Consider the following 55,920-nt stretch of genomic DNA (forward strand, 5'->3'; position numbering starts at 1 on the left):
GGCGTGGCGTCAAGCTCGACTACGTGCTCGAGATCGACGTGCCCTTCTCCGACATCATCGAACGCATGAGCGGGCGCCGTTCACATCCGGCGTCGGGACGCACCTACCACCTGAAGTTCAATCCGCCGAAGACCGCGGGCAAGGACGACCTCACGGGCGAGGACCTGATCCAGCGCGAGGACGACAAGGAAGAGACCGTGCGCAAGCGGCTCGAGGTCTACAGCCAGCAGACGCGTCCGCTGGTCGACTACTACTCCGACTGGGCCAAGGCCGACCCGACTGCGGCGCCCAAATACCGCGCGATCAGCGGCGTCGGCAGCGTCGACGACATCACCCAGCGCGCGCTCGCCGCCCTGATCAGCTGATCAGGCCGGGCTGGAGCGCAGCCCGTAGGCCTTGCCGTCGACGAACAGGTACTCGACCCGCATCACGGCGTCGCCCTTCTCGTCCTTGGTGCCGAAACCGACGGCCGAGACGGTGGTCCCCGGCTGGATCTCGCGCACCTTCCAGGCCTCCATCCGCGTCAGCGGCGCCAGCTCGAGCTCCCACTGACGGTCCTTGCGGCGCGGCACCGTGGCCTTCGCCAGCAGGCCGGGGCCGTCGACCGGGGCGCTTTGCGCCGGCAATTCGCGTTTCGACAGGTCGCCGGGCGTCTTGAGGTCGGGCGGTACTTCGATCACCAGCTCGGCGTGCGGGTTCTGCCAGCGCGCGCTCACCACCTTGCCTTCCAGGTAGAGCGGCCGGTCCTGGTCGAAACTGCTCCATCCGTGGTGGGCCCAGGCGAACGGCATCGCTGCGGGCAGCGCTGCAACGGCGAACATCAGGCTGCGACGTTTCATGCAGGGGGCTCCTTTCGCTCAGTAGGCGATCCAGCGGCCGCAGAACACGACGGCCAGCCAGATCGCAGTGGACGACAACATCTGTATCCGCGCCAGCCAGTCAAGTTTCGCCAGCGAGCGGCGGCCGTGGAACCACAGCGCGTTGCAGCCGGCCACGAGCAACAGCCCCATCTTCACCAGAAACACGCGGTTGGCGAGCAGCTCTGCGGGCTGGGTGGCGAACATCAGAGATCCGCTGGCTGCCGCGAGCGCGAAGCCTGTCAGCGCGATGGTCAGCGACAGCCTGGCCAGCCCCATGATCGGCAAGGCGGCCACACGGCCGAACACCCGAACCTCGAGCGCCACCAGATTGCCCAGGAGCAGCGCGATGCCGACGATGTGCGCGACCTCGAGCGCCGGATAGGCCCAAGGAATCGTGCGCAGCGCGTCGAGCATGGGGTCAGGCGGCCGGGCCGCTCGCCAGCAGTTCGAGCATCAGCGCGATCCGCGCCTTGACCGGACTCAGCGCCCCGGCGTCGCGCAGGCGCTGGTCGGGTCTCGGCAGGATCCGCCCTTCGGCGCAGCGCGTCGCGCGCACCACCGCCACGCCCTCGGCCTGCGCCCGAAGCGCCGCGGCTTCCAGCGCGTGGTGCAGCGTGCCGTTGCCGGTCGCGGCCAGCACGATCCCCTGCACCGGCTCGACGGCGCCGCGCCGGCGCTCCTCGAGCAGCGCATCGACGAGGGTGCCGCGCGCTTCGGCGTGGCTCGCGAGGATCTCCACGCGGGGCCAGGTCGCCGCGCCCGCCATGCGATCGAAGACGGCTCGAGCGGCCGGGTCGCCTGCCGGCCAGCACCTGAGCAGGCGCACCGTGCCTTCCTCGACATAGGCCAGCGGGCCGGCATCGCCCGAATCGAAGGCATCGAGCCTGTAGGTATGGACCTTCCGGACCTCGAGGGCGCCGTGAACGGTCCCCGCGCAGACGGCGACCACGCCGCATGCGTGCGGCGTCGCGGCGACGACGATGGCATCGCGCAGGTTCTGTGGTCCGTCGGGTGCAAGGGCGCTGGCCGGCCGCATCGCGCAGGTCAGGACCACCGGCTTCGAAGGCGCCAGCACCGACTGGAGGAAGAACGCGGTTTCTTCCAGCGTGTCGGTCCCGTGCGTGATGACGATGCCCGCCACATCTCGCTCTGCGAGCCAGTGGGCGCAGCGCTGCGCCAGCGCCCGCCAGATGGCGACGCCCATGTCCTTGCTGTCGACCTGCGACACCTGCTCGGCCTCCAGCCCGATGCCAGCAGGAGCGTCGATGCCGTGCAGCAGATCGGCGACGCCGACCTCGCCGGCGGTGTAGCCGATGTTGTCGCTCGCAGTGCCGGCACGTCCGGCGATGGTGCCGCCGGTGCCCAGGACGATCACGCGGCGCTCACGGTTCACGGAGATGGGGTCCATGGCTTGCCAACTTTTCAAAACTGGTTAAAAATACAGGTACTGGACGTTTAGCCAGTACCCCGTCAGGAGTCACCATGCAGTTCGCAGTCAAGCTTACAGCCCGCCAGCAGCAGATTCTGGATCTGATCCAGAGCGCCATCGCACGCACCGGTGCGCCCCCCACGCGGGCCGAGATCGCCGCCGAACTGGGGTTCAAGTCGGCCAACGCAGCCGAAGAGCATCTCCAGGCGCTGGCGCGCAAGGGTGTCATCGAGCTCGTGAGCGGCACCTCGCGTGGCATCCGGCTCAAGGGCGACGCACTGCGCTCCCTCAACGAATCCCGCAACAACCAGTTCTCGCTCTCCCTGCCGGGCATGGCACAGCTGGCATTGCCGCTGATCGGCCGCGTCGCCGCCGGATCGCCGATCCTCGCCCAGGAACACGTCGACAAGACCTACTACGTCGAGAACACCCTCTTCCAGCGCCAACCCGACTACCTGCTCAAGGTGCGCGGCATGTCCATGCGCGACGCCGGAATCATGGACGGCGACCTGCTGGCGGTCCAGGCCACCAAGGAAGCCCGCAACGGCCAGATCGTCGTGGCGCGGCTGGGAGACGAAGTCACGGTCAAGCGCCTCAAGCGCAACAAGCAGGTCATCGAGCTGCACGCCGAGAACCCCGACTACCCCACGATCGTGGTCCAGCCCGGCGAGCCCTTCGAAATCGAAGGCCTGGCGGTCGGCCTGATCCGCAACACGATGCTGATGTAAGGGCCAGTTCCGCGCCTGCGGTCACGCATGCGCACCCGATCCGGCCGCAACAGGTGGCGGGCGTATGGCGCGAAGAGCCATCACCCTGTCGAGGCCGATGAAAGCAATCCTGCCTGTGTTCAACCTCTGATTTTTCTGGAGTTCACATGGGAATCGCTCTCCTCAGCATTGCTGATCTTCTGACGCCGCTGCAGTCGCTGGCCAACCGCTGGATGCCACGGCGCCGTCCGGGCCGCACGATGTCATCGGGCCTGCGCTACGTCGGCGTTCGTCCCAGCTGCGGGCTTCGCCAGGGCGCTCCGGCAGCTGCAGGTGCGCCGGCACGCCCCCTGCGCGTCGTCCGGACGGTCGATGCGCAACAGCCGGGCCGGGCCGCCGGTCGTGTGGTGATCTCGGGCCGCATGGCGGATGTGTGTGCGGAGCTCGACCGCCTGGTGGCGCTGGAGGCCGCCGAGGCCACGCCCCGGCCAGCCCACATGCACTGAGCCCGCCCGCGAGGCGGACGCCGGCGTCGAGCAGGCGCCGGCAATCCGGGCCGACGCAGCAGACAAGTCGAGATACGCCGACACAGCATCCCGGTCGTGCGAGGCACAATGGCACGCCATGAACATTGTGATCCTCGACGACTATCAGGATGCGGTGCGCAAGCTGAGCTGCGCCTCCAAGCTCGACGCCTATGCGGCCAAGGTCTACACCAACACGGTCAAGGGCATTGGCCAACTCTCGGTGCGCCTGAAGGACGCCGATGTGATCGTGTTGATCCGCGAGCGCACCCAGATCTCCAGGCAACTGATCGAGAAGCTGCCCAAGCTCAAGCTGATCTCGCAGACCGGCCGGGTCGGCAGCCATGTCGACGTCAACGCCTGCACCGAGCAGGGCATCGCCGTGGCCGAGGGCTCGGGCTCGCCACTTGCACCGGCCGAACTGACCTGGGCCCTGATCATGGCCGCGATGCGCCGGCTGCCGCAGTACATCAGCAACCTGAAACATGGCGCCTGGCAGCAGGCGGGCCTCAAATCGGCCTCGATGCCACCGAATTTCGGTCTCGGCTCGGTGCTCAAGGGCAAGACGCTGTGCATCTGGGGCTATGGGCGCATCGGCCAGTTGGTGGCGCGCTACGGCCAGGCATTCGGCATGCAGGTCGTGATCTGGGGCCGCGAACAGAGTTGTGCCAAGGCACGCTCCGACGGCTTCCAGGTGGCGTCCGACCGCGAGACCTTCTTTGCCGCGGCCGACGTGCTGTCGGTGCATCTGCGGCTGACCGACGAGACGCGGGGCCTGGTCACGCTCGAGGATCTCTCGCGCATGAAGCCGACCGCATTGTTCGTCAACACCTCGCGCGCCGAACTGGTCGAGCAGGATGCGCTGCTGGCGGCACTGAACCGCGGCCGCCCCGGGCTGGCGGCGATCGACGTCTTCGAGAGCGAGCCGCCGCTGCAGGGCCATGCGCTGCTGCGTCTCGAGAACTGCATCTGCACGCCGCACATCGGCTACGTCGAGCAGGACAGCTACGAGATGTACTTCGGCCAGGCTTTCGACAACGTCGTCAGCTTCATCAAGGGCAACCCCACCAACATCGTCAACCCCGGCGCGCTGCAGGTCCGCCGTTGAAGCGGCCTGCCCTGCCGGCTGCCCTGTGGGCCCTGCTGGCGGGCAATTTCGTGATCGGCACCGGCGTGATGGTGGTGCCCGGCACGCTCAACGAACTGAGCCAGTCCCTGCAGGTCAGCGCGGCCACGGCGGGTCAGTTGATCACCGCGGGTGCGATCGTGATGTGCCTGGGCGCCCCGCTGCTGGCGGCCGTGGTTGCGGGCTGGGACCGCCGCCTGCTGCTGGCCTGCACCATGCTGTGGTATGCCGCCGGCCACCTGCTGGCGACGCTGATGCCGAGCTTCGGCGGGCTGCTGCTGGTGCGCATGCTGACCGTCGTCGCGCCCGCGGTGTTCACCGCGCAGGCGGCCGCCTGCGCCGGCTTGCTGGTGCCACCCGAACAACGTGGCCGCGCCGTCACTTTCGTCTTTCTCGGCTGGTCGATGGCCTCGGTGCTGGGGCTTCCGATCGGTGCGCTGGTGGGTGGCCATTTCGGCTGGCGAGCCGCGTTCGGCCTGATCGCGGTGCTTTCGATCGCCAGTGCGGCCTGGGTCTGGCTCAAGTTGCCTTCGGGCATCCGCCCTGCCGCCCTGTCACGCGAAGCTTGGGGGCGCGTCTTCAGGAGCCCGCTGCTGATGGGCGTGGTCTCGGTGACCGCGTTGCAGGGAGCGGGCCAGTTCGTGCTGTTCAGCTACTTTGCGCCGGTCGTTCGGCAGAGCCTGGGCGCCAGCGCGACCCAGATGGGACTCATTTGGGCCTGGTTCGGCGTCTGCGGGCTCGTGGGCAACATGGTCGTGAGCCGCTACATCGACCGGATCGGTGCGCCGCGCATGGTTCTGGTCACGACCGTGCTGATCGCGTTGAGCCTGCTGCTGTGGCCGCTGGCGATCACCTTCGCGACGCTGGCGCTGGTCCTGATGCCTTGGGGCCTGGGTTGCTTCGCCACCAATTCGGCCCAGCAGGCGCGGCTGGTCTCGCTGTCGCCGGCGCTCGCGCCAGGCTCGGTGGCGCTGAACAGCTCCGGAATCTACATCGGCCAGGCGGTCGGCGCGGCTGCCGGCGGCTGGCTGCTGGCCCGCGACGCCGTCGCCTGGATGAACTGGGTCGGCCTCGCGACCGTGCTGCTCGCCCTCGCGCTGAGCGTGGCGGTGGACCGTGCGCAGCGCCGCACGCCGGCTTTCAGCGCTTGATGATCGGCCGTGGAGCGATCTCCGCCTCGGTGCTCGGATCGAACAGGTCGAAATCGATCACGTGAGGATCGCTGGAGGGCACCGGCGGCTTCGGCGGCTCGATCGGCGCCGGCATGGTCTCGTAGGCGGTCTTGTCGAAGGCGTCGAGGTCCATCTCGAGATCGGGCCGGAGGTACGGCGGGGCTGACTCGGCAGGGGCCGCGGACGGCACCTGCACACCCGGATCCAGCACGGTGTCGTCGTGCATGACGTGGTCGATCGAACCATAGATCGAGGGCGGCGGCACCGCACTTCCCACGGCCGCCGGGGGGGCCTCGACTTCGATCGGGGCCGTCACGGTCGGCGCTCCATCGCGCTCGATGGCGTCGGCAGAGGCATGGGGCTCGAATGCGGCAGGCGAGGCGCTGTCGGGGTCGATCACCTCCTTGGCCACCGAATACAGAAGCAGCAATTCCTGGTAAGCCGTGAGATCAAAGGCGCCGTCATCGTGGCTGCCGGGCTTGCGGAACACCAGTTCCTCGATCAAGGCCAGCGTGCCCGGCGCAGGCCACAGGGCCTCGATGCGCGCCAGCGTGCCGCGGTAGTGCTCCAGCCCCTTGCCGGCTTCGGTGAAATGCTCGAACGACGGGACATCGGCATTGAAGGCGTGCTCGAATTCGTCGGCCAGCCGTGCGTAGTCCTCCTTGCGATCGAGCGAATGGAAGATCCGCAGCAGATCGAGATAGGCGAGCGCGCTGGTGCCGGGATTGGCGGCAATGTGCTCGCGCAGCACGGCGACGGCCTGGTCGTGCTGGCCCAGCGAGAGAAAGAAGTCCGACTGCTGCTGGACGTCGAACAGTTCTTCGGTGTTCACCGGTCGCACCGGCGCACCCTCCGCCAGTTGTGCCGGATGGGGCAGCGGCGCGTGCGGGCCGCTGTCGAGGTCGTCGTTCTCGAGCGGCGCGAAAGGCGTCGGGCCGAAGGTCCTGGGAGGGGCCCCGCGTCGGGACCGTGGCGGGTCCGAATCCAGGTCCATGTCTTCGTCGAGCAGCCCGCCGTGCGGTTGCGGTCGCCGCGCGGCATCGGCGGCTCCCGCCGCGGCATCGCCCCACCAGGCCGGCGCCGTGGCCCGGCGGGCCAGGCGCCACAGCATGAACATGCCGATCAGCGCCAGCAGCAGCAGGGCAACCAGGGCATAGACCAGCGGATTGGCGTAGCGGCTCTCGCGCGCCTGGGCGAGTTCGCCGCGCAGTTCAAGCAGGGCTCGCTGGTTTTGTGCGGCCTGCTCGCGCAGCGCGGCCAGCGTGGCATCCATGTCCTTTGTGCGCTTGGCCTCGCGTTGCGCTTCCTCGGCGGCAGCGGGATCGAGCGCGCTCCAGAGCGCAGCCGCGGCCGCGCGGCGCACCGGATCGGGGGCATCGGGCAGGCTCAGTTCGGGCGTCGCCTTGAGGCTGCCGCTCGGCGCGGGCGCAGGCTCCAGGGCGTCCACCTGCAGCCGGGACCCGCCTGTAGCGGCCTGCCGCTTGGGCTCGGGGACGGCCACCGGGGGTGCGGCGCGCGGGGTCGCGGGAGCCGCGGCCACCGGCACCACCGCGGTTCGCCTCGGCGGGGGAACGGCATCCGTGGCAGGCGCACGACGCGGCGCCGGCGCCGCATCGGCGGCGGCGGACTGCGCGCGCGGCGCCGATGGGCTGCTGCGCCGCACGGCAGGCGCTCCGACGCCGTCGGATCCCGGCAACCCGCCTTCCCCCGCGGCACGGCGCGCGGGGGCCCGTGGCGCCGGCTGCGTGGGCGCGGGAGCGGCATCGGAAAAGCTCTGCGGACTGCGCGACACCACCGCTGGCGTCACGGCCCCGACCGGCACATCGGCCAGCAGCACGTAGTTGCGCGTGGACTTCACATCGCAGCCGGCCCGCACGTTCACCGTGACCACGGGTTCCTCGATCGGACCGGTGGAGCGAACACGCATTCTGGCGCCGGCAGCGGCCGAACCCGGCTCGAGCGATACAGTCACACGCCGGTCCGGGATCGCGGCGTCGCCCTGCAGCATCTCGGCCTCGAGACACAGGGAGCCGCCGGCTTCCGCGGCATCGAGCGAAAGCGGAATCACCACGTCCATCGGCTTGCCGATCCAGACAGCCCCTTGAGGGCGACCGATCGTCAAGGCGGAGGATTCAAGAGCGAGGCTCAAAATGAGCAGGCTCGCCGCACGGCGTGGGAATTGCAAAATGAGCTGGGAATGGCAATCGAAAGTTGACACATTCTGACACGAGGGTCAGGGCGGATCATTCATCAAGAGACAATTATCAAATGATTACTGTGAACTATTCCAATGTTGGCGTCATCGGCGCCGGCGCCATGGGCCGAGGCATCGCCCAGATTGCGGCGCAGGCCGGAAGCCGGGTCCTGCTGCTCGACAGCTTCGAAGGTGCCGCGGCCCGCGGACGCGACGCCATCCTCGCCCAGTGGCAGAAGCAGCACGAGAAAGGCAAGCTCGATGCCGCCGGCCGCGACGCCCTCGCCGCCCGCGTGCAGGCGGTCGAATCGGTGCAGGCGCTCGCCGCCTGCGACCTGGTCATCGAAGCCGTGGTCGAGGACCTGGAAGTCAAGCGCCAGCTGTTCCGCGAACTCGAAGCCGTGGTCTCGCCCGCGGCGACGCTGGCCACCAACACCTCCTCGCTGTCGGTCACCGCGATCGCGACGGCCCTGAAGCTGCCGGGGCGGATGGCCGGTTTTCACTTCTTCAATCCGGTGCCGCTGATGAAGGTGGTCGAGGTGGTGGCCGGCTTCAAGACCGAGCCCGAGGTCTGCCGGCAACTGGCCGGCTATGCCACGCAGATGGGTCACAGCGCCGTGCAGGCCAAGGACACGCCCGGATTCATCGTCAACCACGCGGGGCGCGGCTATGGCACCGAGGCGCTGCGCATCGCCGGCGAAGGCGTGGCCGACTTCGCGACCATCGACCGCATCCTGCGCGACCAGGCCGGCTTCAGGCTCGGCCCCTTCGAACTGCTGGACCTGACCGCGCTCGACGTCTCGCATCCGGTGATGGAATCGATCTACCGCCAGTACTACGAGGAGCCGCGCTTCCGGCCCAGCGTCATCACGGCGCAGCGGCTGGCCGCGGGTGCGCTGGGCCGCAAGTCGGGCGAGGGCTTTTATCGCTATCCCGATGGCGAGATGCAGAAGCCGCCCGAGCCGCCGGTTCCGGTGGTCGGGACGATGCCGCCGGTCTGGGTCTCGCCGCGCGCGGCCCGGCGCCCCGAACTGCTGCGGCTGGTGCACGCGCTGGGCGCGCAGCTCGAGAGCGGCGCCACGCCATCGGACGCCGCGCTGATCCTGGTCGCGCCGCTCGGCTTCGACGTCACCACGGTGGCCGCAGTGGAACGGCTCGACGCCACCCGCACGGTCGGCATCGACCTGATGGTGGACGACGCAGCCACCAAGCGCCGCGTGCTGGCCACCAACCCGGCGACCCGGCGCGACATGCGCGACGCGGCGCATGCCCTCTTCGCCAGCGACGGCAAGGCCGTCAGCGTGATCCGCGACAGCGGCGGCTTCGTCACCCAGCGCGTGGTGGCGACCATCGTGAACATCGCCTCCGACATGTGCCAGCAGGGCGTCTGCTCGCCGGCCGACCTCGAGCTCGCGGTCCGGCTCGGCCTCGGCTACCCGCAAGGTCCGCTGGCCATGGGGGACCTGTATGGTCCGACCAACATGCTGGAGGTCCTGTTCAACCTGCAGACCGTCTACGGCGATCCGCGCTATCGCCCGAGCCCGTGGCTGCGCCGCCGTGGCGCCCTCGGACTGAGCCTCACCCACCAGGAAGAGTAAGCACACCATGAGCGCAGAACTGAAAAGCACCAGCGAAGGGGGCACCATGGTGCTCACGATCTCCAATCCCGCGCAGCGCAATGCGCTGGGCCCCGAGATCTACGCCGCCGGCGTCGAGGCGCTCAACGGCGCCGAGAGCAGCCAGGAGATCAAGAGCGTCGTCATCGTCGGCGAAGGCAAGTGGTTCTGTGCCGGCGGCTCGCTGCAGCGGCTGTCGGCGAACCGCGATCGCGAACCCTCGGTGCAGGCCGAGAACATCGAAGCGCTCCACGCCTGGATCGACTCGATCCGCGCCTTTCCGAAGCCGGTCATCGCGGCGGTCGAGGGCGCCGCCGCCGGCGCCGGCTTCTCGCTGGCGCTGGCCTGCGACTTCGTGGTGTCCGCGCGCGATGCGGTGTTTGCCGCCTCCTACAGCAACGTGGGGCTCTCGCCGGACGGCGGAATGAGCTGGCACCTGGCGCGGGCGCTGCCGCGCCAGCTCGCGAGCGAATGGCTGATGCTGGGCGAGCGGCTGGAGCCGGCGCGCCTGCATGCGCTGGGCGTGGTCAACCAGCTCACCGAGAACGGCCAGGCGCTGGCCGCCGCGCTGGCACTGGCCGAGAAGCTCAACGCGCGGGCACCGAACGCGCTGGCCAGCATCAAGGAATTGCTGAGCGACGCGCGCGGCGCGACGCTGGTTTCCCAACTGTCCCAGGAGCGCGACCACTTCGTGCGCAACCTCCATCACGCCAACGCGGGCATCGGCATCGCGGCCTTCCTTGCCAAGGAGACGCCGCGCTACGAATGACCCCGCGTCGCTCTCGTGACACCCCCTCGCCTTTCAGTCACCGACAGGACAGCCCATGGACGACCCCATTCTTACCATCGAAGAACGTGAAGCGATCAACAGTGGTCGCTGGTTTTCTTCCCTCTCACCCTCACTGCGCCACGACATCCTCCGATGTGCATTCGTCAAACGCTTCAAGGACGGCGAGCTGATCGCCGCTCGCGGAGATCCGCCCGAACAGTGGATCGCCTGCGCGAAGGGCGCGGTGCGCGTGAGCTCGACCGCGGTGTCGGGCAAGCAGGTGACGCTGACCTACGTGGAGCCGGGCATCTGGTTCGGCGACGTGGCGATGTTCGACGGCGACCGGCGCACGCACGATGCGTACGCGCATGGCGATTCCACGATCCTGTGCGTGGCGCGTGCCGATTTCCAGAAGATCCTGTCGAACCACGTCGAGCTCTACGAGGCGCTGATGCGGCTGCAGGCGCGGCGCATCCGGCAGCTGTTCGGCCTGGTCGAGGATCTCAACACCCTGCCCCTGCGCGCGCGGCTGGCCAAGCAACTGATCCACCTGGTTCGCAGCTACGGCGTGCCGAACCTGGCGGACGGCAGCCAGATGCGCATCGGGCTGCACCTGGCGCAGGAGGAACTGGCCCAGTTGCTGGGCGCCTCGCGCCAGCGCGTGAACCAGGAACTCAAGGCCATGGAGCGCGAGGAAGCGATCCGCATCGAACCGGCCGGACTGGTGGTGCTGGACCGTGTCGCCCTGATGCGTATTTCCGAAGCCGACGAACAACAATAGATCTCGAGCCATGACCCAGGACTTCGACAATTTCGTCGGCACGCGTGCCGTCTCGCAACAACACCTCGTCGACGTCGAGGCCCTCACCGCCTGGCTTGAGAAGAACCTGGACGGGTTCAAGGGCCCGCTCACGGTCGAGATGTTCAAGGGCGGCCAGTCCAATCCGACCTACAAGCTCGTCACGCCTTCGCAAAGCTACGTGATGCGCGCCAAGCCGGGCCCGGTCGCCAAGCTGCTGCCTTCGGCGCATGCGGTCGAGCGCGAGTTCAAGGTCATGCGCGGCCTGGCCGGCACCGATGTGCCGGTGCCGCGGATGTACTGCCTGTGCGAGGACGAGAGCATCATCGGCCGCGCCTTCTACGTGATGGAATTCATGGCCGGCCGCGTGCTCTGGGACCAATCCCTGCCCGGCATGGACAATGCCACCCGCGCGGCCATCTACGACGAGATGAACCGCGTCATCGCGGCGCTGCACAGCGTGAAGTTCGCCGAGCGCGGCCTGGCCGACTACGGCAAGCCCGGCAACTATTTCGAGCGCCAGATCGGCCGCTGGAGCAAGCAGTTCGTCGCCTCTGTGACGCAGCCGATCCCCGAGATGGACCGACTGATGGAATGGCTGCCGGCGAATATTCCGGCCAGCGCCCGCGACGAGACGATGAGCTCGATCGTGCACGGCGACTTCCGCCTCGACAACCTGATGTTCCACGCCACCGAGCCGCGCGCCATCGCGGTGCTGGACTGGGAGCTGTCGACGCTGGGCCATCCGCTGGCCGACTTCAGCTACCACTGCATGTCGTGGCACATCCCGCAGGGCACCTTCCGCGGCATCGGCGGCGTCGACCTGAAGAGCCTCGGCATCCCGACCGAGAGCGAGTACATCCGGCGCTACTGCGACCGCACGGGCCTCACGACCCCCGAGGCGCTGGCGCCCGACTGGAATTTCTACCTGGCCTACAACCTGTTTCGCATCGCCGCGATCCTGCAGGGCATCGCCAAGCGGGTCGAGGCCGGTACCGCATCGAGCGAGCAAGCCGTGGCCTCGGGCCGCGGGGCGCGGCCGATGGCCGAGATGGCCTGGCAGTTCGCCCAGAAAGCGTGACCCGCGCGGCGGCGCCCCCCAACCCAATTACCCACCTGGAGACGACATGGACTTCGACTACTCGGCCAAAACCAAAGAGCTGCAAAAGCGCGTCAGCGCTTTCATGGACGACCACATCTACCCCGCGGAGGCCGCGTACGCGGCCGAGCTGGCGGCCAACACCGCGGCCGGCAAGCGCTGGACCGCGCTCGACACGGTCGAGAAGGTCAAGGCCAAGGCCAAGGCGCAGGGTCTGTGGAACCTGTTCCTGCCGGTCGACAGCGCCGCCGCCTCGGGCTACGAGGGTGCCGGCCTGACCAACCAGGAATACGCGCCGCTGGCCGAGATCATGGGCCGCGTGCCATGGGCCAGCGAGGCGTTCAACTGCTCGGCGCCGGACACCGGCAACATGGAAACCATCGCACGCTACGGCTCGGAAGAGATCAAGGCGCGCTGGCTCAAGCCGCTGCTCGAGGGCGAGATCCGCTCGGCCTTCGCCATGACCGAACCCGACGTGGCCTCCAGCGACGCGACCAACATCTCGACCCGCATCGAGCGCCAGGGCGACGAGTACGTCATCAACGGCCGCAAATGGTGGATCTCCGGCGCCGCCGACCCGCGCTGCAAGGTCTTCATCACGATGGGCAAGTCGGAACCCGACGCGCCCAAGCATTCACAGCAGAGCATGGTGATCGTGCCGGCCGACGCCAAGGGCATCAAGATCATCCGCCCGCTCAACGTGATGGGCTATGACGACGCGCCGCACGGCCACGTCGAGATGGTGTTCGAGAACGTCCGCGTGCCGGTCGGCAACATCCTGCTCGGCGAGGGCCGCGGCTTCGAAATAGCCCAGGGCCGCCTCGGCCCGGGACGCATCCACCACTGCATGCGCCTGATCGGCCTGGCCGAGCGCGCGCTCGAGCTGATGTGCAAGCGCGCCTCCTCGCGCGTGGCCTTCGGCAAGACCGTCGCCTCGCAGACCGTGACGCAGGAACGCATCGCCGAAGCGCGCTGCAAGATCGACATGGCGCGCCTGCTCACGCTCAAGGCCGCCTGGCTGATGGACGTGGCGGGCAACAAGGTCGCCAAGACCGAGATCGCGATGATCAAGGTAGTGGCTCCGAACATGGCCTGCCAGGTGATCGACTGGGCGATGCAGGTGCATGGCGGCGGCGGCATGTGCGACGACTTCCCGCTCGCCTACGCCTACGCGGGCGCCCGCACGCTGCGCTTCGCCGACGGCCCGGACGAGGTGCACCGCAATGCGATCGCCAAGTGGGAGCTGGGCAAGTACGCGCCGGCCAAGGCAGGCGACGAAGCCATGCCTGTCACCCGGTTCTGATCGGGCTGCACTGAATCGAGCCGCCGCACCCACGGGTGTCGGCGGCTTTTTTACAGCTTTTTCTGCAGGAACATCGCCGAGCCGAAGGCCGGATCCAGCTGGTAGCTGGCAAAACCCTCGCGCTCGTAGGCCCGCAGCGCGCTGCGGTTGCCCGACAGCACCTCGAGCGTGAGCTTGCAGGCGCCGCGGGCGCGGGCCTCGGCCTCGACGCGCGCCAGCATGCGTTGCGCCACCCTTCGGCCGCGGTGGCTGGCCAGCACAACCACGTCGTGCACATTGACCAGCGGCCGGCAGGCGAAGGTCGAGAAGCCCTCGATGCAGTTGACCAGCCCGACCGGCCGCTCGCCGTCGTAGGCCAGCACGCTGAAAGCCTGGGGTCGTGCCGCCAGGGCCTCGGGCAGGCCGGCCAGTACTTCCGGCGCCAGCGCCGCGCCGCCGCCGGCCGGGTCGCGTGCATAGGCGTCCAGCAGGGAGACCACCGCGTGCGCATGCGCGGGGTCCCGGTAGTCGGCCAGCACCAGGTCGATGGCAGGGGCGAGATTCGGGCTCGAGCTCATGCCACTCGCGCCTCAGGCCGGCTTCAAGGTGGCGGCGATACGGCTGGCCCAGGCCTCGGCCTGCGCCGCATCGCGCGCTTCGACCATCACGCGCAACAGCGGCTCGGTGCCGCTGGCGCGGATCAACACACGGCCGGTGTCGCCGAGGGCGGCCTCCGCGCGTTCACTCTCGGCCGCCAGCGCGGCGTTGGCCTTCCAGTCCTGCCCCTCGGCCAGACGGACATTGATGAGGGTCTGCGGAAACAGGGTGACGCCGGCCAGCAGCTCATCCACGCGCCGGCCGCTGCGCACGCAGGCCTGCAGCACCTGGAGCGCGCTCACGATGCCGTCGCCGGTCGTGTGGCGGTCGAGCGCGAGCAGGTGACCCGAGCCCTCGCCACCGAGCAGCCAGCGACGCTTCTCGAGCTCTTCGAGCACATAGCGGTCGCCCACCTTGGCCCGCACGAACTCGATGCCCTGCTCCTTCAGTGCCACCTCGATCGCCTTGTTGGTCATCAGCGTACCGACCACGCCCGCAGGTTTCTCGCCGCGCGCGATGCGCTCCCTCACCATCAGGTAGAGCAGCTCGTCGCCGTTGAAGAGGCGCCCGCTGGCATCCACCAGCTGCAGCCGATCGGCATCGCCATCGAGCGCGATGCCGTAGTGCGCACCCTGCGCCCGCACCGCATCGATCAGTGCCTGCGGGTGGGTGGCGCCGAAGCCCTTGTTGATGTTGAGCCCGTCGGGCGCGCAGCCGATGCTGACCACGTCAGCGCCCAGTTCATGGAACACCTGTGGCGCCACCTGGTAGGCAGCGCCATGGGCGCCGTCGACCACCAGCTTCAGGCCACGCAGCGTGAGGTCGTAGGCGAAGGTGCTCTTGCAGAATTCGGTGTAGCGCCCGGGCGCGTCATTGAGCCGGCGCGCCTTGCCGAGCTGGGCCGAGTCGGCCCAGGCGGGCGCTTCCTCGAGCGCCGCCTCGACCGCCAGTTCCCACTCGTCGCTGAGCTTGGTGCCCTGGGCGCTGAAGAACTTGATGCCGTTGTCGGGAAAGGCGTTGTGGCTGGCGCTGATCACCACGCCCAAGCTGGCGCGCTGCGCGCGCGTCAGGTAGGCGACGCCGGGCGTGGGCAGTGGCCCGAGCAACACCACGTCGACGCCGGCCGAATTGAATCCGGACTCGAGCGCCGACTCGAGCATGTAGCCCGAGATGCGCGTGTCCTTGCCGATCAGCACCGTGGGACGCGCCTCGGTCTTCTTGAGCACGCGGCCGACCGCATGAGCGAGTCGCAACACGAAATCCGGCGTGATCGGCGGTTGGCCCACCGTGCCGCGGATGCCATCGGTGCCGAAATATCTTCTCGTCATTGCTGTTGATCCTCTGTTTGTTGTTCCTGCCTCATCGCCCGCCATACGGCCAGCGCGGCGACGGTCTCGCGCACATCGTGCACGCGCACGATCGCGGCGCCCCGTTCGACCGCCATCAGGGCTGCGGCCACGCTGGGCACCATGCGTTCGCTCGCCCGCTCGATGCCGGTCACCGCGCCGAGCGAGGACTTGCGCGACCAGCCGGCCAGCAGGGGCCAGCCCGCGACAAGCAACTCCCGCTGACGCTCCAGCAGTGCGAAATTCTGTTCGACGGTCTTGCCGAAGCCGATGCCCGGGTCGAGCACGATGCGCGATGCGTCGACCTTCAGCGCCAGCAAGGCCTCGGCCTGCTGCTCGAGAAAGGCGCGTACCACGGGGACCACGTCGCCTTCCATCGGCGTCGCCTGCATCGTCTGCGGATCGCGGTGCATGTGCATCAGGCAGATTCCGCAGGCGGGATGCGCCGCCACCGCCTGCATCGCGCCAGGCTGCCGCAGCGCCCAGACGTCGTTGACGATGTCGGCGCCCAGCGCCAGCACCGCACGCATCACTTCGGGCTTGTAGGTGTCGACCGAGACCGGCACCCGCAGCGTCAGCGCTTCGCGCACCACCGGCAGCACCCGCGCCAGCTCGGCGTCGAGCGGCACCGCCGGACTGCCGGGCCGGGTCGACTCGCCGCCGATGTCCAGGATGTCGGCGCCCTCCTCGACCAGCCGAATGCAGTGCGCGACTGCGGCCTGGGTCGATGCGTGCGCACCGCCGTCGGAAAAGGAATCGGGCGTGACGTTGACGATACCCATCACCTGCGGCCGTGCCAGATCGATGGCGAAGCGCGAAGTGCGCCAGACGCCTCGGCTCATAGGGTGAGCTCCGTGCTGCGCGCTGCGGTGCGAGCTTGCTTGGGAGCGGCCCGGCGCGGCGCTCATGCCTTGCACCCGGCCAAAAAAAACGGGGCCAGTGGCCCCGTTGATTGCCAGAGCATCATGCTCAGGCGGCGGTCGGTGCCGGGTCGGGATTCACCGCCGGCGTGCCGCCGCTTCCACCGCTGCCCGAAGGCGGAATGCGCGGCGTCCAGTCCTTGGGCGGACGCGGTGCGCGGCCGGCCATGATGTCGTCGAGTTGCTCGGAGTCGATGGTCTCCCACTCGAGCAGGGCCTTGGCCATCGAATGCATCTTGTCGCTGTTCTCCTCGATCAGGCGGCGCGCCAGGGCGTACTGCTCGTCGATGATGCGGCGCACTTCGGCATCGACCTTCTGCATGGTCGACTCGCTCATGTTGGTGGTCTTGGTGACCGAGCGGCCGAGGAACACCTCGCCCTCGTTCTCGGCGTAGACCATCGGGCCCAGCGATTCGGTCATGCCGTAGCGCATCACCATGTCGCGGGCGATCTGGGTCGCACGCTCGAAGTCGTTGCTGGCGCCGGTGGTCATCTGGTGCATGAACACCTCTTCGGCGATACGGCCGCCGAACAGCATGCTGATCTGGTTCAGCATGTACTCGCGGTCGTAGCTGTAGCGGTCTTGCGCCGGCAGGCTCATGGTCACGCCCAGCGCACGGCCGCGCGGGATGATCGTCACCTTGTGCACCGGATCGCACTTGGGCAGCAGCTTGCCGATGAGCGCGTGGCCGGACTCGTGGTAGGCCGTGTTGCGGCGCTCTTCCTCGGGCATCACCATGCTCTTGCGCTCGGGGCCCATGAAGATCTTGTCCTTGGCCTTCTCGAAGTCCTGCATCTCGACCACGCGTGCATTGCGGCGCGCGGCCATCAATGCGGCCTCGTTGCAGAGATTGGCCAGGTCGGCGCCCGACATGCCGGGCGTGCCGCGCGCGATGACGCTGGGGTTCACGTCCTGGCCCAGCGGCACCTTGCGCATGTGGACATTGAGGATCTGCTCGCGGCCGCGGATGTCGGGCAGCGTCACGTAGACCTGGCGGTCGAAGCGACCCGGGCGCAGCAGCGCGGCGTCGAGGATGTCGGGACGGTTGGTCGCGGCCACCACGATCACGCCGAGGTTGGTCTCGAAGCCGTCCATCTCGACCAGCATCTGGTTCAGGGTCTGCTCGCGCTCGTCGTTGCCGCCGCCCAGGCCGGCACCGCGCTGGCGGCCGACGGCGTCGATTTCATCGATGAAGATGATGCACGGGGCGTTCTTCTTGGCGTTCTCGAACATGTCGCGCACGCGGGCCGCGCCCACGCCGACGAACATCTCGACGAAATCGGAGCCCGAGATCGAGAAGAACGGCACCTTGGCCTCGCCCGCGATGCTCTTGGCCAGCAGGGTCTTGCCGGTGCCCGGGGGGCCGACCAGCAGCAGGCCGCGCGGAATGCGGCCACCGAGCTTCTGGAACTTGGCCGGGTCCTTGAGGAAGTCGACCACCTCCTTGACCTCTTCCTTGGCCTCGTCGCAGCCCGCGACGTCGGCGAAGGTGACCTGGTTGCTGTTCTCGTCAAGCATCCGGGCCTTGCTCTTGCCGAAGCTGAAGGCGCCGCCCTTGCCGCCGCCCTGCATCTGGCGCATGAAATAGACCCAGACGCCGATCAGCAGCAGCATCGGGCCCCAGCTGACCAGCAGCGTCATGAGGAGCGAGCCCTCTTCGCGCGGCTTGACGTCGAACTTGACGTTGTTGGCGATCAGGTCGCCGACCAGGCCGCGGTCGAGGTAGGTGGCGGTGGTGCGGATCTTCCGGTCGTCATTGGTGATCGCGACGATCTCGCTGCCACCCTGACCTTCCTGGATCGTCGCGCTCTTGATGCGGTTGCCGCGAACTTCCTCGAGGAAGTCGCTGTAGCCGATGTTGCCGGCTCCGGCCACGCCGCGGGTGTCGAACTGCTTGAACACAGTGAACAACACCATCGCGATGACGAGCCAAACGGCAACTTTGGAAAACCACTGATTGTTCAAACGAAGCTCCAGTCGGGGGCGCGCAAAAAATAAAAACCAAAAAGCGCACTGTGGGCGGCAATTGGTGCCTATTTTAGGCTTTTCAACCTGCGAAAACCCGTGAATCCCCCTAGAGCAGCCATGGCGCGGGAGCGGTTTTTGACACGTATCAATTGGTATCCAGACTCTTGAGGCCGATGCCGACCATGAAGGTCTCGGACGATTTGTCGCGCGAAGCCTTGGGTTTGATGGGCTTCACAGTGCGGAAATTGTCCTTGAAGAGCCGAGTGAGCTCCGCGTAGCCGCTGCCATGGAACAGTTTTGCGACCAGTGCGCCCTCGGGTTTCATGTAGTGGCGGGCGAAGTCGATCGCCAGCTCGATCAGGTGGGCGATGCGCGCCGTGTCCGCCGAGGCGATTCCCGACAGGTTGGGCGCCATGTCCGAGACCACGACGTCGGCCAGCCGGCCGCCCAGGGCGGTGGCGAGCCGCTCCAGCACCTCGGCTTCGCGGAAGTCGCCCTGCAGGAAGGTGACCCCCTCGATCGGCTCCATCGGCAGGATGTCGAGCGCGATGATGGTGCCGGCCAGCTCGCCCGAAGCCGCCCCGGCGGGCGACATCCGCCGCCGCACGTACTGGCTCCAGGCGCCGGGCGTGGAGCCCAGGTCGACCACCAGGTGGCCCGGACGGATCAGTCCCAGCGTCTCGTCGATCTCCTTGAGTTTGTAGGCGGCCCGGGCGCGGTAACCCTCCCGATTGGCCAGTTTGACGTAGGGATCGTTGAGGTGATCGTGCAGCCACGCCTTGTTGAGCTTCTTGGCTTTTGGTTTTGGATTCATTGACACTCGATAATACGGGGATGCCCGCCATACAACTTACCCCTGCGCAGCGCAAGGTGCACCGCTCCGAAGCGCACCATCTGGACCCGATCGTGATGATCGGCGGCGACGGGCTGACACCGGCCGTCAAGAAGGAGGCCGACGCCGCGCTCAAGGCCCACGGCCTGATCAAGGTGCGCGTCTTCTCCGACGATCGCGCCGCGCGCGAAGCGATGCTCCAGACCCTGTCCGACGAACTCGACGCTGCGCCGATCCAGCACATCGGCAAGCTGCTGGTGCTCTGGCGGCCGATTCCCGAGAAGGAGCGCGCGATCGACGAGGACCGGATGCCCGGCCCGCGCGACGTCAAGGTCATCAAGTACAGCAAGCGCGCCGGCCAGCGGCCCGAGATCAAGACCCTGCGCGTGCTCGGCAACCAGCGGCTCACGCCAGGGGGCACCATCAAGCGCGCCAAGGCCAAGCGGCCGCTCTCGGCCAAGAAGCGGAACCAGGCAGACTGAGGATGCCGAGCGAGACAGCGAGCCAGCCGCGGCGGCACATCCTGTGCATGAAATGGGGCACCAAGTACGGGCCCGACTACGTCAACCGCCTCTATGCGATGGTGCGGCGCCATCTGAAGGGCGACTTCAGCTTCGTCTGCCTGACCGATGACCCCCACGGCATCCGCAGCGAGGTACAGTGCTTCCCGATTCCGCCGCTGGACCTGGAACTGGCGCCGGGCCAGCCGGACCGGGCCTGGAAGAAGCTGACCACCTTCGAGGCCGACCTGTACGGACTGCGCGGTACCGCGCTGTTCGTCGACCTCGACGTGGTGGTGGTCGGCAGCCTCGACGCCTTCTTCGAGCAGCCGGGCGAATTCCTCATCATCCACGACTACGAGCGCCCCTGGCGGCGCCGGCGCATCACCGGGAATTCCTCGGTGTACCGCTTCGAGATCGGTGCGCACCCCGACGTTCTGGCGCACTTTCGCCAGAACATGGACGCGGTGCAGGCCGAACACCGCAACGAGCAGGCCTACCTGTCGGATTTCATGCATCGCAAGGGCAAGCTCGCCTACTGGCCCGAGGCCTGGTGCCCGAGCTTCAAGTACCACGGGATCCCGACCTGGCCGACCAACTACTGGCGCGAACCCTTCGTGCCGGAAGGCGCAAGGATCATGGTCTTTCACGGGGAATGCAATCCGCCCGACGCCCTGGCCGGACGGCGCAACCGGCGCTTCCGGTTCATCCGGCCGGCGCGCTGGATCACCAGCTTCTGGAAGGCCTGATCAGGCCGATCGGCGACCCAGGCGCCACAGCAGGGCGCCGGCGCAGAGCCACTGGCCCAGGTACATCGCGCTGCCCAGCGAGTGCCAGAGCTTGAGGTTCTCGCGCGCCAGGATGTGGGGCGCGACCGCGTACTGTTGCAGCAGTGCCAGCAGCAGCGCGGTGATGACGAGGCCGATCGCGGTGCGCGCCGGCCCTTCGATGCGCTCGCCGGCCTGCGCGCGGAAATGCACCAGCAGCACCAGCCCGCAGGCCAGCGCGACCCAGGTCTGGGCCGCGAACAGCTGGCCGGCAAAGTTGCCCGCCACGGCCGGATTGCCGAGCCGCGCGAACAGCATCGGCACCACCAGAAAGCCGATGGTCGAGAGGCTGCCCCACCAGAAAGCGGCGACGAGCAGGGCGATGCGGTCCTTCATGCGTCGCGCAGGCCCGCTCAGAGGTAGCTGACGCCGACGATCTCGTAGCGCTTCACGCCGCCGGGCGCCTGCACCTCGGCCGTGTCGCCCTCTTCCTTGCCGATCAGCGCGCGCGCGATGGGGCTGGAGACGTTGACGAGGCCCAGCTTGAGGTCGGCTTCGTCCTCGCCGACGATCTGGTACTTGACGGCCTCGCCGGTCTTCTCGTCCTCGAGTTCGACCGTCGAGCCGAACACCACCCTGCCGCCGGCGTCGAGCCCGGTCGGATCGATGATCTGGGCCGCCGACAGCTTGCCTTCGATGTCCTGGATGCGGCCTTCGATGAAGCCCTGGCGGTCCTTGGCCGCCTCGTACTCGGCGTTCTCGCTGAGGTCGCCCTGGGCGCGCGCCTCGGCGATCGAGTTGATGACCCACGGGCGGTCCACCGTCTTGAGCCGTTGCAGTTCTTCGCGCAACTTCTCTGCGCCGCGCTTGGTGATGGGGATGGTTGCCATTTCGTTGCTCCAGAAAGCGAAACCGCCGAACGCTGCCGTTCGGCGGTCGAAGGGAGAAAAAAAGTTCAGACGAGCGTGCGTCCGGTCAGCCGGCTCAGGATCGCGAGCGGGCTCGAATCGGGATTGTATTGCCTCGCAGCGGGCAGATGAAGGGTCTGCTCGAGCATGTACTGGCCCGACATCACCGCGTGCGGGGTCTGGTCCGAGAAGCAGACCCACACCGATCCGGCCGGAAACGGCACGGTTTGCTGCTCGCTGTTTTCCTGGTAGTCCAGGTCGGACTTCATGCTGTCGTGCAACTGCAGCATCAGGTGGTCGTATTCGCTGCGCAGCGACTTGGTCACGCGCAGCGTGCGAAGCATCCTGGCCTGCCAGCGCGAGTAGGGCTTGGCGCGCGGCAGGAAGCGCCTGGCGACCGTTTCGAAGGGCTCGCCGACCCGCCAGACACGCGGAGCGCCCTGCGGATTCACGTTGGTGAACACGCGCAGGATGCGCTCGCCGTAGTTGGGCCGCGAAGGAAAGGAGTCGACATGCAGTCGGCGATCGTCGGCGCGCCATGACTGGACCCGCGTCTCGACCTGCGCCGGCCGGTAGCTGGTCGGCGCCAGCCGCAGCGCCGGCACGTAATGAGGGAGCAGCCCGTGAATCAGCTGCTGCGCCTGGGTGCGGAAGCGTCCGACCATCTCCGCCACCGCGCGCTGCCGGGCCTCGTCGCCCGCCACGCCCTTGAGGCGCCCATTGGCATCGAGGCTGATGTTGCGAACGTCGGGCGACAGCACCGTGGGCGACAACAAGGCCTGTTCCTCGGGCAGCAGGTCGAAACCCAGCCGCGGAAAGTACAGCACCTTGCCGGCCTCGAGCGCCGCGATCCACGCCTCGTTCGGCGTGGCGGCGCTCCAGTCCTCGAGGCCGAGCTCGACCAGCTGCGTTTCCATGGCGGGTACTCAGGCGTTCGCCAGCTGCTCGTGCATCTCCTGGATGGAGATGACACCGAGTTCGTCCATATGCTGCATGCCTTCGACCGCCGCTTCGGCCCCGAAGATCGTCGTGAAGGTGGTCACGCGGGCCAGCAGCGCCGAAGTGCGGATCTGGCGCGAGTCGGCGATCGCATTGCGGCGCTCCTCGACCGTGTTGATGACCAGCGCGATCTCGTTGTTCTTGATCATGTCGACGATGTGCGGACGACCCTCGGTGACCTTGTTGACCACCGCGCAGGCGATGCCCGCGGCGCTGATCGCCGCGGCCGTGCCCTTGGTCGCGATCAGCACGAAGCCGAGCTTGGCAAGGCCGCGGGCGACTTCGACGGCCCGTGCCTTGTCGTTGTTCTTGACCGAAATGAAAACCTTGCCGGACTTCGGCAGGATGGTGCCGGCGCCGATCTGCGACTTCACGAAGGCCTCCCCGAAGGTCTTGCCCACGCCCATCACCTCGCCGGTGGACTTCATCTCGGGGCCGAGGATGGTGTCCACGCCCGGGAACTTGACGAACGGGAACACGGCCTCCTTGACGCTGAAGTACGGCGGCGTGACTTCCTTCGTCACACCTTGCGACTTCAGCGACTGGCCGGCCATGCAGCGGGCCGCGACCTTGGCCAGCTGGATGCCGGTCGCCTTGCTCACATAGGGCACGGTGCGCGACGCGCGCGGGTTGACCTCGAGCACGTAGATCACGTCCTTGCCGTCTTTCTCCTGGATCGCGAACTGGACGTTCATGAGACCGATCACGTTCAGCGCCTTGGCCATCGCGGCGCTCTGGCGCTTGAGTTCGGCCACGGTCTCGGCCTTCAGGCTGTAGGGCGGCAGCGAACAGGCCGAGTCGCCCGAATGCACGCCGGCCTGCTCGATGTGCTCCATCACGCCGCCGATCAGGGTCGTGCCCTCGGCATCGCGCAGGCAGTCGACATCGCATTCGACCGCGTCGTTGAGGAAGCGGTCCAGCAGCACCGGCGAATCGTTGCTGACCTTGACCGCCTCGCGCATGTAGCGCTCGAGGTCGCGCTGCTCGTGGACGATCTCCATCGCACGGCCGCCGAGCACGTAGCTCGGGCGCACCACCAGCGGATAGCCCAGCGCGGCCGCCTTCTCGAGGGCCTCCGGCTCGGTGCGCGCGGTGGCGTTCGGCGGCTGGCGCAGGCCGAGCTCGTGCAGCAGCTTCTGGAAGCGCTCGCGGTCCTCGGCGGCGTCGATCATGTCGGGGCTGGTGCCGATGATCGGCACGCCGTTGGCTTCGAGATCGAGCGCGAGCTTGAGCGGCGTCTGGCCGCCGTACTGCACGATCACGCCGGTCGGCTTTTCCTTGTCGACGATCTCGAGCACATCCTCGAGCGTGAGCGGCTCAAAGTACAGGCGGTCGCTGGTGTCGTAGTCGGTCGACACAGTCTCGGGATTGCAGTTGACCATGATGGTCTCGTAGCCGTCCTCGCGCATCGCGAGCGCGGCATGCACGCAGCAGTAGTCGAACTCGATGCCCTGGCCGATGCGGTTCGGTCCGCCGCCGAGCACCATGATCTTCTTGTTGGTGGTCGGCGCGGCTTCGCACTCGTCCTCGTAGGTCGAGTACATGTAGGCGGTGTTGGTGGCGAATTCGGCCGCGCAGGTGTCGACCCGCTTGTAGACCGGGCGCACGCCCAGGGCGCGGCGCTTCTCGCGGATCGCGGTGTCGGTGGTCTTCAGCTGGCGCGCCAGGCGGCGGTCGGAGAAGCCCTTCTTCTTCAGCGCCAGCAGCGTGGCCTTGTCGATCTCGTCGAGCGACTTGGTTTCCAGTTCGAGCTCGATCTTCACGATCTCCTCGATCTGCACCAGGAACCACGGATCGATCTTGGTCAGCGCGAAGACTTCGTCGACGCTCAGGCCCATCGCGAAGGCATCGCCGACGTACCAGATGCGGTCCGGGCCGGGCTCGCCGAGTTCCTTCTCGAGCACTTCGCGGTCCTGCGTCTTCTCGTTCAGGCCGTCGACGCCGACTTCGAGCCCGCGCAGGGCCTTCTGGAACGACTCCTGGAAGGTACGGCCCATGGCCATCACCTCGCCGACCGACTTCATCTGCGTCGTCAGGCGCGAGTCGGCCTGCGGGAATTTCTCGAACGCGAAGCGCGGGATCTTGGTCACCACGTAGTCGATGCTGGGCTCGAAGCTCGCGGGCGTGGCGCCGCCGGTGATCTCGTTGCGCAGTTCGTCGAGCGTGTAGCCGACCGCCAGCTTGGCCGCGACCTTGGCGATCGGGAAACCGGTGGCCTTGGAGGCCAGCGCCGACGAGCGCGAGACGCGCGGGTTCATCTCGATCACGACCATCCGGCCGTCCTTCGGATTGATCGAGAACTGGACGTTCGAGCCGCCCGTGTCGACGCCGATCTCGCGCAGCACGGCCAGCGAGGCGTTGCGCAGGATCTGGTATTCCTTGTCGGACAGGGTCTGCGCGGGCGCCACCGTGATCGAGTCGCCGGTGTGCACGCCCATCGGGTCGAGATTCTCGATCGAGCAGACGATGATGCAGTTGTCGGCCTTGTCGCGCACGACCTCCATCTCGTACTCTTTCCAGCCGAGCAGCGACTCTTCGATCAGCAACTCGTTGGTCGGCGAGGCTTCCAGGCCGCGCTTGCAGATGGTCTCGAACTCTTCCGGGTTGTAGGCGATGCCGCCGCCGGTGCCGCCAAGCGTGAAGCTCGGGCGGATCACTACGGGGAAGCCGACCGTCTTCTGCACGGCCCAGGCCTCGTCGAGCGAATGGGCGATGCCCGAACGCGCCGAACCGAGGCCGATCTTGGTCATCGCGTCCTTGAACTTCAGGCGGTCCTCGGCCTTGTCGATGGCTTCGGGCGTGGCGCCGATCAGCTCGACCTTGTACTTGTCGAGCACACCGTTGCGCCACAGGTCCAAGGCGCAATTCAGCGCGGTTTGGCCGCCCATGGTCGGCAGGATCGCGTCGGGACGCTCCTTGACGATGATCTTCTCGACCGTCTGCCAGGTGATCGGCTCGATGTAGATGACGTCGGCCGTGGCCGGGTCGGTCATGATCGTCGCCGGGTTGCTGTTGATCAGGATGACCTTGTAGCCCTCCTCGCGCAGCGCCTTGCAGGCCTGCACGCCGGAGTAGTCGAACTCGCAGGCCTGGCCGATGATGATCGGGCCGGCGCCAATGATGAGGATGCTCTTCAGATCTGTGCGCTTAGGCATTCTTCTGTCCTTCTTTGTGACTTTGCATGAGTGCCGTGAAGCGGTCGAACAGGTAGCCGATGTCATGCGGGCCGGGCGAGGCCTCGGGGTGGCCCTGGAAGCAGAACGCGGGCTTGTCGGTGCGGGCCAGGCCCTGCAGCGTGTTGTCGAACAGGCTGATGTGGGTCGGGCGCAGGTTGGCCGGCAGGCTCTTCTCGTCGACCGCGAAGCCGTGGTTCTGGCTCGTGATGCTGACGCGGCCGTTGTCCAGGTCCTTCACGGGATGGTTGGCGCCGTGGTGGCCGAACTTCATCTTGAAGGTCTTGGCGCCGGACGCCAGCGCCATGATCTGGTGGCCCAGGCAGATGCCGAAGGTCGGGATGCCGGTCTCGATCAGCTCCTTCACCGCCGAGATCGCGTAGTCGCAGGGCTCCGGGTCCCCCGGGCCGTTCGCCAGGAAGATGCCGTCAGGGCGCAGCTTGAGCACGTCGGCCGCCGGCGTCTGCGCCGGCACCACCGTGATGCGCGCGCCGCGCTGGGCGATCATGCGCAAAATATTCTTCTTGACGCCGTAGTCGAAGGCGACGACGTGGAACTTGGGCGTGATCTGCACGCCGTAGCCCGAGCCCAGCTTCCACTCGGTCTGGGTCCACTCGTAGGTTTCCTTGACCGACACCACGCGGGCGAGGTCGAGGCCGGCCATGCTGGGCGCGGCCTTGGCGGCGGCCACGGCCTTGTCGATCAGCGCCTGGCTGACGGCCTCACCTTCGGCGAGGCCGAGGATGCAGCCGTTCTGGGCGCCATTCGTGCGCAGATGGCGGGTGAGCTTGCGGGTGTCGATGTCGGCAATGGCGACCGTGTTGCCGCGCACGAGGTATTCCGTCAGCGTGGCAGTCTGGCGGAAGTTGGACGCGACCAGCGGCAGGTCCTTGATGATCAGGCCGGCGGCATGGATCTTGTCGGCCTCGATGTCTTCCTCGTTGACGCCATAGTTGCCGATGTGCGGGTACGTGAGGGTCACGATCTGCTGGCAGTAGCTCGGGTCGGTCAGGATTTCCTGGTAACCGGTCATGGCGGTGTTGAACACCACTTCGCCGGTCGTGACGCCGGTGGCGCCGATCGAGTTGCCGAGAAAGACCGTGCCGTCTGCAAGCGCCAGGATGGCGGGCGGGAATTTTCCCTTGAGAGACAAAAGCACTGGGATCTCCGGATGGATGACGCCCAAAGCGAACCCAAGTCGTCCAAATCGTGACTGTGGGCTGCGACTTTCGTCGAGGAGTTGGCTTGCGTGCGCTGAGGGCGGGGTGTGAGCGGGAAAGCCCTTGATTATACCCGGCGCCGGGTTATGAATCGGCTCCGGAAGCACTTGCATACAAGCAGATCGCAGCCGCTGCGGCTACGTTGAGCGATTCCTCGCCGCCCGGCTGCGCAATGCGCACATGGCGCGACGCCTTGGCCTCCAGTTCGGCGCAGACGCCCTGCCCTTCGTGCCCCATCAGCCAGGCGCAGGGAAACGGCAGCCGCGTGCGATGCAGCCAGTCGCCGCGGTGCGAGCTGGTGGCGATCCAGGGCACCGCGAGCGCGTCCAGGGCGTCGATTTCGACGCCTTCGATCAGCCGCAGGCCGAAATGGGCCCCCATGCCGGCGCGCAGCACCTTGGGCGCCCACAGCGCCGCTGTGCCCTTGAGCGCGACCACCTGGATAAAGCCAAAGGCCGCGGCGCTGCGCAGGATCGAGCCGACATTGCCGGCGTCCTGCAGGCGGTCGAGGACCACGGTCGGAGCCATCGCTTCGACCGCGGGCCGGGCCGGCAGGTCGAGCACGAAGCCCATCGGCGCCGGCGATTCGAGGCCGCTGACCCCGGCCAGCAGCGCGTCGGCCAGCACCACGGTCTTGGCGGCCGCGCCAGCCCATTCGTGGCGCACCGCCGGCCAGAGCGATTCGGCGAACACCGCGACCGCCGGCCGCACGCCGCGCTCGCGCGCGGCGCGGCACAGGTGGTCGCCTTCGAGCCAGACGCGGCCGTTCTTGCGGTAGGCGCCCGGGTCGTGGGCGAGCTTGCGCAATTCCTTGAGGAGCGGGTTGTCCCTCGAAGTGACGTGGCTGACGTCGTCAACGCTCATTGGGAAACCTTCGTGCTTCGCACTGCAGTGCGAGCTTGCCTGGGGCGGCGCGGCGCGGCGCTCACGCGGGGCTCCCGCTCAGGCCGGACGCCGGATCGGCCGCCCGCGCCAGCGCCGCGGCGACCGGGCTGAAGGACCGGCGGTGGTGCACGCAGGCGCCATGGCGCAGCAGCGCCTCGAGATGCTCGGGCGTGCCATAGCCCTTGTGGCCGGCAAAGCCGTACTGCGGAAACTCGGCGTGCAGGCCTTCGCAAAGCCGGTCGCGGTGCACCTTGGCCAGGATCGAGGCGGCCGAGATCGCCTTGACCCTGGCGTCGCCCTTGACGATCGCTTCGGCCAGCACGCTGAGCGTGGGCAGCCGGTTGCCGTCGACCAGCACCTTGACCGGCTTCAGCCGCAGGCCCTCGACCGCGCGCCGCATCGCCAGCATGGTCGCCTGCAGGATGTTGTGGGTGTCGATCTCCTCGACGCTGGCCTGCGCGACCGAGCAGCACAGGGCCTTGGCCAGGATCTGGTCATGGAGGCGCTCGCGCTGCAGCGCGGTCAGCGTCTTCGAATCGGCCAGGCCGCGGATCGGCCGCTGGTCGTCGAGGATCACGGCCGCGGCCACCACCGGGCCGGCCAACGGGCCACGGCCCGCTTCGTCGACGCCCGCCAGCAACCCGGGACCGTCCCAGACCAGCCGGGCCTGCTCAGCCTTCAAGAACTTTCTGGATTGCATCGGCGCACAGTGTCGGCGTATCGCGCAGCAATTCTGCGTGCATCGCGCAAAAACGTTGTTGCAAGGCGTGAACCTTGTCCGGCGAAGCGAGCCAGGCCAGCGTTGCCTCGGCCAGCGCCTGCGGCGTCGCGGCATCCTGAAGCACCTCGGGCACCACGAACTCGCCGCTCAGGATGTTGGGCAGGCCGACCCAGGGCTGCAGTTGCTTGCGCTTCATGACCAGCCGCCAGGTCAGCGGGTTCACACGGTAGGAGATCACCATCGGGCGCTTGAAGAGCGCCGCCTCCAGCGTGGCGGTTCCGCTGGCGATCAGCGTGACGTCGCAAGCCGCCAGCGCCGTGTGGGAGCGGCCGTCGAGCAGCGTCACCCGGCCCGCCAGGCCGCTCGCCTGCAGCACCTGTTCCATCTCGGCCCGGAGGTTCGGCAGCACCGGGCAGATGAAGCTCAGCCCGGGCCGGGATTTCAGCATCAGCGCCGCGGCCGCGAAGAACAAGGCCGCCAGGTGGCGCAGCTCCGAGCGCCGGCTGCCGGGCAGGATCGCGACCACCTGGGCCTGAGGGTCCAGCCCGAGCGCCGCGCGCGCCGCGTCGCGATCGGGCGTCATCGGGATCACCTTGGCCAGCGGATGGCCGACATACGTCGCGGCAATGCCGTGTTTCTCGAGCAAGGCAGGCTCGAACGGAAAGATGCACAGCACGTGATCGGCGGCTGCGCGCAGCTTCACGACCCGCTCCGGCCGCCAGGCCCAGATCGAGGGGCAGACGAAATGCGCTGTCTTGATGCCGCGCGCGCGCAGGCCGGCTTCCAGGTCGAGATTGAAATCCGGCGCATCGACGCCGATGAAGATCTCTGGCGACTCGCGCAGCAGCCGGGCGCGCAACTGGCGTCGGATGCCGGCGATCTCGGCATAGTGCCGCAGCACTTCGACATAGCCGCTCACCGCCAGCTTCTCCTGGGGCCACCAGGTCTCGAAGCCGCGCGCCAGCATCTGCGGGCCACCGATGCCGGCCGCCTGCATCGCCGGCCAGCGGGCCTGCAGTCCATCGAGCATCAGGCCCGCCAGCAGGTCTCCCGAGGCCTCGCCCGCGACCATCGCGAAACGACGCGCTGAGATGGAACTCCCCCGATGCGCCTGAGGCGCCTCCCCCTCAAGGGGGCGATGCCAGCGGCCCGGCGAAGCCGGTTCCGCGGTATCCCTGGCATCTGGCGGCGCCGGTTCCATGCGCCGCGGGTCAGGCGGCAGCATGGGGGAAAACTGAATGGTGTGTCATCGATGCGGTCAGCGGGCGATGCCGCTGGCCGAGCTTCCGAGGAAGGCGTCCATCAGCACCGCATCCGCCGCGGCTTCGGGCGTGTCCGCGGCCAGCGCGGCGAGCGCGGTCCGCGCCTCGTCGAGCGTCTTGCCCTGGCGATAGATCAGCTTGTGCATCTCGCGGACGGCCGCGATGCGCGCATTGGAGAATTCGCGCCGGCGCAGCCCGACCAGGTTGACGCCGCGCACCGCCAGCGGATTGCCGTCCACCACCATGAAAGGCGGGATGTCCTTGCCGACGTGGCTGGCGAAGCCGACCATCGCATGGGAGCCGATGCGCATGCGCTGCAGCACGCCGGTCAGGCCGCCGATGGTGGCCCAGTCGCCCACCTGCACGTGTCCGGCGAGCGTCGCGTTGTTGGCCATCGTGATCTGGTTGCCGAGCTGGCAATCGTGCGCGATGTGCACGTAGGCCATGATCCAGTTGTCGTCACCGATGCGGGTGGTGCCGATGTCCTGCACAGTGCCGAGGTTGAAGGTGCAGAATTCGCGGATCGTGTTGCGGTCGCCGATCTCCAGCTGGGTCGGTTCGCCCGCGTACTTCTTGTCCTGCGGCTCCGCGCCGAGCGAGGCGAACTGGAACACACGGTTGTCGCGCCCGAGCGTGGTCCGGCCTTCGATCACGCAGTGGGCGCCGACCGTGGTGCCGGCACCGATGCGCACCTGCGCACCGATGACGGCATAGGGGCCGACGCTGACCGTGGGGTCGAGCTCGGCCTTGGGGTCGACGATGGCCGTCGAATGAATCAGGGTCATGCCGAGCGCAGGTTCAGCTGATCTGGCGCATCGCGCACATCAGGGTGGCTTCGCAAGCCAGTTCGGTGCCGACCATGGCGCGGCCCTTGAACTTGGAAATACCGGCCTTCATGCGTTCGATCTCGACTTCGAGGATGAGCTGGTCGCCGGGTTCGACCGGCCGCTTGAAGCGCGCACCGTCGATCGCCGCGAAGTAGTAGATGGTGTTGTCGTCGGGAACGATGTCGAGCGAACGGAACGACAGCAGGGCCGCGGCCTGCGCCATCGCCTCCAGCATCAGCACGCCAGGCATCACCGGGCGATGCGGAAAGTGGCCATTGAAGAACGGCTCGTTCATGGTCACGTTCTTGAGTGCCGTGATGCGCTTGCCCTTCTCCATGTCGAGCACGCGGTCCACCAGCAGGAACGGGTATCGGTGCGGAAGCAGTTTGAGGATTTCGTGAATATCGATCGTCGTCGTCATGGTTTGGGGTCCTGCTTCGTCATTTTTTCCAGGGCCTTCAGCCGGTCCCGCAGACTGTGCAATTGCTTGAGTGTGGCGGCGTTCTTTTCCCAGGCGGCATTGTCGTCGATGGGAAACACGCCGGTGTAGTGGCCGGGCTTGAGAATGGATCGCGTCACCAGCGAGGTCGACGAGATGTGCACGTGGTCGGCGATCGTCAGGTGGCCGAGCACTCCGGCCCGGCCGCCGATCGTGCAGTGGGCGCCGATGGTGGCGCTGCCGGCGACCGCGGCGCAGCCCGCCATCGCCGTGTGGCGGCCGATGCGCACGTTGTGGCCGATCTGGATCAGGTTGTCGAGCTTGACGCCGTCTTCGATCACCGTGTCTTCGAGCGCCCCGCGATCGATGCAGGTGTTGGCGCCGATCTCGACGTCGTCGCCGATGCGCACCGCGCCGAGCTGCTCGATCTTCACCCAGGCGCCCTCGTGCGGCGCCAGTCCGAAGCCGTCGGCGCCGATGACGACACCCGGATGCAGCAGGCAGCGCGCACCGATCACGCAGTCTTCGCTGACGGTCACGTTCGACTTGAGCACCGTGTCGGCACCGATGCGGGCGCCGCGCTCGACCACGCACAGCGCGCCGATGCGCGCGCTGGGGTCGATCGACGCTTGCGGATCGATCACCGCGCTGGGGTGGATGCGCTGCGCCTCGGGCCTGGCATGGGACTTCTTCCAGAACTGGGTGAGTCGCGCGAAGTACAGGTAGGGATCGGGCGTCTCGATGAAGGCGCCGCGCGCGGCCGCCGCTTCGCGCATGGACGGCGCAACGATCACGCAGCCGGCACGGGACGCCGCCAGTTCCTTCTGGTACCTGGGATTGCTCAGGAACGCGATCGCGTCGGCCTGCGCCGTCGCCAGCGGCGCCAGCCGCTCGATCGAAAGCCCGGAATCGCCCTGGAGTTCGCCTCCGAGAGCTTCAACGATTGCGCCTAGTCGCAGTGCCACGCCGATTGACGGCGCTACTTGCCGCCGGCCGAGGTCGACGCATTGAGCGCCTTGATCACCTTTTCGGTGATGTCGTGCTTGGGGTTGATGTAGATCGCTTCCTGGAGGATCGCGTCGTACTTTTCAGCCTCGGCCACCTGCTTGACCACGCGGTTGGCGCGCTCGTAAACCTGCTGCAGTTCCTCGTTCTTCCGTGCGTTCAGATCTTCCTGAAATTCGCGACGGCGACGCTGGAAGTCGCGATCCTGGTCGACCAAGGCCCGCTGGCGCATCACGCGCTGGCTTTCGGACAGCGTCGGCGCCTCCCGCTCGAACTGCTCGGACGCCGCCTTCAGCGCCGCGCCCTGTGCCGTCAGATCCTTCTCCCGCTTGAGGAACTCGGCCTCCAGCTTGGCCTGGGCAGCTTTCGCCGGCTGCGCTTCGCGCAGCACCCGGTCAGGATTGACGAAACCGATGCGGAACGTTTCCTGCGCATGGGCGGGCATTGCCACGGCCATGAAAGCGGGAACGAGCAGCGCACAGGCGGCACGGAACAATGGAGTCATTAGAAGGTGGTTCCGATCTGGAATTGCAGGCGTTGGATTCTATCCTCCGGGATTTGCTGGGCGATATCTTCCTTCTGGTACACGACCGGGAAGGCGTAGGCCAGGCGCAGCGGACCCAGCGGCGAGATCCAGCTGACGCCCAGGCCGACGGATGCGCGCAGCTTCTTGATCGAATCCCACTGCGCATCGGTCGACCATGGGGTGCGGTCGCCGAACACGTTGCCGACGTCGAGGAAGGTGTAGAGGCGCAGCGTGCGGTCATTGCCGGCACCCGGGAACGGGGTGCTCAGTTCGGCATTGAAGATCGCCTTCTTGATACCGCCGAGTGCGGCGCCTTCGGTCTGGCCGATCAACGGAATGTCGCGCGGGCCGAGCGAGTTCTGCTCGAAGCCGCGAACCGAGCCCAGGCCACCGGCATAGAAATTCTTGAAGATCGGGTATACCTGGCCACCGTAGGCCCCGGCATAGCCCACATCGCCGTTGATCGCGAAGGTGTACTGCTTGTTAAGCGGGAAGTACTGCTGGTACTGGTAGCTGGTCTTGTAGTACTTCATGTCGCCACCGACGCCGACCTCGAGGTTGGCGCGCTGCAGGACGCCGCTGGTCGGGACCAATGCACTGTCGCGGTTGTCACGGGCCCAGCCGATGGTCAGCGGAATGCCCCAGACCGAGGCGTTGCCGCAGTACAGGAGGGCCCCGCCACTGCTCGTCACGCAGCCGAAGTAGCTCTGATAGGAGCTGGGCGTATAGCCCGCGAGCGAGGAACCCGGGTCGAAGCGGTAGCGCTCCAGGCCAGCCCCGAAGTAGACCGTGTCGCGTTCGCTGAAGGGCACGCCGAACCGGAGGGTCGCGCCTTCGTTGGTCAACTTGTAGTTGCCGTCGATGTTGCTGTAGTACGGCTGGGTGGTGGTCGTGTACAGGCTGAAGCTGCGCGAGATCCCTTCCTTGGTGAAGTAGGGGTCGGTGGTGATCAGAGACAGCGTACGGTTGTACTTGCTGGTGTTGACCTGCACGCCCAGGTAGTTGCCCGAGCCGAACACGTTTTCCTGCGAAATACCGAAGGTCAGGCTGATCTTGTCCGCGCTGGAGAAGCCGGCGCCCAACTGCAGCGAGCCGGTCGGCTTCTCGGTCACCGCGATCGTCAGGTCGACCTGGTCGGGCACGCCCGGCACTTCCTGCGTGTCGACCGTGACTTCGGTGAAGAAGCCGAGGCGGTCGACGCGGTCGCGCGACAACTTGATCTTGTCGCCGTCGTACCAGGAAGCCTCGTACTGGCGGAACTCGCGCCGGATCACTTCGTCGCGCGTGCGGTTGTTGCCGCCGATGGCGACACGTCGCACATAGACCCGGCGCTCGGGTTCGGCCTCCAGCGTCAACGCCACCCGGTTGGTGGTGCGGTCGATCTCGGGCGTGGCTTTCACGCGCGCGAAGGCATAGCCGAAGGAGCCGAAATAGTCGGAGAAGGCCTTGGTCGTCTGGGCAAGCTGCTCGGCGTTGTAGGGCTCGCCGGGCTTGATCGCGACGAGCGTCTTGAACTCTTCCTCGCGGCCCAGGTAGTTGCCTTCGAGCTTGACGCCGGAGACCACGAACTTGTCTCCTTCGCTGATGTTGACCGTGACCGACAGATCCTGCCGGTCCGGCGAGATCGCGACCTGCGTCGAGTCGATGCGGAATTCGAGATAGCCGCGCGTGAGGTAGTAGGAGCGCAGGGTCTCGAGGTCGGCGTTGAGCTTGGCGCGCGAGTACTGGTTGGACTTGGTGTACCAGCTGAGCCAGCCGCCGCTGTCCTGGTCGAACAGGCTCAACAGGGTCGATTCGCTGAAGTCCTTGTTGCCGGCGATGTGCACTTCGCGAATGCGGGCCGATTCGCCTTCGGTCACGGTGAAGGTCAGATTGACACGATTGCGCTCGATCGGCGTGACCGTGGTCACCACTTGCGCGTTGTAGAGGCTGCGGCTCACGTACTGGCGCTTGAGCTCCTGCTCGGCGCGGTCGGTCAGCGCCTTGTCGTAGGGGCGTCCGTCGGCCAGGCCGACTTCGCGCAGCGCCTTCTGGAGCGCTGCCTTGTCGAATTCCTTGGTGCCGACGAAGTCGACGTCGGCAATGGTCGGCCGCTCCTCGACGATCACCACCAGCACGTTGCCGTTGACGTCGATGCGCACGTCCTTGAACAGGCCCAGATCGAACAGCGCCCGGATCGCTGCCGATCCACGCTCGTCGCTGTAGGTGTCGCCCACGCGCAGCGGCATCGAGGCGAAGATGGTCCCCGGCTCGACGCGCTGCAGGCCCTCGACACGGATGTCGCGAACGGTGAAAGGCTCGACCGCCCAGGCTGCCGTGGCCGCCAGCGCGCTGGCCACTACCGCGGCAACGCTGCGCAAGCGAAAGCGACTGAATGTTGTGTTCATCTGTGAATTGAGCCAGAGCCGGAAAGGGCTGGCAGAAAAGTTAACCAAAGAGCCGCGTGACGTCGTTGAAGAGTGCGATCGACATCATGACCAGCAGCAGCGCGACACCGCCGCGCTGAAACCTTTCCATCCAGGCGTCGGAAACGCTCTTGCCGGTCAGGCCCTCCCAAAGATAATACATCAGGTGTCCCCCATCGAGGACCGGCAGCGGCATGAGGTTCAGCACGCCGAGGCTCACGCTGATCAGCGCCAGGAACACGAGGTACTGGGTCAGCCCGAGACTGGCGGATTTGCCGGCGTAGTCGGCGATCGTGAGCGGTCCGCTGAGGTTCTTGAGCGAGGCCTCGCCGATCAGCATCTTGCCCATCATGCGCACCGTGAGCGCCGACACCTCCCAGGTGCGGACCACACCGCGCCAGAAGCCGTCGACCACGCCCTGCCGCACCAGCACCATCTCGGGCGGCGCGCCGACATAGGCGCCGATGCGGCCCACCTTGCCGGTCGCCTCCTCGCGAACCTCGGGCGTGACCTCGATCCGCAGCGCCTGTCCGCCGCGTTCGACCTGCCAGGCCTGCATGCGCGGTTGGCCGCCATCGATCGAGGCGCGGATCGTCTCGCGCAACTGCTGGCCATCGACGATCGGGGTCGTTCCCACTGAACGCACCAGGTCGCCATGGCGCAGGCCGGCGCGTTCAGCGGCGCCGCCCGGAACCACCTCGCCGATTTCGGGACGGGTCATCGGCGTGATGACACCGATCTTGCGGAACATCTGCGCATCCGCGTCCTTGGCTTCGATGCGGCTCAGCGGCAGCACCAGCTCGCGCGCCGGCCGGCCGCCCTCGCCCGCGATCTCCAGCGTGAGATCGCGGCCATCGAGCGCGCCGCGCGTCATGCGCCAGCGCAGGTCCTCGAAGGACTGCACGGCTTCGAGTTCACCGTCGAAGCCGGCCCGCGTGATGTGTTCGCCGCCCTGCAGCCCCGCGTGCTCGGCGAGCGATGCGGCCACCGGCCGGGCCAGCGTCGCCGCCGGCTCCTGGACGCCGATCCAGTTGACCAGGGTGTAGAGCACGACCGCCAGCAGCAGGTTGGCGATCGGCCCGGCCGCAACGATCGCGGCGCGCGAGCGCAACGGCTGGGTATTGAAGGCGCGGTGGCGATCTTCGGGCGGCACCGGACCTTCGCGCTCGTCGAGCATCTTCACGTAGCCGCCCAGCGGGAAGGCGCCGATCACGAATTCCGTGTTCTGGCCCGGATGCTGGCGCTTGGGGCTCCAGCGATAGAGCGTCGTGCCGAAACCGACCGAGAAGCGCAGCACCTTCACCCCGCAGGCGACCGCGACCCGGTAGTGGCCGTACTCGTGCACCGCGATCAACAAGCCGAGTGCGACGATGAAAGCAACGACTGTGAGCATCGATTTCCTCGGGGGTTGTGAAGATCAGACCGCGAAACGAAGCGCTGCGGCACGGGCCGCAGCACGGGCGCCGGCATCCAGGGCCAGCAGATCCGCAAGCGACGAAGGGTTGGAGGGCCGCACCTGCTCCAAAGTTTCCAGATTGACCGCATGAATGCGATCGAAGCGCAGCCGCCGCGCGAGAAAAGCCTCGACCGCCACTTCATTGGCTGCGTTCAGAACCGCGGTGGTGCCGGGCGCCGCGCGAAGCGCTTGCCATGCGAGATGCAGCCCCGGGAAGCGCACTTCGTCGGCGGCTTCGAAGGTGAGCGCCGCCAGCGAGGCGAAATCCAGCCTGCCGGCACCGCTCTCGATGCGCTCCGGCCAGGCCAGCCCGGAAGCGATCGGGACCCGCATGTCCGGCGTGCCGAGCTGCGCGATCACCGACGAATCGCGGAACTGCACCATCGAATGGATGATCTGCTGCGGGTGGATGACCACCTTGACCTGATCGGGCGTCAGGTCGAACAGCCATCGGGCCTCGATGACCTCGAGCGCCTTGTTCATCATGGTGGCCGAATCGACCGAGATCTTGCGCCCCATGGAAAAATTCGGATGCGCGCAGGCCTGATCGGGCGTGATTTCGGCCAACGTCCGCGGATCGCGCAGACGGAACGGCCCGCCCGACGCCGTCAGCAGCACGTGGTCGACCCGCGCGGGCCAGGTGCTGCGGTCCTCCGGCAGGCACTGGAAGATCGCCGAATGCTCGCTGTCGATCGGCAGCAGCGTCGCCCCACCCTCGTGCACCGTGCGCATGAACAGTTCGGCGCCGACCACCAGCGCCTCCTTGTTGGCGAGCATCAGGCGCTTGCCGGCACGGGCTGCCGCGAGGCAGGGGCCGAGCCCGGCGGCGCCGACGATGGCCGCCATCACGGCATCGGTTTCCTCGTGCGAGGCGATGTCCTCGAGTGCGCCGTCACCGCTCAGGACGCGCGTGGGCAAGCCGTTCTGCGCCAGCTTCTCGGCCAGCAGCGCAGCGTGCGGCGCGCTCGCCATCACGGCGAACTTCGGCGAGAAGCGCGCGCACTGGGCAAGCATGTCGTCGACCTTGGTCGCCGCCGACAGGGCGAAGACCTCGAAGCGTTCGGGATGGCGCGCGATCACATCGAGCGTGCTGACGCCGACGGAGCCGGTCGAGCCGAGCACCGTGACGCGTTGTCTGACTGTATTCATAGGAAGGCCAGCATCATGGCGATCGGCAGCGTCGGCAGCAGCGCGTCGATCCGGTCGAGCACACCGCCGTGGCCGGGCAACAGGGCGCTGCTGTCCTTGACGCCCGCGCTGCGCTTGATCAATGACTCGATCAGGTCGCCGACCACGCTCATCGCCGCCAGGAACACCACGCCGAGCAGCAGCAGCCACCAGCCGCGCTCGACCAGCAGGCTGTACAGGCTGGCGACCCTGGACTGGGCCGCCGCATCGCCCCAGACCCAGGCCAGGGCCAGCACCAGCACGCCGGCCATGCCGCCCCAGACACCTTCCCAGCTCTTGCCGGGGCTGATGGTCGGTGCGAGCTTGCTGCGCGTGAACTTGAGACCGAAGGCGCGGCCGGTGAAATACGCGAACACGTCGGCGACCCAGACCAGGACCAGGATCGAGAGCAGGAAGTTGATGCCGACCATGCGCGCCTGCACTGCCGCCAGCCAGGCGACCCACAGCGCCAGGAGACCGCCCACCAGACGCAGCCCCTTGGGCACGCGCGGCCAGCCCGGCACCGCGACGCGCAGCAGCGCGGCGCCGCCGAGCACCCAGGCCGCGCTGGCAGCGATCCAGACCCCCAGCAGCGAGCCTTGCAGCAGGCCCAGCCACCAGGACAGCGCGCACAGCAGCACCATCTCGGCACCGAGGAACAGGGACATGCGCGGACCGTAGTCGTTGAGGCGGCCCCATTCCCAGGCCGCGGCGCCGATCAGCGCCAGCATCACGCAGGCAAAGGGGACATGCGAGGGATAGAAGAGCGCGGGCAGCAGGATCGCCAGCAGGACGATCGCAGTGACGATGCGTTGTTTGAGCATGCGCTCAGGCGACTCGCTGATCGCTGGTCTCGACGACCTGCGCGGAAGTCTGGCCGTAACGGCGCTCGCGGCGCTGGAACGCGGCGATCGCATCGTCCAGGGCAGCCTCGTCGAACTCGGGCCACAGGCGATCGCTGAAGTACAGCTCGGCATAGGCGCTTTGCCAGAGCAGGAAGTTGGACAACCGCTGCTCGCCGCCGGTGCGGATGAACAGGTCCGGGTCGGGCACATGCGCGAGCGCCATGGCGGCGTCGAGATTCGCCTCGGTCAGGGCCTCGCCGCGCGCGGCCAGTTGGGCCGCGGCACGGGCGATGTCCCAGCGGCCGCCGTAGTTGAAACAGACATTGAGCACGAGCCGGCTGTTGTGGGCCGTCGCCGCCTCGGCCTGGACCAGGCCCGCAACCATCTTCTCGGACAGTCCGCCGCGTTCGCCCACGAAGTGCAGCCGCACGCCGTCCTTGCTCAGCTTAGGCACCTCGCGGCCCAGCGCGCCGACCATCAGGTCCATCAGGCCGGACACTTCCTCGACCGGACGATTCCAGTTCTCCGACGAGAAAGCGAACACGGTCAGCACCGCGACGTTGCGGGCCACGCAGGCCTTGACGCAGCGCCGCAGCGACTCGACACCCTGCTTGTGTCCGGCGACGCGAGGCAGGAAGCGGCGCGTCGCCCAGCGGCCGTTGCCGTCCATGACGATGGCGATGTGATGGGGAACCGCTGGCGCGACCTGTTTCATCTCAAACAGCCATGATCTCGGCTTCCTTGGCGGTCACCAGGCGATCGATCTCGCCGATGTGGCGGTCGGTGACCTTCTGGATCTCGGCCTCGGCGCGCTTCTGGTCGTCTTCCGAGGCCAGTTTGTCCTTGACCAGCTTCTTGATGGCGTCGTTGGCGTCGCGGCGCAGGTTGCGGGTCGCGATCTTGGCGCTCTCGCCTTCGTTGCGCACCAGCTTGGTCATCTCCTTGCGGCGCTCTTCGCTCATCGCGGGCAGCGGCACGCGGATCAGGTCGCCCATCGAGGCCGGGTTCAGGCCCAGGTCGCTCTCGCGGATGGCCTTCTCGATCTTGGCGCCCATGCCCTTTTCCCAGGGCTGGACGCTGATGGTGCGCGAGTCGAGCAGCGACACGTTGGCCACCTGCGACAACGGCACGGTCGAGCCGTAGTAGTCGACATGGATCGAATCCAGCAGCGCGGGATTGGCGCGGCCGGTGCGGATCTTGGTCAGGTTGTTCTGGAAGGCGGCGAGCGACTGGTTCATCTTGACGTCGGTCGCGCTGCGGATTTCTGCGATGGTGGTGGTCATGGGTTCATTTTCCTCAAGCGTGCACGAGGGTACCTTCGTCCTCGCCCATCACGACGCGCTTGAGCGCGCCGTTCTTGAAGATCGAGAACACCTTGATCGGCAGGTTCTGGTCGCGGCACAGCGCGAAAGCCGTGGCGTCCATGATGCCGAGGTTCTGTGCAATGGCTTCGTCGAAGCTCAGGTTGGTGTAGCGCGTGGCGCTCGGGTCCTTCTTGGGATCGGCGGTGTAGACACCGTCGACCTTGGTGGCCTTGAGCACCAGTTCGGCGCCGATCTCGGCACCGCGCAGCGCGGCGGCGGTGTCGGTCGTGAAAAAGGGGTTGCCGGTGCCGGCCGCAAAGATCACGACCTTGCCCTCTTCGAGGTACTGCAAGGCCTTCGGCCGCACATAGGGCTCGACCACCTGCTCGATCGCGATGGCCGACATCACGCGGGCGATCAGTCCCTGCTTGTTCATGGCGTCGGCCAGCGCCAGCGCGTTCATGACCGTGGCCAGCATGCCCATGTAGTCGGCGGTGGCACGATCCATGCCCACCGACCCTCCAGCGACGCCGCGGAAGATGTTGCCGCCGCCGATGACGACCGCCACCTCGACACCCATGTTCACGACCTCGGCCACCTCGCCGACCATGCGGACGATGGTGGCGCGATTGATGCCGAAGGCGTCGTCGCCCATCAACGCCTCGCCCGACAGCTTCAACAAGATTCGCTTGTGGGCTGGGCGGGCTTCTGACATGGATGGATCCTTTGGAGTTGGCGGGGGCGAGTGTAAGACGTGACTGTGAAAAAGCGGCAGCGCGTCACGTGCGCTGCCGCCTGCGGCGTGACTCAGGCCGCAGCTTTGGCGGCTGCGACCTGCGCTGCCACTTCGGCCGCGAAGTCGTCGACCTTCTTCTCGATGCCTTCGCCGACCACGTAGAGCGTGAAGCCCTTGATGGACGTGTTGGCAGCCTTGAGCATCTGCTCGACGGTCTGCTTGTCGTTCTTCACGAAAGCCTGGTTGTGCAGCGAGACTTCCTTGAGGTACTTCTGCACGCCGCCTTCGATGCGCTTGGCGACGATGTCGGCCGGCTGCGGTTGCTTGCCCGCGGCTTCGGCGACCTTGCGGTCTTCCTCGGCCTTGCCGGCGGCAACCGCGCGTTCCTTCTCGATCAGGTCGGCCGGCACGTCGGCGCTGGAGATCGCCACCGGCTTCATGGCGGCGATGTGCATCGCGACGTCCTTGGCCGAAGCGTCGTCACCCTCGAACTCGACCATCACGCCGATGCGGGTGCCGTGCAGGTAGGAGGCCAGTTTGCCGTTGCCGGCGAAGCGCTTGAAGCGGCGGAAGCTCATGTTCTCACCGATCTTGCCGATCAGGCCCTTGCGCACATCTTCCAGCGTCGGGCCGAATCCGTCCTGCTCATAAGCCAGCGCACCCAGCGCAGCGAGGTCGGCCGGATTGTTCTTGGCGACCAGCATCGCGGCGGCGTTGGCCATCGCGAGGAAGCTGTCGTTCTTGGTGACGAAGTCGGTTTCGCAGTTGATCTCGATCATCGCGCCGGCATCGCCGTCCACGAAAGCCGTGACCACGCCTTCGGCCGTGACGCGGCCGGAAGCCTTGCCGGCCTTGTTGCCGAGCTTGATGCGCAGCAGCTCTTCGGCCTTGTCCATGTTGCCTTCGGCTTCGGTCAGGGCCTTCTTGCACTCCATCATCGGGGCGTCGGTCTTTGCGCGCAGTTCGCCAACCATGCTTGCGGTGATCGTTGCCATGTATGTACTCCGTTCGGTTTGTCAGTGGCGGCCGCCACGCCGGGCGACCGCGAAAATCAGATTAAAAAAAAGGGGCAACAAAGCCCCTTCTTCAGGCTCGAGCGAGCTCGAATCAGGCGGAAGCGCCCTCTTCGACTTCGACGAATTCGTCGGAACCACCCTCGGCCACGGCCTTGACGACATCGTTGACGCCGCTGGCGCGGCCTTCGATGATCGCGTCGGCGATGCCGCGGGCGTACAGCGTGACGGCCTTCGACGAGTCGTCGTTGCCGGGGATCACGTAGTCGATGCCTTCAGGCGAGTGGTTCGAGTCGACCACGCCGATCAGCGGGATGCCGAGCTTCTTGGCTTCGGCCACGGCGATCTTGTGGAAGCCCACGTCGATCACGAAGATGGCGTCGGGCAATGCATTCATGTCCTGGATGCCGCCGATGTCCTTTTCGAGCTTCGCGATTTCGCGCGAGAAGGTCAGTTGCTCCTTCTTGCTCAGGCTGTCGAGGCCGGCTTCCTGCTGGGCCTTCATGTCCTTCAGACGCTTGATCGAGGTCTTGACGGTCTTGAAGTTGGTCAGCATGCCGCCGAGCCAGCGGGTGTCGACGAAAGGCACGCCAGCGCGGCGGGCTTCGGCAGCCACGATCTCGCGGGCCTGGCGCTTGGTGCCGACCATCAGGATGGTGCCGCGGTTGGCGGTGAGCTGCTTGGCGTACTTCATCGCATCCTGGAACATCGGAAGCGACTTTTCCAGGTTGATGATGTGAATCTTGTTGCGATGGCCGAAGATGAACGGGGCCATCTTGGGGTTCCAGAAGCGGGTCTGGTGACCGAAATGGACACCGGCTTCCAGCATTTCGCGCATGGTGGTCGACATAGGAATAACTCCAAAGGTTGGGTCTAAAATCCAGCCCGTTTTGTGTGCTTTCCTCTGAAAGAAAGGCGCACAACACCTTGAATGGGCTGGTTTGCGGATGCGTCTCGCTCAAGCGGTTCTTGCTCGGCCTTAGCTCAGCTATGGCTCGGCTTTTGCTGCTGGGCGAAACCCAAGGAGTATAGCACGCACCACCCAGCCCCCCCCTCCCTTCACCCGCCCCTCTCACCATGCGCCCAGACCTGCACGCCACCCGCCTCGCCCTGCTGGCGACCTCTTCCGACGCGCGCACCGAAATGGAGCACAGCATCGCCGCCGCGGGCTCGCCGGCCTGCGAGCACGCTTTCACTCGCACCCTGTTCGACGAGGCGCGGCGGGAGGCCGCCGCCGCCGTACCCGGCCAGCGCCTCGCCGGACTGGCGTTTTCGGTCAAGGACCTGTTCGACGTCGCCGGCCAGCCCACGCCCGCCGGTTCGGTGGTGCTGGCCCACGCACCGGCGGCCCGGGCCGATGCAGTCGCGGTGGCGCGCCTGCGGGCGGCCGGCGGCGCCCTGCTGGGCCGCACCAACATGACCGAATTCGCCTTCTCGGGCGTCGGCGTCAATCCGCACCACGGCACGCCGGCCAATGTCGGCGATCCCGGAACGCCGCGCATTCCGGGCGGTTCGTCCTCCGGGGCCGCGATTTCGGTGGCCAGCGGCGCGGCCTTCGTCGGACTCGGCTCCGACACCGGCGGCTCGATCCGCATCCCGGCCGCGCTCAACGGCATCGTCGGCTTCAAGAGCACCGCGCGGCTGGTGCCGTCGGACGGCGCCCTGCCCCTGTCGACCACCCTGGACACCGTCTGCGCCATGACGCGCTCGGTCCGCGATGCGGTCACGGCGCACGAAATCCTCGCCGCGCGACGGGTCACGCCCGGTAGCGCGCCGCTGTCGGCCTACCGCCTGGCGGTCGTCCGGAACCTGTTCCTGGACGACCTCGATCCGGTGGTCGCCAGCGCTTTCGAGCGGACCTTGAGCGGGCTCGCCAGGGCGGGCGCCCGGATCGAGGAAATCGACCTGCCGGCGCTGGCCGATCTGCCCGTCATCAACGCCACCGGCGGGTTTTCCGCCGCCGAAGCCTACGCCTGGCACCGCCTGCTGCTGGAACGCAGCGGTGCGGGCTACGACCCGCGCGTGGCGCAGCGCATCCTCCAGGGCGCGACCATGAAGGCGCACGAGTACATCGACCTCGTCAACGCCCGCCGCGGCTGGATCCGGCGCATGGAGCAGGCGCTCGAACCGTTCGACGCCGTGCTGTCGCCGACCGTGCCGATCACCGCGCCGACCATCGCCAGCGTGGCGCCCGGAGAGGCGCGCGACGAGGCCTTCTTCCGCATCAACAGCCTGCTGCTGCGCAATCCCTCGGTGGTCAACATGCTCGACGGCTGCGCCATCTCGCTACCCTGCCATGCAGCGGGCGAGCTGCCGGTCGGCCTGATGCTCTGGCATGCGGCCCTTCGCGACGACGCGGTTCTGGCCGTCGCGCTGCAGGCCGAGCGGGCGCTATAAAGTCGGCAGGGTCGCCGTGCCTTCCGGGGCCGTCGACTCACACATTTCACCGCCAAAGAAACGAATGAAAATCGCGATCGTGGGAGCCGGGATCATCGGCGTCACCACTGCATGGGAGCTGGCCTCGGACGGCCACGAGGTGGTGGTCTTCGAACGCCGCGGCGCCGCCGCCGAGGAGTCCAGTTTTGCCAACGCCGGTGTGGTCGCGCCCGGCTACGTCACCCCCTGGGCCGGGCCCGGCATGCGCGGCAAGGTGCTGCGCTCGCTGCTGTCGACGCATGGCGCCGTCAAGCTGCGCTGGCCGCTGTCGTCCCGAGACCTGGGCTTCATGGCACGCTGGCAGCGCGCCTGCAAGCTCGAAACCTACCTGGCCAACCGCTCGCGCATGCAGCGGCTTGCCTTCTACAGCCGCAACCGGCTGCATGCCGTCACGCAGGCCTGCGAGCTCGAGTACGAGCGCAGCGACGGCTACCTGGTGCTGCTGCGCTCCAAGCGCGAGAAGAAGCTGGTCCAGGCCGGGCTCGAACTGCTGCGCGCCGCCGGCAGCAGCTTCCGCGAGATCGATGCCGACGAGGCCCGGAAGATCGAACCCGCCCTGAGCACCGACACCGCTCTGGCCGGCGCCATCCATCTGCCGGACGACGAGGTGGCCAACTGCAGGCAGTTCGCGCTGTTGCTGAAGTGGGAGGCCGAGGCGCTGGGCGCCCAGTTCCACTTCAATTGCGACCTGGCGCCGATGAGCCGGTCGGCGCCGACCGCCCTCGCGCTGGCCGCCGGCTCCGAGGCACACCGCTTCGATGCGGTGGTGGTCTGCGCCGGAGTCGACTCGGCCCGATTGCTCAAGCCGCTGGGCCTGCACATTCCGCTCGCGCCGGTCTACGGCCACTCGGTCAGCGCGAACATCCGCGAACCGCTCAACGCACCGCGCAGCGCCGTGATGGACGAACGCTACAAGGTGGCGATCTCGCGGCTCGGCCTGCGCGTGCGGGTGGCCGGGAGCGCCGAGCTCGGCGGCTCGCCGGCCCTCATGAACCCGGCATCGCTGCAGACGCTCTACAAGGTGCTGCACGACTGGTTCCCGGGCGCTGCGACCCTGCGTTCCGGCGTGCAGCAATGGAAGGGCGCGCGCCCGATGCTGCCGGACGGACCGCCGATCATCGGCGCGAGCGGCGTACCGGGCGTCTGGCTCAACCTCGGCCATGGCTCGAGCGGCTGGGCGCTGTCCTGCGGCAGTGCCCGGGTCGTGGCCGACCTCATTGCCGGCCGGGATGCCGGCATTGACCTCGAGGGGCTCGGCATCGAGCGCCTGCTGCTGCGCTGACGCGCCCGCGCCGCCATGCAACGCGTCACCACCGCCACCGCCGCAGCACTGTTCGACGTCGCGGCCACGCGGCGGATCGAGCAGGCCGCCGCGGCCGCCCTGCCACCGCACACGCTGATGCAGCGCGCCGGTCTCGCGGTCGCCCGCCTCGCGATGGCGATCGCGCCGCAGGCACGCACGATCTGGATCGCCTGCGGCCCCGGCAACAACGGGGGGGACGGCTTCGAAGCCGCGACGCAATTGCAGCAGCGCGGCTTCAGGCCGGTCGTCACGTGCATCGGTGACGAAGGCCGCTTGCCGGCCGACGCACGCGCGTCGCTGAAGCGTGCGCGCGACGCCGGCGTGTGCTTCGAGGACGCACCGCCGGCGCAGTTCGATCTGGCGATCGACGCCCTGCTGGGCATCGGCGCCACGCGAGCGCCCGAGGGCCGGATGCTCGAATGGCTGCGTCGCATGCACGCCGGCCCCGCGCCCCTGCTGAGCGTGGACACGCCCTCCGGCCTGAACCCCGACACGGGCACGCTGCCGCCAGATCTGCTGCCCGCGGCGGCGGCTTCGTCGAACGCCCGCCGGCTCTGCCTGAGCCTGCTGACCCTCAAGCCCGGCCTCTTCACCGCCCACGGCCGCGATGCCGCCGGCGACGTGTGGTTCGACGACCTCGGCACCGGGCCCGGCGGCGAACGCCCGGTGGCGCGACTGCCCGGCATGCCGGCCGTGCCCGGCCGATGGCAGTCCTCGCACAAGGGCAGCTACGGCGATGTCGCGGTGATCGGGGGCGCCCCCGGCATGGCGGGCGCCGCCCTGCTGGCCGCCTCTTCCGCCCTCGCGGCCGGCGCGGGACGCGTCTTCGTCGCCCCGCTGGATGCCGGGGTCGCGCCGCTGGATCTGCTGCAACCCGAGCTGATGTTTCGGCGCCCCGACACGCTGGACCTGGGCGCGATGACCGTGGTCTGCGGCTGCGGCGGCGGCACCGCCGTCGCCGAGGTACTGCCCCGCGTGCTGGCGGAAGCCGGTGCGCTGGTGCTGGATGCAGACGCGCTCAACGCGATCGCCAGCGACGCCGGCCTGCAGCCGCTGCTGCTGGCGCGCCAGCAAGCAGGCCGCGCGACGGTGCTGACACCGCATCCCCTCGAAGCGGCCCGCCTGCTGGCGACGACCACCTACGACGTGCAGGCGGACCGGCTGGACGCGGCCGCCCGGCTCGCGTCGCGCTTCGGCGCGGTGGTGATCCTCAAGGGCTCGGGCACGGTCATCGCCGCCACCGGTGAGGTGACGGTGATCAACACCAGCGGCAACGCGCGGCTGGCCACCGCCGGTACCGGCGACGTGCTCGCCGGCATGGTCGGCGCCGCCCTGGCCGTCGGGCGGCCCGCGCTGGCGGCTGCCTGCGAGGCGGTCTGGAGGCATGGCGATCGGGCCGACCGCTGGCCCGCCGGCCTTCCGCTCACCGCAGGCGCCCTGGCACGCCGGCTTTGAGCCCCCACGCTCCGCACTTCGTGTCGTCGCTGCCCCCCGAGGGGGCGCCAGCCGCCTTGGGGCGGCCCGGCGGCGGCTGGGTCTCCTAACCCCGCCCGACGAAGGGCATCTTGGTGGCCATGATCGTGTGGAACAGCACGTTGGCTTCCAGCGGCAGGTTGGCCATGTAGAGCACCGACTGGCCGACGATGGCCACATCGATCACCGGCTCGATCGCGATCTCCCCGCTGGCTTGAGGAACGCCCTTGGTCATCCGGGCGGCGAGTTCGGTCATCGCGTTGCCGACATCGACCTGGCCGACCGCGATGTCGTACTTGCGGCCGTCCAGAGACGCGGTCTTGGTCAGTCCCTTCACCGCATGCTTGGTCGCGGTGTAGGCGATCGAGTTCGGCCGCGGCGTGGTGGCCGAGATCGAGCCGTTGTTGATGATGCGGCCGCCGCGCGGCGTCTGCGTCTTCATTGTGCGAAAGGCCTGCTGGATGCAATAGAACATGCCGGTCAGGTTGATGTCGACCACGCCCTTCCACTGCTCCGGTGTCCAGTCCTCGAACGGGCCCGGCGGGTTGCCCACGCCGGCGTTGTTGAACAGCAGGTCGACCCGGCCGAAACGCTCGACCGCGGCCGCGAACAGCGCCTTCACCGACTCCGGGTCGGCGACGTCGGTCGGCACCGCGAGCGCTCTCGCCTCGGCGCCCGACTCCTTGGCAACCTGCGCCAGCGGCTCCTGCCGGCGGCCGGCCAGCACCACGCTCCAGCCATCTGCCAGCAAGGCCAGCGCGGCCGCTCGGCCAATGCCGCTGCCGGCGCCCGTGACGACCGCGATGCGGCTTGTCTTCTCACCACTCATTCCTGTGTCCTTCTTTTCAACGGCGCGGCTTGCGCCCCTTCATCTTGTTGGCGGCCTTCTTGACCGCGGTCCTGAACGCCTGCATGGCGGATTGCGGCGCCGCCGCGGCGACCCGCTCCGCGCGCTCCGGACGCTCTGATCGCTCGGCACGCTCCGCCCGCTCGACGGGCGCCTCGGCCTTGCTGCGCGAGCGCTTGGCCGATGCCTTGGCGGGCACGCCGGCGGCGGCCGCGCCCTTGTCCTTCGTGGCGCGCGGCGCCAGTTCCTCGCCTTCGCGCACCAGGCGGAAATCGATCTTCCGGCCGTCCAGGTCGACGCGACTCACCTGCACCCGCACGCGGGTGCCGATCGCATAGCGGATGCCGGTGCGCTCGCCGCGCAGTTCCTGGCGATGCTCGTCGAACTTGAAGTACTCGCCGCCGAGCTCGGTGATGTGGACCAGACCCTCGACGTACATCGCATCGAGCGTGACGAAGATGCCGAAGGTGGTCGCGGCCGTGACCACCCCGCCGTATTCCTCGCCCAGGTGTTCGCGCATGTACTTGCACTTGAGCCAGGCCTCGACGTCACGGCTGGCCTCGTCGGCGCGCCGCTCGTTGGCGCTGCAGTGCAGGCCCGCGGCTTCCCAGGCCAGCGTTTCCTTGCTCGGCGCGAGCGTCGCCTTCTGCGGCTTGCTCGTCGGCGCCTTGACGCGCGAGGCCAGCCGCTTCGCCAGCTTGGCGTGCGCCTCGCCCGGCGTCGGCAGCATCGGCAACTGGTACTTGGTCTTGCCGAGGATGGCCTTGATCACACGGTGCACCAGCAGGTCCGGATAGCGCCGGATCGGGCTCGTGAAGTGCGTGTAGGCCTCGTAGGCGAGGCCGAAGTGGCCGCTGTTGATCGGCGTGTAGATCGCCTGCTGCATCGAGCGCAGCAGCATGGTGTGGATCTGCTGCGCATCCGGACGCTCCTTGGTGGCGTCGGCGATGGCCTGGAATTCGCCCGGCTTCGGGTCGTCGGTGATCGACAGCCCCACACCCATGGCTTTCAGGTAGCCGCGCAGGATCTCCTTCTTCTCGGGCGTCGGGCCTTCGTGCACGCGGTAGAGACCGGGGTGCTTGCCTTCGGCGATGAAGTCGGCGCTGCAGACGTTGGCCGCGAGCATCGCTTCCTCGATCAGCCGATGCGCCTCGTTGCGCGTGCGCGGCACGATCTTCTCGATCCGGCCGGCGTCGTCGCAGATGATCTGCGTCTCGGTGGTCTCGAAGTCGACCGCCCCGCGCTTGCCGCGCTGCTTCAAGAGCGCGCGATAGACGTCATGCAGGTTCAGCAGGTCCTTGACGCGGTCCTTGCGCTTCAGCGCCTCCGGGCCGCGCGTATTGCCGAGGATCGCGGCGACCTCGGTGTAGGTGAAGCGCGCATGGCTCCACATCACGGCGGGGTAGAACTGATAGGCGTAGATCTCGCCATCGGCCGCCACCAGCATGTCGCACACCATGCACAGGCGCTCGACCTCGGGGTTGAGCGAACACAGGCCGTTCGACAGCTTCTCGGGCAGCATCGGGATCACCCGGCGCGGGAAGTAGACGCTGGTGGCGCGGTCGTAGGCATCGATGTCGATCGCCGAGCCGGTCTGCACATAGGCGCTGACGTCGGCGATCGCGACCAGCAGGCGCCAGCCCTTGCCGCGCCCGACCTTCGCAGGCTCGCAGTACACGGCGTCGTCGAAGTCGCGCGCGTCCTCGCCGTCGATCGTGACCAGCGGCACGTCGGTGAGATCGATGCGGCCCTGCTTGTCGGCCGGACGCACCTTGTCGGGAATCGCCTTCGCTTCGGCGATGCAGGCCTCGGAGAACTCGTGCGGCACGCCGTACTTGCGCACCGCGATCTCGATCTCCATGCCGGGGTCGTCGATCTCGCCCAGCACTTCCTTCACGCGGCCGACCGGCTGGCCGAACAGCGCCGGTGGCTCGGTGAGTTGCACCACCACCACCTGCCCGACCTTCGCAGTGCCGGTCGCGCCCTTGGGAATCAGGACATCTTGTCCGTAGCGCTTGTCTTCGGGTGCGACCAGCCAGACGCCGCCTTCATGCAGCAGGCGGCCGATGATCGGCTGCTCGGGGCGCTCGATGATCTCGACCACGCGGCCCTCGGGGCGGCCGCGCCGATCCTGGCGCACGACGCGCGCCTTGACGCGGTCCTTGTGCAGCACCGCGCGCATTTCGTTGGGGGGTAGATAGATGTCGGCTTCGCCGTCATCACGCAGTACGAAACCGTGTCCATCGCGGTGTCCTTGCACCGAACCTTCAATTTCATCCAGCAAGCCGCTGGGATGGCCAATATTTTTGATATGATCTCCTTCGTTCCTGAAATTCAAAACCTGCTGCAAGGATTCATTCCAAGCAGCATGTGGGCCCAGATGGCGGAATTGGTAGACGCACTAGTTTCAGGTACTAGCGAGTAACATCGTGGAGGTTCGAGTCCTCTTCTGGGCACCATAGCTAAAGCCAAAGAACCCCGGTAAGTCATAGACTTACCGGGGTTTTTTGCTTTCTGCAGAGACAGAACCAGGGGACGGTTCTGCCCACTTTCGCCGCTTGCTGCCGAAAGAGACCTGATTGACACGGACCCGGGGCGTCCCCAACACTGTCCCCCGTCGATCAACTCCCCGGCGCCCCCTATGGCTTCCTTCGAACCTCGCGGCAATTCCATCAGAGTCATTGTCCGCGTGCCTGGTGGCGGAAAAAAGTCAGCCACCTTCGACACACAAGCCGAAGCCCAAGCCTGGGCCGCCCGCATGGAAGCAAAGAAGGCCCTCGGGCGCCTCAGCCCGGCAAAGGGCGCAGGCGCGACGGCGGGTGAACTTTTCGAGGCGTACCTCGAGGCGGTGGCCAAGGACACGGATTCGGGCAAGTGGAACGGACTGCGACTCATGAAGTGGTGTAAGGATCCTCTGGCGAGCAAACGGCTTTCCGACATTCTGACGCACGATATCAACGAATGGATCGCGCGTAACCTGAAGCAGGACAGCACCCGCACTGGCAAGCCGGTTTCGCCTGCCACGGTGAACCGAGAGCTCAACCTGATGAGCGCGGCGTTCAACTATGCCGTCAAGGATCGGAAGTGGATGGAAGTGAACCCCTGCCATGGGGCTCGGCGCCCTGAGCGCGGGCGGGCTCGCAAGAGGCCGCTACTCACACCGGACGAGATCCGCGCTCTGCGCATCTCGACTGGCTATGACACCGACCCGCACCTTAACACGTTGACCGCCCGGGTGGGCGCGTGCTTCCTCTTGTCGCTGGAAACGGGCATGCGCTCGGGCGAGCTGCTGCGCATCCGGCCGGCGGACTATTGCAAGGCCCGGCACCTGGTCCACGTCGCCACCATCGAGAAAGGCCGCAGGAAGGCCGCACCGAGCGGCCGGGCGTTCGTCGATCCCAGCCGCAATGTGCCTCTCACTGCCCGCGCCGTGGAATTGCTGGATCAGCTGCTGGCCAGCATGCCGAAGGACCAGCCCTATGTCGTGGGTCTGGACGACAGCCAGCGCGACTCGCTCTGGCGCAAGGCCCGCGACCGGGCTGGCATCGAGGATCTGCACTTCCACGACACCAAGCACGAGGCGGCCACCAGGCTGTCGAAGTTCATCGACGTGCTGGCCCTGTCGCACGCGATCGGGACCAAGGATGTGCGGCTGCTGCGCGACACCTACTACAACGACGACGCGACCGGGGCMGCCGCGCGGCGGCCGGTCCAGCTTTCGCCAGCCTTCAGCTGACTGCAGGCGCTTCAAGTCCTCGATCCGCGGGTCCGAGGTCGACCGCCCGAGTTCGAAAGCGAGTAGACGGGTAGAGGGACCTCCCGACCGGCCTCGGGCAGAATCCATCGAGAACCCCAACCCTGCCCCCCCGGATGCCACAACTCCAAGTCACTGTCGCCAACCTCACCGGCCATGCCCAGCTGGTCCATGTCTTCGATACGCTCACCGGCGGCACGCGCCCGGTGGAAGGAAGCCCGTTCTCGCTCGCGAATGGCGCCCGCTCGGCGGCCTTCGGCGTCAATGCGGATGCACGCGGGCGCGGCATCCTGGCCTACCGCTGCCAGAGCGGCATCCTCCGTTCCGGCATCGATGTCGCTGACGGCAGCGGCGTCGATATCCGCTAGGGCCTCGCCGCGCCCCCTGCAGCCGGTGCAGAATCGGCAGCTTCAATCCTTCTTCTGTCAGGCAGTCTCCCCATGCGCTTGAAAATGGGCCTCTTGGCCATCGTTCTCCTTGCCTCCGCAAGCCCCACCTTCGCGCAGGCCGCGGAACCGACGGATGCCGCCAGCTGCAAAGCCGAGGAAACCGCGCTGGATCAGGACATCGCTCAAGCCCGCGCCCGGGGCCAGATGCTCAGGCGCCGCCAGCTCACCGACTCGCTGGCTGCGCTGCAGGCCCATTGCGAGGCCATGATGGCCGCGAAGGATCCGGCGACGCAGATCAAGCGGCAGGAACAGGAAGTCCAGCAACTGCGCATCGAACTCGAACGCGCCGAGGCCCAGCTGCGCAAGCTCAAAGCCGGAAAGTCCTGAACGCCGCCGCTGGCGGTGGCCCGACCGCCAGCGAGCGAGATCGCGGTCAGACGGGCAGCGCGATCAGGTCGTGTCCCTCGGCGCCGACGACGCGGGCCCGGGTGAACTCGCCCACCTTGAGCGTCTTGCTGATCTTCTCGGGCGGAAGCAGCCGCACGATGCCGTCGATCTCGGGCGCGTCGGCGTAGGTCCGGCCGACGCCTCCCTTGCGCCCCATGCCCGGCGCCGAATCCACCAGCACCTGCATCGTGGCGCCGATGCGCTGACGCAGCTTGGCGATCGAGACGGTCTCGGCCACTTCCATGAAGCGCGCCCGGCGGGCCTCGCGCTCGGCCTCGGGCAGCATGCCCGGGATGTCGTTCGCCGCGGCGCCCTGGACCGGGCTGTAGGCAAAGCAGCCCGCACGGTCGATCTCCGCCTCGCGGATGAAGCTCAGCAGGTGCTCGAATTCTTCTTCGGTCTCGCCGGGGAAACCGGCGATGAAGGTGCTGCGGATGGCCAGCTCGGGGCAGACCTCGCGCCAGCGTGCGATGCGTTCCAAATTCTTCTCGCCGCTGGCCGGACGCTTCATGCGCCGCAGCACGTCTGGATGGCTGTGCTGCAGCGGCACGTCGAGGTACGGCAGCACCTGGCCGCTCGCCATCAGGGGAATGACCTCGTCGACGCTCGGATAGGGGTAGACATAGTGCAGGCGCACCCAGGCGCCGTAGGGCTCGGCGATCTCGCCCAGCGTGCGCACCAGTTCGAGCATGCGCGTCTTGACCGGCTTGCCGTCCCAGAAGCCGGTGCGGTACTTGAGGTCGACGCCGTAGGCCGAGGTGTCCTGGCTGATCACCAGCAGTTCCTTGACGCCGCCTTCGAACAGCGCCTTGGCCTCCGACAGCACATCGCCGACCGGCCGCGACACGAGGTCGCCGCGCATTGACGGAATGATGCAGAACGTACAGCGGTGGTTGCAGCCTTCGCTGATCTTCAGGTAGGCGTAGTGGCGCGGCGTGAGCTTGAGCCCCGCGACGCCGAAGGCCTGCGGCACCAGGTCGATGAAGGGGTCGTGCGGCTTCGGCAGGTTGGCGTGCACCGCGTCCATCACTTCCTGGGTGGCATGCGGTCCGGTGACCGCCAGCACGCTCGGGTGCATCTGGCGCACCAGATTGCCGCCCTGCTCCCCGGTCTTCGCGCCCAGGCAACCGGTGACGATCACCCGGCCGTTCTCGGCCAGGGCCTCGCCGATGGTGTCGAGGCTCTCCTTGACAGCGTCGTCGATGAAGCCGCAGGTGTTGACGATCACCAGGTCGGCGCCCTCGAAGGTCTTGGAGGTCTGGTAGCCCTCGGCGCTCAATTGCGTCAGGATCAGCTCGGAATCGGTCAGGGCCTTGGGGCAGCCCAGGCTCACGAAGCCGACTTTGGGGGCCGCAGGCGCGGCAATTCGTTCAGGGGAGGCAACTTCGCTCATATCCCCTATTGTCCCAGCTATCGGCCGGCGGGGCCGAATCAGGGGCGTTTCAGCCCGAACGCGCCCAAAACCTGCTCGGTGTTCTTCTGCATCTGCTCCTGCATCTGCAGGAAGACGTTCTTCGACTGCTCGACGTAGTTGCCCATCAGGCCCTGCAGCATCGGCGACTGCATCGCCATGAACCTGGACCACATCTCGGGCGTCAGGCCTTCGGCTTTCTCGCTCAGCTGCGCCTGCACCTCGGACATCGCCTGGATGTTCTTCTCGAGGTAGGGCCCCATGTAGCTCTGCATCGTCTGGCCATAGAAACGGATGATGCTGGCCAGCACCTGCTCAGTGAACATCGGCGCCCCGCCGGCCTCCTCCTCGAGGATGACCTGCAGCAGGATGCTGCGCGTCAGGTCGTCGCCGCTCTTGGCATCGCGCACCACGAACGAGGCCTTGTCCATGACCAGCCGCTTGACCTCGGCGAGCGTGATGTAGCTGGACGTTTCCGTGTCGTAGAGCCTTCGGTTCGGATACTTCTTGATCACCCGCTGGACCGGCTTGGCGCCGGACTTCTTGCTCTGCACTAGGAACTCCTTCAGGTTGGGCGCCATGGCGCGCGAGCAATTCTAGGGAGCGGCTTTGCTGCACCGCGCCAAGGTTTACCCTGACCGGGAAGTCAGTGAATGCACGCAGCCGCCAGGGCCGCCCCAAGACGGCCTGCGACGGCGGCGCCTCAATCGAGCGTGGTCGTGTATTCCGCGCCGCAGACCTTGCAGCTGCCGGACTCGGGGCGATCGTCGGTCTCGTCGCGGTAATGCAGCGGGCTCTTGATGCCGTTGAAGACCCAGCAGCGCGGGCAATGCTCCTGCCCCGCCAGCGGCAGGTAGGCGCGGGCCCGCTGCTCGGCCCGCTCACGCGTGACGGGCACGCCCTGGCGCACCGTGCGCGCGACATCTTCGGCCGCCATGGTGCCGGCTCGGCCATTGGCGCGGTCGTTGAGCCCGTAGACCACCCGCGCGAATTCAAGCGGCGCCTGGCGCACCAGTGCTGCGATGCGGAGCTCTTCGAGCGAAGAATCTAACTCGGCCACGGGCGTGTTCATCGGTTCACTGGATCAGATGCTGTGGGGGGTGACGGACAATCAAGTTACCACAACTGAAGTCGGACTTGCAGTCGCCGAATGCCATAGGCCCTCTCGGCACACCCGACCTCGCTGTGGGGCATTTGCTCTCGTACCGACGGACGCATCGTTCACACTTCGCCGTCTCTTTCCCTCCACCAGGCCGTGACCGGACTACGCCAAAAGATGAAATACAAGTCGCTCGAAGATTTCCTGAACTGCGCACAAGCGCGCAATCCCGCCCAGCCCGAGTATCTGCAGGCCATCGCCGAAGTGATGAAGAGCCTGTGGCCGCACATCGAAAAGCATCCCGGCTACGCCGAGCACGGCTTGCTGGACCGGCTGATCGAACCTGAGCGAATCGTCATCTTCAGGGTCTCGTGGGTCGACGACAGCGGCCAAGTCCAGGTTCATCGCGGCTACCGCGTCCAGCACAGTTCGGCGATCGGCCCGTACAAGGGCGGGCTGCGCTTTCACCCGTCGGTCAATCTCTCGATCCTGAAATTCCTCGCCTTCGAGCAGACCCTGAAGAACGCCCTCACCACCCTGCCCATGGGCGGCGGCAAGGGCGGCTCCGACTTCGACCCCAAGGGCCGCAGCCCGGGCGAGATCATGCGGTTTTGCCAGGCCTTCGTGACCGAGCTGTTCCGCCACATCGGGGCCGATCGGGACGTTCCGGCCGGGGACATCGGCGTCGGCGCTCGCGAGATCGGCTTCATGGCCGGCATGGTGAAGAAGCTCAGCAACGGCGCCGACTGCGTCTTCACCGGCAAGGGCCTGAGCTACGGCGGTTCGCTGATGCGCCCCGAAGCCACGGGCTACGGCACGGTGTACTTCGCCGAGGAGATGCTGCGGCAGAAGGGCCTCGGCTTCGAAGGCCTGCGCGTCAGCATCTCCGGCTCGGGCAACGTGGCCCAGTACGCAGTGGAAAAGGCCATGGCGTTGGGCGCCAAGGTGGTGACCGTCTCCGACTCGAGCGGCACCGTCTTCGACGAGGCCGGCTTCACGCCGGCAAAACTGGCGCAGCTGATGGAGGTGAAGAACCACCTGTACGGGCGCGTGGGCGAATACGCCGAACAGGTCGGGGCCCAGTTCCTTCCGGGGCGCAGCCCCTGGCATGTGCCGGTCGACGTGGCACTGCCTTGCGCAACGCAGAACGAACTCGACAAGGACGACGCCGCCACGCTCGTGAAGAACGGCGTGCTGTGCGTCGCGGAAGGCGCCAACATGCCCTCCACGATGGCCGCCATCGAGACCTTCGAACACCACGGCGTGCTCTTCGCGCCCGGCAAGGCCAGCAATGCCGGCGGCGTGGCGACCTCCGGCCTTGAGATGAGCCAGAACGCCATGCGCATTTCCTGGCCGCGCGAG

Annotated in this window: 54 protein-coding genes and 1 tRNA gene (1 of these 55 only partly in view); 20 read left to right on the plus strand and 35 right to left on the minus strand. The window is 67.4% G+C overall.

The window, feature by feature from the left end:
• Positions 1 to 365 (plus strand): nucleoside monophosphate kinase (locus tag AC1DYK_RS18425; protein WP_478167627.1); only part of this gene is annotated, 365 nt, incomplete at its 5' end.
• On the opposite strand, the gene AC1DYK_RS18430 is transcribed toward AC1DYK_RS18425, so the two are convergent.
• The 3 genes from AC1DYK_RS18430 to AC1DYK_RS18440 are packed head-to-tail and all read right to left on the minus strand — an operon-like array spanning position 366 to position 2,268.
• Positions 366 to 839 (minus strand): DUF6152 family protein, encoded by a 474-nt coding sequence (locus AC1DYK_RS18430; protein ID WP_478167628.1) that lies wholly within the window; start codon positions 837 to 839, stop codon positions 366 to 368.
• Between the two features lie 18 nt (positions 840 to 857).
• Positions 858 to 1,274: a hypothetical protein gene (locus tag AC1DYK_RS18435; protein WP_478167629.1), complete on the minus strand. Its 417-nt coding sequence runs from the start codon at positions 1,272 to 1,274 to the stop codon at positions 858 to 860.
• A gap of 4 nt (positions 1,275 to 1,278) precedes the next feature.
• Entirely contained in the window at positions 1,279 to 2,268 is a 990-nt protein-coding gene (locus tag AC1DYK_RS18440) for an asparaginase (RefSeq protein WP_478167630.1), read from the minus strand.
• 74 nt (positions 2,269 to 2,342) lie between these two features.
• On the opposite strand from AC1DYK_RS18440, the gene lexA reads away from it, so the two are divergent.
• The 4 genes from lexA to AC1DYK_RS18460 all read left to right on the plus strand — a co-directional run bounded on the left by lexA (position 2,343) and on the right by AC1DYK_RS18460 (position 5,797).
• Positions 2,343 to 3,017: a transcriptional repressor LexA gene (lexA, locus tag AC1DYK_RS18445; protein WP_478093332.1), complete on the plus strand. Its 675-nt coding sequence runs from the start codon at positions 2,343 to 2,345 to the stop codon at positions 3,015 to 3,017.
• A gap of 146 nt (positions 3,018 to 3,163) precedes the next feature.
• The gene (locus AC1DYK_RS18450) at positions 3,164 to 3,502 is read left to right on the plus strand and encodes a hypothetical protein (RefSeq protein ID WP_478093334.1); all 339 of its coding nucleotides are present in this window, start codon (positions 3,164 to 3,166) and stop codon (positions 3,500 to 3,502) included.
• A 118-nt stretch (positions 3,503 to 3,620) separates the two neighbouring features.
• Positions 3,621 to 4,628, plus strand: a complete 1,008-nt coding sequence (locus AC1DYK_RS18455) for a D-2-hydroxyacid dehydrogenase family protein (RefSeq protein WP_478093336.1) — start codon at positions 3,621 to 3,623, stop codon at positions 4,626 to 4,628.
• The gene (locus AC1DYK_RS18460; RefSeq protein WP_478167631.1) at positions 4,625 to 5,797 is read left to right on the plus strand and encodes an MFS transporter; all 1,173 of its coding nucleotides are present in this window, start codon (positions 4,625 to 4,627) and stop codon (positions 5,795 to 5,797) included. Before AC1DYK_RS18455 ends, AC1DYK_RS18460 begins: the two co-directional genes overlap by 4 nt.
• Here AC1DYK_RS18460 and AC1DYK_RS18465 read toward each other — a convergent pair.
• The gene (locus tag AC1DYK_RS18465; protein ID WP_478167632.1) at positions 5,787 to 7,940 is read right to left on the minus strand and encodes a hypothetical protein; all 2,154 of its coding nucleotides are present in this window, start codon (positions 7,938 to 7,940) and stop codon (positions 5,787 to 5,789) included. The genes AC1DYK_RS18460 and AC1DYK_RS18465 overlap by 11 nt on opposite strands.
• Positions 7,941 to 8,029: 89 nt before the next feature.
• Here AC1DYK_RS18465 and AC1DYK_RS18470 point away from each other — a divergent pair, with 89 nt between their 5' ends.
• From AC1DYK_RS18470 to AC1DYK_RS18490, 5 genes are read left to right on the plus strand one after another with little or no spacing between them, the layout of a single operon-like run.
• The gene (locus AC1DYK_RS18470) at positions 8,030 to 9,610 is read left to right on the plus strand and encodes a 3-hydroxyacyl-CoA dehydrogenase (RefSeq protein WP_478167633.1); all 1,581 of its coding nucleotides are present in this window, start codon (positions 8,030 to 8,032) and stop codon (positions 9,608 to 9,610) included.
• A gap of 7 nt (positions 9,611 to 9,617) precedes the next feature.
• The gene (locus AC1DYK_RS18475) at positions 9,618 to 10,397 is read left to right on the plus strand and encodes an oxepin-CoA hydrolase, alternative type (RefSeq protein ID WP_478167634.1); all 780 of its coding nucleotides are present in this window, start codon (positions 9,618 to 9,620) and stop codon (positions 10,395 to 10,397) included.
• Between the two features lie 55 nt (positions 10,398 to 10,452).
• Complete coding sequence (locus AC1DYK_RS18480; protein ID WP_478155982.1) at positions 10,453 to 11,178, plus strand: Crp/Fnr family transcriptional regulator; 726 nt, start codon at positions 10,453 to 10,455, stop codon at positions 11,176 to 11,178.
• 10 nt (positions 11,179 to 11,188) lie between these two features.
• Entirely contained in the window at positions 11,189 to 12,277 is a 1,089-nt protein-coding gene (locus AC1DYK_RS18485; protein ID WP_478167635.1) for a phosphotransferase, read from the plus strand.
• Between the two features lie 46 nt (positions 12,278 to 12,323).
• Positions 12,324 to 13,598 carry an acyl-CoA dehydrogenase family protein gene (locus AC1DYK_RS18490; protein WP_478167636.1) on the plus strand — a complete coding sequence of 425 codons (1,275 nt, stop codon included), beginning with the start codon at positions 12,324 to 12,326 and terminating at the stop codon, positions 13,596 to 13,598.
• Between the two features lie 50 nt (positions 13,599 to 13,648).
• Here the strand turns inward: AC1DYK_RS18490 and AC1DYK_RS18495 are convergent, their stop codons facing one another.
• The 5 genes from AC1DYK_RS18495 to AC1DYK_RS18515 form a co-directional block, all read right to left on the minus strand.
• Entirely contained in the window at positions 13,649 to 14,155 is a 507-nt protein-coding gene (locus tag AC1DYK_RS18495; protein ID WP_478167637.1) for a GNAT family N-acetyltransferase, read from the minus strand.
• A gap of 12 nt (positions 14,156 to 14,167) precedes the next feature.
• Positions 14,168 to 15,502, minus strand: a complete 1,335-nt coding sequence (gene glmM / locus AC1DYK_RS18500) for a phosphoglucosamine mutase (RefSeq protein ID WP_478167638.1) — start codon at positions 15,500 to 15,502, stop codon at positions 14,168 to 14,170.
• A complete protein-coding gene (folP, locus tag AC1DYK_RS18505) occupies positions 15,499 to 16,362 on the minus strand; it encodes a dihydropteroate synthase (protein WP_478167639.1) in 864 nt (287 codons plus the stop codon). The genes glmM and folP overlap by 4 nt, the downstream gene beginning before the upstream one ends.
• Positions 16,363 to 16,489: 127 nt before the next feature.
• Positions 16,490 to 18,406, minus strand: a complete 1,917-nt coding sequence (gene ftsH, locus AC1DYK_RS18510) for an ATP-dependent zinc metalloprotease FtsH (protein WP_478155986.1) — start codon at positions 18,404 to 18,406, stop codon at positions 16,490 to 16,492.
• Between the two features lie 148 nt (positions 18,407 to 18,554).
• A complete protein-coding gene (locus tag AC1DYK_RS18515; protein WP_478167640.1) occupies positions 18,555 to 19,223 on the minus strand; it encodes an RlmE family RNA methyltransferase in 669 nt (222 codons plus the stop codon).
• Positions 19,224 to 19,243: 20 nt separating this feature from the next.
• Between AC1DYK_RS18515 and AC1DYK_RS18520 the strand changes: the two genes are divergently transcribed.
• Both AC1DYK_RS18520 and AC1DYK_RS18525 read left to right on the plus strand, forming a co-directional pair.
• On the plus strand, positions 19,244 to 19,723 hold the full coding sequence (locus tag AC1DYK_RS18520) for a YhbY family RNA-binding protein (RefSeq protein WP_478167641.1): 480 nt from the start codon (positions 19,244 to 19,246) through the stop codon (positions 19,721 to 19,723).
• A gap of 2 nt (positions 19,724 to 19,725) precedes the next feature.
• Positions 19,726 to 20,490 (plus strand): glycosyltransferase, encoded by a 765-nt coding sequence (locus AC1DYK_RS18525; RefSeq protein WP_478167642.1) that lies wholly within the window; start codon positions 19,726 to 19,728, stop codon positions 20,488 to 20,490.
• On the opposite strand, the gene AC1DYK_RS18530 is transcribed toward AC1DYK_RS18525, so the two are convergent.
• The 21 genes from AC1DYK_RS18530 to rpsB form a co-directional block, all read right to left on the minus strand.
• Entirely contained in the window at positions 20,491 to 20,904 is a 414-nt protein-coding gene (locus AC1DYK_RS18530) for a DUF4149 domain-containing protein (protein WP_478091086.1), read from the minus strand.
• Between the two features lie 17 nt (positions 20,905 to 20,921).
• Complete coding sequence (greA, locus tag AC1DYK_RS18535) at positions 20,922 to 21,398, minus strand: transcription elongation factor GreA (RefSeq protein WP_478167643.1); 477 nt, start codon at positions 21,396 to 21,398, stop codon at positions 20,922 to 20,924.
• 65 nt (positions 21,399 to 21,463) lie between these two features.
• Positions 21,464 to 22,333 (minus strand): Kdo hydroxylase family protein, encoded by an 870-nt coding sequence (locus AC1DYK_RS18540; protein ID WP_478167644.1) that lies wholly within the window; start codon positions 22,331 to 22,333, stop codon positions 21,464 to 21,466.
• 9 nt (positions 22,334 to 22,342) lie between these two features.
• Positions 22,343 to 25,570 carry a carbamoyl-phosphate synthase large subunit gene (gene carB / locus AC1DYK_RS18545; RefSeq protein WP_478167645.1) on the minus strand — a complete coding sequence of 1,076 codons (3,228 nt, stop codon included), beginning with the start codon at positions 25,568 to 25,570 and terminating at the stop codon, positions 22,343 to 22,345.
• Positions 25,563 to 26,747, minus strand: a complete 1,185-nt coding sequence (gene carA / locus AC1DYK_RS18550) for a glutamine-hydrolyzing carbamoyl-phosphate synthase small subunit (RefSeq protein ID WP_478091079.1) — start codon at positions 26,745 to 26,747, stop codon at positions 25,563 to 25,565. The genes carB and carA overlap by 8 nt, the downstream gene beginning before the upstream one ends.
• A gap of 145 nt (positions 26,748 to 26,892) precedes the next feature.
• Positions 26,893 to 27,672: a TrmH family RNA methyltransferase gene (locus AC1DYK_RS18555; RefSeq protein ID WP_478167646.1), complete on the minus strand. Its 780-nt coding sequence runs from the start codon at positions 27,670 to 27,672 to the stop codon at positions 26,893 to 26,895.
• A 61-nt stretch (positions 27,673 to 27,733) separates the two neighbouring features.
• The gene (gene rnhB, locus AC1DYK_RS18560; protein WP_478155992.1) at positions 27,734 to 28,393 is read right to left on the minus strand and encodes a ribonuclease HII; all 660 of its coding nucleotides are present in this window, start codon (positions 28,391 to 28,393) and stop codon (positions 27,734 to 27,736) included.
• Positions 28,365 to 29,486, minus strand: coding sequence for a lipid-A-disaccharide synthase (gene lpxB, locus AC1DYK_RS18565; RefSeq protein ID WP_478167647.1), 1,122 nt, complete (start codon positions 29,484 to 29,486; stop codon positions 28,365 to 28,367). Before lpxB ends, rnhB begins: the two co-directional genes overlap by 29 nt.
• A 186-nt stretch (positions 29,487 to 29,672) precedes the next feature.
• Complete coding sequence (gene lpxA, locus AC1DYK_RS18570) at positions 29,673 to 30,461, minus strand: acyl-ACP--UDP-N-acetylglucosamine O-acyltransferase (protein ID WP_478167648.1); 789 nt, start codon at positions 30,459 to 30,461, stop codon at positions 29,673 to 29,675.
• 13 nt (positions 30,462 to 30,474) lie between these two features.
• Complete coding sequence (fabZ, locus tag AC1DYK_RS18575; RefSeq protein WP_442282566.1) at positions 30,475 to 30,924, minus strand: 3-hydroxyacyl-ACP dehydratase FabZ; 450 nt, start codon at positions 30,922 to 30,924, stop codon at positions 30,475 to 30,477.
• Positions 30,921 to 31,907 (minus strand): UDP-3-O-(3-hydroxymyristoyl)glucosamine N-acyltransferase, encoded by a 987-nt coding sequence (gene lpxD, locus AC1DYK_RS18580; protein WP_478167649.1) that lies wholly within the window; start codon positions 31,905 to 31,907, stop codon positions 30,921 to 30,923. Before lpxD ends, fabZ begins: the two co-directional genes overlap by 4 nt.
• A gap of 14 nt (positions 31,908 to 31,921) precedes the next feature.
• Positions 31,922 to 32,452: an OmpH/Skp family outer membrane protein gene (locus tag AC1DYK_RS18585; protein WP_478167650.1), complete on the minus strand. Its 531-nt coding sequence runs from the start codon at positions 32,450 to 32,452 to the stop codon at positions 31,922 to 31,924.
• Entirely contained in the window at positions 32,452 to 34,860 is a 2,409-nt protein-coding gene (gene bamA / locus AC1DYK_RS18590; protein ID WP_478167651.1) for an outer membrane protein assembly factor BamA, read from the minus strand. Before bamA ends, AC1DYK_RS18585 begins: the two co-directional genes overlap by 1 nt.
• Before the next feature lie 40 nt (positions 34,861 to 34,900).
• The gene (gene rseP, locus AC1DYK_RS18595; RefSeq protein ID WP_478167652.1) at positions 34,901 to 36,271 is read right to left on the minus strand and encodes an RIP metalloprotease RseP; all 1,371 of its coding nucleotides are present in this window, start codon (positions 36,269 to 36,271) and stop codon (positions 34,901 to 34,903) included.
• Positions 36,272 to 36,295: 24 nt separating this feature from the next.
• The gene (gene ispC, locus AC1DYK_RS18600) at positions 36,296 to 37,483 is read right to left on the minus strand and encodes a 1-deoxy-D-xylulose-5-phosphate reductoisomerase (RefSeq protein ID WP_478167653.1); all 1,188 of its coding nucleotides are present in this window, start codon (positions 37,481 to 37,483) and stop codon (positions 36,296 to 36,298) included.
• Entirely contained in the window at positions 37,480 to 38,325 is an 846-nt protein-coding gene (locus AC1DYK_RS18605; protein WP_478167654.1) for a phosphatidate cytidylyltransferase, read from the minus strand. The genes ispC and AC1DYK_RS18605 overlap by 4 nt, the downstream gene beginning before the upstream one ends.
• A 4-nt stretch (positions 38,326 to 38,329) precedes the next feature.
• The gene (uppS, locus tag AC1DYK_RS18610; protein WP_478089677.1) at positions 38,330 to 39,061 is read right to left on the minus strand and encodes a polyprenyl diphosphate synthase; all 732 of its coding nucleotides are present in this window, start codon (positions 39,059 to 39,061) and stop codon (positions 38,330 to 38,332) included.
• Between the two features lies 1 nt (position 39,062).
• Entirely contained in the window at positions 39,063 to 39,629 is a 567-nt protein-coding gene (gene frr / locus AC1DYK_RS18615; RefSeq protein WP_442282574.1) for a ribosome recycling factor, read from the minus strand.
• A gap of 13 nt (positions 39,630 to 39,642) precedes the next feature.
• The gene (gene pyrH / locus AC1DYK_RS18620; RefSeq protein ID WP_478089678.1) at positions 39,643 to 40,365 is read right to left on the minus strand and encodes a UMP kinase; all 723 of its coding nucleotides are present in this window, start codon (positions 40,363 to 40,365) and stop codon (positions 39,643 to 39,645) included.
• A gap of 92 nt (positions 40,366 to 40,457) precedes the next feature.
• Entirely contained in the window at positions 40,458 to 41,381 is a 924-nt protein-coding gene (tsf, locus tag AC1DYK_RS18625; RefSeq protein ID WP_442282575.1) for a translation elongation factor Ts, read from the minus strand.
• Between the two features lie 112 nt (positions 41,382 to 41,493).
• Complete coding sequence (gene rpsB / locus AC1DYK_RS18630) at positions 41,494 to 42,249, minus strand: 30S ribosomal protein S2 (protein ID WP_478167655.1); 756 nt, start codon at positions 42,247 to 42,249, stop codon at positions 41,494 to 41,496.
• Positions 42,250 to 42,476: 227 nt separating this feature from the next.
• On the opposite strand from rpsB, the gene AC1DYK_RS18635 reads away from it, so the two are divergent.
• The 3 genes from AC1DYK_RS18635 to AC1DYK_RS18645 all read left to right on the plus strand — a co-directional run bounded on the left by AC1DYK_RS18635 (position 42,477) and on the right by AC1DYK_RS18645 (position 46,593).
• A complete protein-coding gene (locus AC1DYK_RS18635) occupies positions 42,477 to 43,796 on the plus strand; it encodes an amidase (protein ID WP_478167656.1) in 1,320 nt (439 codons plus the stop codon).
• Between the two features lie 64 nt (positions 43,797 to 43,860).
• Entirely contained in the window at positions 43,861 to 45,117 is a 1,257-nt protein-coding gene (locus AC1DYK_RS18640) for a D-amino acid dehydrogenase (RefSeq protein ID WP_478167657.1), read from the plus strand.
• 15 nt (positions 45,118 to 45,132) lie between these two features.
• A complete protein-coding gene (locus AC1DYK_RS18645) occupies positions 45,133 to 46,593 on the plus strand; it encodes an NAD(P)H-hydrate dehydratase (RefSeq protein ID WP_478167658.1) in 1,461 nt (486 codons plus the stop codon).
• Between the two features lie 85 nt (positions 46,594 to 46,678).
• Here the strand turns inward: AC1DYK_RS18645 and AC1DYK_RS18650 are convergent, their stop codons facing one another.
• Both AC1DYK_RS18650 and rnr read right to left on the minus strand, forming a co-directional pair.
• Complete coding sequence (locus AC1DYK_RS18650; RefSeq protein WP_478167659.1) at positions 46,679 to 47,440, minus strand: SDR family oxidoreductase; 762 nt, start codon at positions 47,438 to 47,440, stop codon at positions 46,679 to 46,681.
• Positions 47,441 to 47,456: 16 nt separating this feature from the next.
• Positions 47,457 to 49,742, minus strand: coding sequence for a ribonuclease R (rnr, locus tag AC1DYK_RS18655; protein ID WP_478167660.1), 2,286 nt, complete (start codon positions 49,740 to 49,742; stop codon positions 47,457 to 47,459).
• Positions 49,743 to 49,832: 90 nt separating this feature from the next.
• Between rnr and AC1DYK_RS18660 the strand changes: the two genes are divergently transcribed.
• The 4 genes from AC1DYK_RS18660 (at position 49,833) to AC1DYK_RS18675 (ending at position 51,988) form a co-directional block, all read left to right on the plus strand.
• Positions 49,833 to 49,917, plus strand: a tRNA-Leu gene (locus tag AC1DYK_RS18660).
• Between the two features lie 182 nt (positions 49,918 to 50,099).
• Positions 50,100 to 51,194 (plus strand): tyrosine-type recombinase/integrase, encoded by a 1,095-nt coding sequence (locus AC1DYK_RS18665; protein ID WP_478167661.1) that lies wholly within the window; start codon positions 50,100 to 50,102, stop codon positions 51,192 to 51,194.
• A 134-nt stretch (positions 51,195 to 51,328) separates the two neighbouring features.
• Positions 51,329 to 51,580, plus strand: a complete 252-nt coding sequence (locus AC1DYK_RS18670) for a hypothetical protein (protein ID WP_478167662.1) — start codon at positions 51,329 to 51,331, stop codon at positions 51,578 to 51,580.
• A 93-nt stretch (positions 51,581 to 51,673) separates the two neighbouring features.
• Positions 51,674 to 51,988, plus strand: a complete 315-nt coding sequence (locus tag AC1DYK_RS18675; protein WP_478156006.1) for a DUF1090 family protein — start codon at positions 51,674 to 51,676, stop codon at positions 51,986 to 51,988.
• 46 nt (positions 51,989 to 52,034) lie between these two features.
• Here AC1DYK_RS18675 and rimO read toward each other — a convergent pair whose 3' ends face one another.
• The 3 genes from rimO to AC1DYK_RS18690 form a co-directional block, all read right to left on the minus strand.
• Complete coding sequence (rimO, locus tag AC1DYK_RS18680; protein ID WP_478167663.1) at positions 52,035 to 53,441, minus strand: 30S ribosomal protein S12 methylthiotransferase RimO; 1,407 nt, start codon at positions 53,439 to 53,441, stop codon at positions 52,035 to 52,037.
• Positions 53,442 to 53,479: 38 nt separating this feature from the next.
• On the minus strand, positions 53,480 to 54,040 hold the full coding sequence (phaR, locus tag AC1DYK_RS18685; protein ID WP_478167664.1) for a polyhydroxyalkanoate synthesis repressor PhaR: 561 nt from the start codon (positions 54,038 to 54,040) through the stop codon (positions 53,480 to 53,482).
• Between the two features lie 122 nt (positions 54,041 to 54,162).
• Positions 54,163 to 54,519 carry a hypothetical protein gene (locus AC1DYK_RS18690; protein ID WP_478167665.1) on the minus strand — a complete coding sequence of 119 codons (357 nt, stop codon included), beginning with the start codon at positions 54,517 to 54,519 and terminating at the stop codon, positions 54,163 to 54,165.
• Positions 54,520 to 54,735: 216 nt separating this feature from the next.
• Between AC1DYK_RS18690 and gdhA the strand changes: the two genes are divergently transcribed.
• Positions 54,736 to 55,920, plus strand: partial view of an NADP-specific glutamate dehydrogenase gene (gene gdhA / locus AC1DYK_RS18695; protein WP_478167666.1) — the 5' portion only. 159 nt of this gene lie beyond the right edge of the window; only the first 1,185 of its 1,344 coding nucleotides appear in the window; its start codon is at positions 54,736 to 54,738; its stop codon lies beyond the right edge, outside the window.

It is taken from the genome of Variovorax sp. P2_H12 (assembly GCF_056403395.1).

What these genes read in the sequence shown, in the direction of transcription:
- AC1DYK_RS18430 (WP_478167628.1), bottom strand. Translation starts at nt 839, where the DNA reads ATGAAACGTCGCAGCCTGATGTTCGCCGTTGCAGCGCTGCCCGCAGCG.
- AC1DYK_RS18435 (WP_478167629.1), bottom strand. Translation starts at nt 1,274, where the DNA reads ATGCTCGACGCGCTGCGCACGATTCCTTGGGCCTATCCGGCGCTCGAG.
- AC1DYK_RS18440 (WP_478167630.1), bottom strand. Translation starts at nt 2,268, where the DNA reads ATGGACCCCATCTCCGTGAACCGTGAGCGCCGCGTGATCGTCCTGGGC.
- lexA (WP_478093332.1), top strand. Translation starts at nt 2,343, where the DNA reads ATGCAGTTCGCAGTCAAGCTTACAGCCCGCCAGCAGCAGATTCTGGAT.
- AC1DYK_RS18450 (WP_478093334.1), top strand. Translation starts at nt 3,164, where the DNA reads ATGGGAATCGCTCTCCTCAGCATTGCTGATCTTCTGACGCCGCTGCAG.
- AC1DYK_RS18455 (WP_478093336.1), top strand. Translation starts at nt 3,621, where the DNA reads ATGAACATTGTGATCCTCGACGACTATCAGGATGCGGTGCGCAAGCTG.
- AC1DYK_RS18475 (WP_478167634.1), top strand. Translation starts at nt 9,618, where the DNA reads ATGAGCGCAGAACTGAAAAGCACCAGCGAAGGGGGCACCATGGTGCTC.
- AC1DYK_RS18480 (WP_478155982.1), top strand. Translation starts at nt 10,453, where the DNA reads ATGGACGACCCCATTCTTACCATCGAAGAACGTGAAGCGATCAACAGT.
- AC1DYK_RS18485 (WP_478167635.1), top strand. Translation starts at nt 11,189, where the DNA reads ATGACCCAGGACTTCGACAATTTCGTCGGCACGCGTGCCGTCTCGCAA.
- AC1DYK_RS18490 (WP_478167636.1), top strand. Translation starts at nt 12,324, where the DNA reads ATGGACTTCGACTACTCGGCCAAAACCAAAGAGCTGCAAAAGCGCGTC.
- AC1DYK_RS18495 (WP_478167637.1), bottom strand. Translation starts at nt 14,155, where the DNA reads ATGAGCTCGAGCCCGAATCTCGCCCCTGCCATCGACCTGGTGCTGGCC.
- glmM (WP_478167638.1), bottom strand. Translation starts at nt 15,502, where the DNA reads ATGACGAGAAGATATTTCGGCACCGATGGCATCCGCGGCACGGTGGGC.
- folP (WP_478167639.1), bottom strand. Translation starts at nt 16,362, where the DNA reads ATGAGCCGAGGCGTCTGGCGCACTTCGCGCTTCGCCATCGATCTGGCA.
- AC1DYK_RS18515 (WP_478167640.1), bottom strand. Translation starts at nt 19,223, where the DNA reads ATGAATCCAAAACCAAAAGCCAAGAAGCTCAACAAGGCGTGGCTGCAC.
- AC1DYK_RS18520 (WP_478167641.1), top strand. Translation starts at nt 19,244, where the DNA reads ATGCCCGCCATACAACTTACCCCTGCGCAGCGCAAGGTGCACCGCTCC.
- AC1DYK_RS18525 (WP_478167642.1), top strand. Translation starts at nt 19,726, where the DNA reads ATGCCGAGCGAGACAGCGAGCCAGCCGCGGCGGCACATCCTGTGCATG.
- AC1DYK_RS18530 (WP_478091086.1), bottom strand. Translation starts at nt 20,904, where the DNA reads ATGAAGGACCGCATCGCCCTGCTCGTCGCCGCTTTCTGGTGGGGCAGC.
- greA (WP_478167643.1), bottom strand. Translation starts at nt 21,398, where the DNA reads ATGGCAACCATCCCCATCACCAAGCGCGGCGCAGAGAAGTTGCGCGAA.
- AC1DYK_RS18540 (WP_478167644.1), bottom strand. Translation starts at nt 22,333, where the DNA reads ATGGAAACGCAGCTGGTCGAGCTCGGCCTCGAGGACTGGAGCGCCGCC.
- carB (WP_478167645.1), bottom strand. Translation starts at nt 25,570, where the DNA reads ATGCCTAAGCGCACAGATCTGAAGAGCATCCTCATCATTGGCGCCGGC.
- AC1DYK_RS18555 (WP_478167646.1), bottom strand. Translation starts at nt 27,672, where the DNA reads ATGAGCGTTGACGACGTCAGCCACGTCACTTCGAGGGACAACCCGCTC.
- rnhB (WP_478155992.1), bottom strand. Translation starts at nt 28,393, where the DNA reads ATGCAATCCAGAAAGTTCTTGAAGGCTGAGCAGGCCCGGCTGGTCTGG.
- lpxB (WP_478167647.1), bottom strand. Translation starts at nt 29,486, where the DNA reads ATGGTCGCGGGCGAGGCCTCGGGAGACCTGCTGGCGGGCCTGATGCTC.
- lpxA (WP_478167648.1), bottom strand. Translation starts at nt 30,461, where the DNA reads ATGACCCTGATTCATTCGACGGCCATCGTCGACCCCAAGGCCGAGCTC.
- fabZ (WP_442282566.1), bottom strand. Translation starts at nt 30,924, where the DNA reads ATGACGACGACGATCGATATTCACGAAATCCTCAAACTGCTTCCGCAC.
- AC1DYK_RS18585 (WP_478167650.1), bottom strand. Translation starts at nt 32,452, where the DNA reads ATGACTCCATTGTTCCGTGCCGCCTGTGCGCTGCTCGTTCCCGCTTTC.
- bamA (WP_478167651.1), bottom strand. Translation starts at nt 34,860, where the DNA reads ATGAACACAACATTCAGTCGCTTTCGCTTGCGCAGCGTTGCCGCGGTA.
- rseP (WP_478167652.1), bottom strand. Translation starts at nt 36,271, where the DNA reads ATGCTCACAGTCGTTGCTTTCATCGTCGCACTCGGCTTGTTGATCGCG.
- ispC (WP_478167653.1), bottom strand. Translation starts at nt 37,483, where the DNA reads ATGAATACAGTCAGACAACGCGTCACGGTGCTCGGCTCGACCGGCTCC.
- AC1DYK_RS18605 (WP_478167654.1), bottom strand. Translation starts at nt 38,325, where the DNA reads ATGCTCAAACAACGCATCGTCACTGCGATCGTCCTGCTGGCGATCCTG.
- uppS (WP_478089677.1), bottom strand. Translation starts at nt 39,061, where the DNA reads ATGAAACAGGTCGCGCCAGCGGTTCCCCATCACATCGCCATCGTCATG.
- frr (WP_442282574.1), bottom strand. Translation starts at nt 39,629, where the DNA reads ATGACCACCACCATCGCAGAAATCCGCAGCGCGACCGACGTCAAGATG.
- pyrH (WP_478089678.1), bottom strand. Translation starts at nt 40,365, where the DNA reads ATGTCAGAAGCCCGCCCAGCCCACAAGCGAATCTTGTTGAAGCTGTCG.
- tsf (WP_442282575.1), bottom strand. Translation starts at nt 41,381, where the DNA reads ATGGCAACGATCACCGCAAGCATGGTTGGCGAACTGCGCGCAAAGACC.
- rpsB (WP_478167655.1), bottom strand. Translation starts at nt 42,249, where the DNA reads ATGTCGACCACCATGCGCGAAATGCTGGAAGCCGGTGTCCATTTCGGT.
- AC1DYK_RS18635 (WP_478167656.1), top strand. Translation starts at nt 42,477, where the DNA reads ATGCGCCCAGACCTGCACGCCACCCGCCTCGCCCTGCTGGCGACCTCT.
- AC1DYK_RS18640 (WP_478167657.1), top strand. Translation starts at nt 43,861, where the DNA reads ATGAAAATCGCGATCGTGGGAGCCGGGATCATCGGCGTCACCACTGCA.
- AC1DYK_RS18645 (WP_478167658.1), top strand. Translation starts at nt 45,133, where the DNA reads ATGCAACGCGTCACCACCGCCACCGCCGCAGCACTGTTCGACGTCGCG.
- AC1DYK_RS18650 (WP_478167659.1), bottom strand. Translation starts at nt 47,440, where the DNA reads ATGAGTGGTGAGAAGACAAGCCGCATCGCGGTCGTCACGGGCGCCGGC.
- AC1DYK_RS18670 (WP_478167662.1), top strand. Translation starts at nt 51,329, where the DNA reads ATGCCACAACTCCAAGTCACTGTCGCCAACCTCACCGGCCATGCCCAG.
- rimO (WP_478167663.1), bottom strand. Translation starts at nt 53,441, where the DNA reads ATGAGCGAAGTTGCCTCCCCTGAACGAATTGCCGCGCCTGCGGCCCCC.
- phaR (WP_478167664.1), bottom strand. Translation starts at nt 54,040, where the DNA reads ATGGCGCCCAACCTGAAGGAGTTCCTAGTGCAGAGCAAGAAGTCCGGC.